This is a genomic window from Stenotrophomonas indicatrix, from assembly GCF_050573115.1.
GTDB classification, from domain to species: domain Bacteria; phylum Pseudomonadota; class Gammaproteobacteria; order Xanthomonadales; family Xanthomonadaceae; genus Stenotrophomonas; species Stenotrophomonas lactitubi_A.
In genome coordinates this window covers 742,515-797,500 of record NZ_JBNYZT010000001.1, presented here as the reverse complement: position 1 = coordinate 797,500, position 54,986 = coordinate 742,515, and the positions used below count along the sequence as shown (strand labels likewise).

General features: G+C 64.1%; 54 protein-coding genes, 7 tRNA genes and 1 pseudogene (1 of these 62 only partly in view). 42 read left to right on the top strand and 20 right to left on the bottom strand.

The window, feature by feature from the left end; all coding sequences use genetic code 11:
* From ACQ5SA_RS03575 to ACQ5SA_RS03505, 15 genes and pseudogenes are all read left to right on the top strand, one after another.
* Positions 1-184, top strand: the end of a protein-coding gene (locus ACQ5SA_RS03575) for a hypothetical protein (protein WP_099784623.1). 263 nt of this gene lie to the left of the window's left edge; the window shows 184 of its 447 coding nt (coding positions 264-447); its start codon lies off the left edge, out of view; it ends in the stop codon at positions 182-184.
* A gap of 89 nt (positions 185-273) precedes the next feature.
* Complete coding sequence (locus ACQ5SA_RS03570) at positions 274-1,320, top strand: VirB8 family type IV secretion system protein (RefSeq protein ID WP_089236028.1); 1,047 nt, start codon at positions 274-276, stop codon at positions 1,318-1,320.
* Positions 1,317-2,096: a TrbG/VirB9 family P-type conjugative transfer protein gene (locus tag ACQ5SA_RS03565; protein ID WP_033831428.1), complete on the top strand. Its 780-nt coding sequence runs from the start codon at positions 1,317-1,319 to the stop codon at positions 2,094-2,096. The genes ACQ5SA_RS03570 and ACQ5SA_RS03565 overlap by 4 nt, the downstream gene beginning before the upstream one ends.
* Entirely contained in the window at positions 2,093-3,361 is a 1,269-nt protein-coding gene (locus ACQ5SA_RS03560; protein WP_499312695.1) for a TrbI/VirB10 family protein, read from the top strand. The genes ACQ5SA_RS03565 and ACQ5SA_RS03560 overlap by 4 nt, the downstream gene beginning before the upstream one ends.
* Before the next feature lie 13 nt (positions 3,362-3,374).
* Positions 3,375-4,418: a P-type DNA transfer ATPase VirB11 gene (gene virB11, locus ACQ5SA_RS03555; RefSeq protein ID WP_483021303.1), complete on the top strand. Its 1,044-nt coding sequence runs from the start codon at positions 3,375-3,377 to the stop codon at positions 4,416-4,418.
* A 3-nt stretch (positions 4,419-4,421) separates the two neighbouring features.
* Positions 4,422-4,899 (top strand): annotated as a pseudogene (locus ACQ5SA_RS03550) (lytic transglycosylase domain-containing protein); the annotation flags it as partial.
* A gap of 567 nt (positions 4,900-5,466) precedes the next feature.
* Positions 5,467-5,895, top strand: a complete 429-nt coding sequence (locus ACQ5SA_RS03545) for a TrbC/VirB2 family protein (protein WP_033831424.1) — start codon at positions 5,467-5,469, stop codon at positions 5,893-5,895.
* Positions 5,888-6,196: a VirB3 family type IV secretion system protein gene (locus ACQ5SA_RS03540; protein ID WP_033831423.1), complete on the top strand. Its 309-nt coding sequence runs from the start codon at positions 5,888-5,890 to the stop codon at positions 6,194-6,196. The genes ACQ5SA_RS03545 and ACQ5SA_RS03540 overlap by 8 nt, the downstream gene beginning before the upstream one ends.
* A gap of 84 nt (positions 6,197-6,280) precedes the next feature.
* Positions 6,281-8,728 carry a VirB4 family type IV secretion/conjugal transfer ATPase gene (locus tag ACQ5SA_RS03535; protein WP_499312693.1) on the top strand — a complete coding sequence of 816 codons (2,448 nt, stop codon included), beginning with the start codon at positions 6,281-6,283 and terminating at the stop codon, positions 8,726-8,728.
* A complete protein-coding gene (locus tag ACQ5SA_RS03530) occupies positions 8,725-9,570 on the top strand; it encodes a hypothetical protein (RefSeq protein WP_499312692.1) in 846 nt (281 codons plus the stop codon). Before ACQ5SA_RS03535 ends, ACQ5SA_RS03530 begins: the two co-directional genes overlap by 4 nt.
* 59 nt (positions 9,571-9,629) lie before the next feature.
* On the top strand, positions 9,630-10,784 hold the full coding sequence (locus ACQ5SA_RS03525; RefSeq protein ID WP_499312691.1) for a TrbL/VirB6 family protein: 1,155 nt from the start codon (positions 9,630-9,632) through the stop codon (positions 10,782-10,784).
* Positions 10,785-10,795: 11 nt separating this feature from the next.
* Positions 10,796-11,353, top strand: a complete 558-nt coding sequence (locus ACQ5SA_RS03520) for a DUF4189 domain-containing protein (protein WP_499312689.1) — start codon at positions 10,796-10,798, stop codon at positions 11,351-11,353.
* 1,131 nt (positions 11,354-12,484) lie between these two features.
* Entirely contained in the window at positions 12,485-13,021 is a 537-nt protein-coding gene (locus ACQ5SA_RS03515; RefSeq protein ID WP_499312688.1) for a hypothetical protein, read from the top strand.
* Between the two features lie 57 nt (positions 13,022-13,078).
* A complete protein-coding gene (locus tag ACQ5SA_RS03510) occupies positions 13,079-14,095 on the top strand; it encodes an XVIPCD domain-containing protein (protein WP_499312686.1) in 1,017 nt (338 codons plus the stop codon).
* 563 nt (positions 14,096-14,658) lie between these two features.
* Positions 14,659-15,600: a hypothetical protein gene (locus ACQ5SA_RS03505; RefSeq protein ID WP_499312684.1), complete on the top strand. Its 942-nt coding sequence runs from the start codon at positions 14,659-14,661 to the stop codon at positions 15,598-15,600.
* Between the two features lie 62 nt (positions 15,601-15,662).
* On the opposite strand, the gene ACQ5SA_RS03500 is transcribed toward ACQ5SA_RS03505, so the two are convergent.
* Together ACQ5SA_RS03500 and ACQ5SA_RS03495 are read right to left on the bottom strand one after the other, a co-directional pair.
* The gene (locus ACQ5SA_RS03500; RefSeq protein ID WP_499312682.1) at positions 15,663-16,985 is read right to left on the bottom strand and encodes an XVIPCD domain-containing protein; all 1,323 of its coding nucleotides are present in this window, start codon (positions 16,983-16,985) and stop codon (positions 15,663-15,665) included.
* Positions 16,982-17,635 carry a hypothetical protein gene (locus ACQ5SA_RS03495; RefSeq protein ID WP_442245027.1) on the bottom strand — a complete coding sequence of 218 codons (654 nt, stop codon included), beginning with the start codon at positions 17,633-17,635 and terminating at the stop codon, positions 16,982-16,984. Before ACQ5SA_RS03495 ends, ACQ5SA_RS03500 begins: the two co-directional genes overlap by 4 nt.
* A 483-nt stretch (positions 17,636-18,118) precedes the next feature.
* Here ACQ5SA_RS03495 and ACQ5SA_RS03490 point away from each other — a divergent pair, with 483 nt between their 5' ends.
* Positions 18,119-18,625 carry a GNAT family N-acetyltransferase gene (locus tag ACQ5SA_RS03490; protein WP_499312680.1) on the top strand — a complete coding sequence of 169 codons (507 nt, stop codon included), beginning with the start codon at positions 18,119-18,121 and terminating at the stop codon, positions 18,623-18,625.
* A gap of 30 nt (positions 18,626-18,655) precedes the next feature.
* On the opposite strand, the gene ACQ5SA_RS03485 is transcribed toward ACQ5SA_RS03490, so the two are convergent.
* Complete coding sequence (locus ACQ5SA_RS03485) at positions 18,656-19,093, bottom strand: acetyltransferase (RefSeq protein WP_499312678.1); 438 nt, start codon at positions 19,091-19,093, stop codon at positions 18,656-18,658.
* 107 nt (positions 19,094-19,200) lie between these two features.
* Positions 19,201-19,923, bottom strand: a complete 723-nt coding sequence (locus ACQ5SA_RS03480) for an OB-fold protein (RefSeq protein ID WP_312106510.1) — start codon at positions 19,921-19,923, stop codon at positions 19,201-19,203.
* A gap of 224 nt (positions 19,924-20,147) precedes the next feature.
* On the opposite strand from ACQ5SA_RS03480, the gene tadA reads away from it, so the two are divergent.
* Together tadA and orn are read left to right on the top strand one after the other, a co-directional pair.
* The gene (gene tadA / locus ACQ5SA_RS03475; protein ID WP_499312676.1) at positions 20,148-20,672 is read left to right on the top strand and encodes a tRNA adenosine(34) deaminase TadA; all 525 of its coding nucleotides are present in this window, start codon (positions 20,148-20,150) and stop codon (positions 20,670-20,672) included.
* A 75-nt stretch (positions 20,673-20,747) separates the two neighbouring features.
* The gene (orn, locus tag ACQ5SA_RS03470) at positions 20,748-21,320 is read left to right on the top strand and encodes an oligoribonuclease (protein WP_230111986.1); all 573 of its coding nucleotides are present in this window, start codon (positions 20,748-20,750) and stop codon (positions 21,318-21,320) included.
* Between the two features lie 55 nt (positions 21,321-21,375).
* Here orn and ACQ5SA_RS03465 read toward each other — a convergent pair whose 3' ends face one another.
* On the bottom strand, positions 21,376-21,927 hold the full coding sequence (locus tag ACQ5SA_RS03465) for a DUF4189 domain-containing protein (protein ID WP_230111984.1): 552 nt from the start codon (positions 21,925-21,927) through the stop codon (positions 21,376-21,378).
* A 120-nt stretch (positions 21,928-22,047) separates the two neighbouring features.
* Here ACQ5SA_RS03465 and ACQ5SA_RS03460 point away from each other — a divergent pair, with 120 nt between their 5' ends.
* Together ACQ5SA_RS03460 and ACQ5SA_RS03455 are read left to right on the top strand one after the other, a co-directional pair.
* On the top strand, positions 22,048-22,920 hold the full coding sequence (locus ACQ5SA_RS03460) for an EcsC family protein (protein WP_499312673.1): 873 nt from the start codon (positions 22,048-22,050) through the stop codon (positions 22,918-22,920).
* A gap of 113 nt (positions 22,921-23,033) precedes the next feature.
* Positions 23,034-24,149 carry an alkene reductase gene (locus ACQ5SA_RS03455; protein WP_499312672.1) on the top strand — a complete coding sequence of 372 codons (1,116 nt, stop codon included), beginning with the start codon at positions 23,034-23,036 and terminating at the stop codon, positions 24,147-24,149.
* Positions 24,150-24,453: 304 nt separating this feature from the next.
* Here ACQ5SA_RS03455 and ACQ5SA_RS03450 read toward each other — a convergent pair whose 3' ends face one another.
* Positions 24,454-25,347 (bottom strand): mechanosensitive ion channel family protein, encoded by an 894-nt coding sequence (locus ACQ5SA_RS03450; RefSeq protein WP_499312670.1) that lies wholly within the window; start codon positions 25,345-25,347, stop codon positions 24,454-24,456.
* 149 nt (positions 25,348-25,496) lie between these two features.
* On the bottom strand, positions 25,497-27,875 hold the full coding sequence (gene ppsA, locus ACQ5SA_RS03445) for a phosphoenolpyruvate synthase (protein WP_499312669.1): 2,379 nt from the start codon (positions 27,873-27,875) through the stop codon (positions 25,497-25,499).
* Between the two features lie 145 nt (positions 27,876-28,020).
* Here ppsA and ppsR point away from each other — a divergent pair, with 145 nt between their 5' ends.
* From ppsR to ACQ5SA_RS03420, 5 genes are all read left to right on the top strand, one after another.
* A complete protein-coding gene (gene ppsR, locus ACQ5SA_RS03440) occupies positions 28,021-28,842 on the top strand; it encodes a posphoenolpyruvate synthetase regulatory kinase/phosphorylase PpsR (protein ID WP_154880768.1) in 822 nt (273 codons plus the stop codon).
* Positions 28,843-29,060: 218 nt separating this feature from the next.
* The gene (locus ACQ5SA_RS03435) at positions 29,061-29,573 is read left to right on the top strand and encodes a DUF1249 domain-containing protein (RefSeq protein WP_100552867.1); all 513 of its coding nucleotides are present in this window, start codon (positions 29,061-29,063) and stop codon (positions 29,571-29,573) included.
* Between the two features lie 40 nt (positions 29,574-29,613).
* Positions 29,614-30,102, top strand: coding sequence for an NUDIX hydrolase (locus ACQ5SA_RS03430; protein ID WP_353100273.1), 489 nt, complete (start codon positions 29,614-29,616; stop codon positions 30,100-30,102).
* 162 nt (positions 30,103-30,264) lie between these two features.
* On the top strand, positions 30,265-30,891 hold the full coding sequence (locus tag ACQ5SA_RS03425) for a DUF2239 family protein (protein WP_499312666.1): 627 nt from the start codon (positions 30,265-30,267) through the stop codon (positions 30,889-30,891).
* Between the two features lie 115 nt (positions 30,892-31,006).
* Positions 31,007-32,377 (top strand): MATE family efflux transporter, encoded by a 1,371-nt coding sequence (locus tag ACQ5SA_RS03420; RefSeq protein WP_499312665.1) that lies wholly within the window; start codon positions 31,007-31,009, stop codon positions 32,375-32,377.
* 101 nt (positions 32,378-32,478) lie between these two features.
* On the opposite strand, the gene ACQ5SA_RS03415 is transcribed toward ACQ5SA_RS03420, so the two are convergent.
* The gene (locus ACQ5SA_RS03415; protein WP_499312663.1) at positions 32,479-33,129 is read right to left on the bottom strand and encodes a class I SAM-dependent methyltransferase; all 651 of its coding nucleotides are present in this window, start codon (positions 33,127-33,129) and stop codon (positions 32,479-32,481) included.
* Between the two features lie 345 nt (positions 33,130-33,474).
* Here ACQ5SA_RS03415 and ACQ5SA_RS03410 point away from each other — a divergent pair, with 345 nt between their 5' ends.
* The 10 genes from ACQ5SA_RS03410 to ACQ5SA_RS03365 all read left to right on the top strand — a co-directional run bounded on the left by ACQ5SA_RS03410 (position 33,475) and on the right by ACQ5SA_RS03365 (position 43,580).
* Positions 33,475-34,089 (top strand): CDP-alcohol phosphatidyltransferase family protein, encoded by a 615-nt coding sequence (locus ACQ5SA_RS03410; protein ID WP_025879258.1) that lies wholly within the window; start codon positions 33,475-33,477, stop codon positions 34,087-34,089.
* Positions 34,090-34,111: 22 nt separating this feature from the next.
* Complete coding sequence (gene phaE / locus ACQ5SA_RS03405) at positions 34,112-35,170, top strand: class III poly(R)-hydroxyalkanoic acid synthase subunit PhaE (RefSeq protein WP_499312660.1); 1,059 nt, start codon at positions 34,112-34,114, stop codon at positions 35,168-35,170.
* Positions 35,171-35,173: 3 nt separating this feature from the next.
* Complete coding sequence (locus tag ACQ5SA_RS03400) at positions 35,174-36,241, top strand: class III poly(R)-hydroxyalkanoic acid synthase subunit PhaC (protein WP_025879256.1); 1,068 nt, start codon at positions 35,174-35,176, stop codon at positions 36,239-36,241.
* Entirely contained in the window at positions 36,238-36,606 is a 369-nt protein-coding gene (locus ACQ5SA_RS03395; protein WP_230113314.1) for a YfeK family protein, read from the top strand. Before ACQ5SA_RS03400 ends, ACQ5SA_RS03395 begins: the two co-directional genes overlap by 4 nt.
* A gap of 50 nt (positions 36,607-36,656) precedes the next feature.
* On the top strand, positions 36,657-36,860 hold the full coding sequence (locus ACQ5SA_RS03390) for a PspC domain-containing protein (RefSeq protein ID WP_089235996.1): 204 nt from the start codon (positions 36,657-36,659) through the stop codon (positions 36,858-36,860).
* Positions 36,857-37,309, top strand: coding sequence for a hypothetical protein (locus tag ACQ5SA_RS03385; protein WP_089235995.1), 453 nt, complete (start codon positions 36,857-36,859; stop codon positions 37,307-37,309). Before ACQ5SA_RS03390 ends, ACQ5SA_RS03385 begins: the two co-directional genes overlap by 4 nt.
* 746 nt (positions 37,310-38,055) lie before the next feature.
* On the top strand, positions 38,056-38,271 hold the full coding sequence (locus tag ACQ5SA_RS03380; protein ID WP_025879252.1) for a hypothetical protein: 216 nt from the start codon (positions 38,056-38,058) through the stop codon (positions 38,269-38,271).
* Between the two features lie 207 nt (positions 38,272-38,478).
* Entirely contained in the window at positions 38,479-40,872 is a 2,394-nt protein-coding gene (locus tag ACQ5SA_RS03375) for a Tex family protein (RefSeq protein WP_353100263.1), read from the top strand.
* Positions 40,873-41,074: 202 nt separating this feature from the next.
* Entirely contained in the window at positions 41,075-43,276 is a 2,202-nt protein-coding gene (locus tag ACQ5SA_RS03370; RefSeq protein WP_353100261.1) for a PAS domain S-box protein, read from the top strand.
* A 64-nt stretch (positions 43,277-43,340) separates the two neighbouring features.
* Positions 43,341-43,580: a hypothetical protein gene (locus ACQ5SA_RS03365; RefSeq protein ID WP_353100259.1), complete on the top strand. Its 240-nt coding sequence runs from the start codon at positions 43,341-43,343 to the stop codon at positions 43,578-43,580.
* Between the two features lie 32 nt (positions 43,581-43,612).
* Here ACQ5SA_RS03365 and ACQ5SA_RS03360 read toward each other — a convergent pair whose 3' ends face one another.
* Complete coding sequence (locus tag ACQ5SA_RS03360) at positions 43,613-43,903, bottom strand: putative quinol monooxygenase (RefSeq protein ID WP_099821542.1); 291 nt, start codon at positions 43,901-43,903, stop codon at positions 43,613-43,615.
* Between the two features lie 53 nt (positions 43,904-43,956).
* A complete protein-coding gene (locus ACQ5SA_RS03355) occupies positions 43,957-45,045 on the bottom strand; it encodes a DUF5694 domain-containing protein (protein WP_499312656.1) in 1,089 nt (362 codons plus the stop codon).
* A gap of 159 nt (positions 45,046-45,204) precedes the next feature.
* Between ACQ5SA_RS03355 and ACQ5SA_RS03350 the strand changes: the two genes are divergently transcribed.
* Together ACQ5SA_RS03350 and ACQ5SA_RS03345 are read left to right on the top strand one after the other, a co-directional pair.
* Positions 45,205-45,498 (top strand): hypothetical protein, encoded by a 294-nt coding sequence (locus ACQ5SA_RS03350; RefSeq protein WP_230110415.1) that lies wholly within the window; start codon positions 45,205-45,207, stop codon positions 45,496-45,498.
* A gap of 255 nt (positions 45,499-45,753) precedes the next feature.
* The gene (locus tag ACQ5SA_RS03345) at positions 45,754-47,595 is read left to right on the top strand and encodes a methyl-accepting chemotaxis protein (protein WP_499312654.1); all 1,842 of its coding nucleotides are present in this window, start codon (positions 45,754-45,756) and stop codon (positions 47,593-47,595) included.
* Positions 47,596-47,614: 19 nt separating this feature from the next.
* Here ACQ5SA_RS03345 and ACQ5SA_RS03340 read toward each other — a convergent pair whose 3' ends face one another.
* Both ACQ5SA_RS03340 and ACQ5SA_RS03335 read right to left on the bottom strand, forming a co-directional pair.
* Positions 47,615-48,181 carry a GNAT family N-acetyltransferase gene (locus tag ACQ5SA_RS03340; protein WP_499312652.1) on the bottom strand — a complete coding sequence of 189 codons (567 nt, stop codon included), beginning with the start codon at positions 48,179-48,181 and terminating at the stop codon, positions 47,615-47,617.
* An 81-nt stretch (positions 48,182-48,262) separates the two neighbouring features.
* Positions 48,263-48,348 (bottom strand) — tRNA-Leu (locus tag ACQ5SA_RS03335).
* 139 nt (positions 48,349-48,487) lie between these two features.
* Here ACQ5SA_RS03335 and ACQ5SA_RS03330 point away from each other — a divergent pair.
* Positions 48,488-48,868, top strand: a complete 381-nt coding sequence (locus ACQ5SA_RS03330) for a response regulator (protein WP_353102201.1) — start codon at positions 48,488-48,490, stop codon at positions 48,866-48,868.
* 9 nt (positions 48,869-48,877) lie between these two features.
* Here the strand turns inward: ACQ5SA_RS03330 and ACQ5SA_RS03325 are convergent, their stop codons facing one another.
* Positions 48,878-49,834 carry an SOS response-associated peptidase family protein gene (locus tag ACQ5SA_RS03325; protein WP_499312650.1) on the bottom strand — a complete coding sequence of 319 codons (957 nt, stop codon included), beginning with the start codon at positions 49,832-49,834 and terminating at the stop codon, positions 48,878-48,880.
* 78 nt (positions 49,835-49,912) lie between these two features.
* On the opposite strand from ACQ5SA_RS03325, the gene ACQ5SA_RS03320 reads away from it, so the two are divergent.
* Positions 49,913-50,329, top strand: a complete 417-nt coding sequence (locus tag ACQ5SA_RS03320; protein WP_499312649.1) for a GNAT family N-acetyltransferase — start codon at positions 49,913-49,915, stop codon at positions 50,327-50,329.
* A 63-nt stretch (positions 50,330-50,392) separates the two neighbouring features.
* Here the strand turns inward: ACQ5SA_RS03320 and ACQ5SA_RS03315 are convergent.
* From ACQ5SA_RS03315 to ACQ5SA_RS03285, 7 genes are all read right to left on the bottom strand, one after another.
* A tRNA-Glu gene (locus ACQ5SA_RS03315) sits at positions 50,393-50,468 on the bottom strand.
* 49 nt (positions 50,469-50,517) lie between these two features.
* Positions 50,518-50,593 (bottom strand) — tRNA-Ala (locus ACQ5SA_RS03310).
* A gap of 44 nt (positions 50,594-50,637) precedes the next feature.
* A tRNA-Glu gene (locus ACQ5SA_RS03305) sits at positions 50,638-50,713 on the bottom strand.
* A gap of 49 nt (positions 50,714-50,762) precedes the next feature.
* Positions 50,763-50,838, bottom strand: a tRNA-Ala gene (locus tag ACQ5SA_RS03300).
* 183 nt (positions 50,839-51,021) lie between these two features.
* Positions 51,022-51,097 (bottom strand) — tRNA-Glu (locus tag ACQ5SA_RS03295).
* A gap of 53 nt (positions 51,098-51,150) precedes the next feature.
* Positions 51,151-51,226 (bottom strand) — tRNA-Ala (locus ACQ5SA_RS03290).
* A 144-nt stretch (positions 51,227-51,370) separates the two neighbouring features.
* Positions 51,371-51,769 (bottom strand): MerR family transcriptional regulator, encoded by a 399-nt coding sequence (locus ACQ5SA_RS03285; protein ID WP_230110409.1) that lies wholly within the window; start codon positions 51,767-51,769, stop codon positions 51,371-51,373.
* A 183-nt stretch (positions 51,770-51,952) separates the two neighbouring features.
* Here ACQ5SA_RS03285 and ACQ5SA_RS03280 point away from each other — a divergent pair, with 183 nt between their 5' ends.
* The 3 genes from ACQ5SA_RS03280 (at position 51,953) to dsbG (ending at position 54,782) form a co-directional block, all read left to right on the top strand.
* The gene (locus ACQ5SA_RS03280; protein ID WP_353098342.1) at positions 51,953-53,020 is read left to right on the top strand and encodes a GlxA family transcriptional regulator; all 1,068 of its coding nucleotides are present in this window, start codon (positions 51,953-51,955) and stop codon (positions 53,018-53,020) included.
* A gap of 85 nt (positions 53,021-53,105) precedes the next feature.
* Positions 53,106-53,909: a TlpA family protein disulfide reductase gene (locus ACQ5SA_RS03275; RefSeq protein ID WP_499313322.1), complete on the top strand. Its 804-nt coding sequence runs from the start codon at positions 53,106-53,108 to the stop codon at positions 53,907-53,909.
* A 30-nt stretch (positions 53,910-53,939) separates the two neighbouring features.
* On the top strand, positions 53,940-54,782 hold the full coding sequence (gene dsbG / locus ACQ5SA_RS03270) for a thiol:disulfide interchange protein DsbG (RefSeq protein ID WP_499312647.1): 843 nt from the start codon (positions 53,940-53,942) through the stop codon (positions 54,780-54,782).
* The last annotated feature ends 204 nt before the right edge of the window (positions 54,783-54,986 follow it).

Below are 54,986 nucleotides of genomic sequence, written 5' to 3'. Positions count from 1 at the left end.
CCTGTATGGCGCGGTGTCGGAGATCGATACCACCAACGCACAGCAGGCCGTGATCGATCTCACGGCGGCCTATGCGGCGCAGGGCGTTTCCGTCTCCATCGTCGGCAACCAGATCGTCGTGCAGAACGCTGGATCGACGCCAACCGCGTCGGCCCAGGATCCTGAAGCCAGCAGCGGCAGCTGAGACCGCGTCGAAATCATCGAACGTGCCGCACCCCGCGCTTGGCGCAGGGGCGTCGCGCCCATTGATGTTTCAGCAGTACGGAAGAACCCATGTTCCGCAAGAAGGATGCAGGCAACAGCCCCAAGGTCGAGCAGTCGGTCGCCAAGGCAGTCAGCTACGAGATCACCGTGGCCGACATGGCCCGGCGCAGCGAGCGTCGTGCCTGGTGGGTCGCCACCGGTTCGTTGCTGATGTCGCTGGCGCTGGCCGGTGGCTACTACTACATGCTGCCGCTGAAGGAGAAGGTGCCTTTCCTGGTGATGGCTGATGCCTATACGGGCACGGCAACGGTTGCGCGCCTGCGCGGCACGTTCCAGGGCGAAACCATCACCAGCAACGAAGCAGTCAATCGCAGCAACGTTGCCCAGTATGTGCTGGCACGTGAGTCGTACGACTCGGCGGTGATGGGCCTGCGCGACTGGGAGCTGGTGTTTGTGATGTCCAGCGATCCGGTGGCGCAGAGCATGAAGCTCCGTTATGCCGGCAACAATCCGCAGAATCCGTTCGTGATGTACGGACGCGGCAAGGCGATCCGGGTCAAGATCCTCAGCATCACTCCGCTCGGCGCACAGGCGAATGGCAGCTTCCGTGGCGCCTCTGTGCGCATCCAGCGCAGTCTGCTCGACAAGCGCACCGGTGCCGCGACCTATCTGGACAACCAGTTGGTGACGATGCGCTTCGAGTACAACCAGAACCTCGCGCTGTCCGAGCAGGATCGCGTGCTCAATCCGTTGGCTTTCCAGGTCACCGAGTATCGCGTCGACAACGATTACGCCCGTGGCGTGCCGGTGCCGGACGACAGCGCCATGCAGGACCAGGCACAGCAGGCCGCACAGCAGGCGCAGCTGGCCGCGCAGCAGGCACAAGGGATCTACGACCCGAACAACCCGGCCGCTGCGACCATGATCGATCCGACTACCGGCCAGCCCGTGGCGGCACCGGTCAATGGTCAGATGCAACAGATGCAGGGGCAGCCGGTGCAAGGCCAGCCGATGCAGGGTCAAGCGATGCCAGGGCAGGCCATGCCCGGGCAGCCGGCGATGCCGCCGGCACCGAACAATTCCACCGGAAATGCTGATGGAGCAAGCAACCGATGAGTAGTCGAAAAGTCAGGGGGAGCGCATTGGCGCTGCTGTCGTTGCTGTCGCTGGTGTTTTCCACCGCGGCGATGGCTCAGGCGGTAGACCATTACGAGTATGAGAAGGATCGCATCTATCCGGTTCGCACCGGCCTGGGTCTGACTACCCAGATCGAACTGAGCCCGAACGAAAAGATCCTCGACTACAGCACTGGTTTCAGCAATGGCTGGGAGCTGACCCGTCGCGAGAATGTGTTCTATATCAAGCCGAAGAACGTCGACGTCGATACCAACATGATGGTGCGCACCGAGACTCATTCGTACATCTTCGAACTGAAGGTCGTGGCTACCGACTGGCGTCAGTTGGAGCAGGCCCGTCGCGCCGGCGTGCAGTACAAGATTGCCTTCACCTACCCGAGTGACACCGAATTCGGGTTGGCACAGGAGGCGGTCGAGGAAGAAGCCAAGCCGCTCCTCAGCACCGAGCTCGCCAAGGATCGCCAGTACAACTTCAACTACTCCTATTCGACCAGCAAGGCGAAGAAGATGGGGTGGTTGATTCCGGTCAATGCCTACGACGATGGAAGTTTCACCTACCTGAAACTGCCGAATTCTCCCGAATACAAGACGGGCATCTTCCCTGCCGTATTCGGTCGCGAGAAGGAGTACGGCGAGGACTTCGTGGTCAACACCACCGTTGAAGGCAATACCTTGATCGTGCACGGGACTTACCCGTACCTGGTCATCCGCCACGGCGACTATGTCGTTGGTCTGCGAAGGAACGTGAAGAAATGAGCCAGCAGAACACTCCCGGAAACGATCCGAACAACGGTGCTGACCAGGGCCAGAGCCCTTACGGCAGCAGTCCAGACGCTGCGCCGGAGACGCCGTCCAATCCTTATTTCGGCAATGCCCAGGCTGGGGTGGCCCCCGATCTGGATGCGGGAGCGCCGCAACTGCGCTCGGCTGAAGAGCAGCGGCTGAACCGGAAGGCGCTGTTGTTCCTTGGCGGTATTGTGGTCCTGCTGGTAGCCATGGGCTTCCTGCTCTTCCGCAAGGGCAAGGACGATGACGGCTCTCAGAACAAGCCGCGCGAGATGGCACGTGTCACGACTCCCGAACTGCCGAACGTAGCGCCGCCGCCGCAGGCTCCGCCTGCTGCAGCGGAGCCGATTCCGATGTTGCCTGCGTTGCCTCAGGATGATGGCCCGAAGCTGGTGCCGGTGGCACCGAGGCAAGAAGCCATGGTCCCGCGTGGCCCAACCCTGTTGGAGCGCCGAATCTCCGGCGCGGACGACGCGGCCGTGGGTGCAGGCAACCGTCCGGGTGGTCCGCAGTCCCAGCGAAGTGCGCTGGACGAGCAAACCCGTCAGGCGCTGTTGGCGAACATGATGCCGAACCAGCAGGGCCCGCAAAAGGTTCGCCGGGGCCCGGACGTGGAGGACATCTCCACTGCTTCCTTCATTCGTAGTCCGGACGCACTGCTGGTGCGTGGTACCTATCTGCGCTGCGTGCTTGAGACCCGCATCATCACTGACCTGGCTGGTTATACCTCCTGCCTGCTCACCGAGCCGGTCTATTCCATCAATGGCCGTACCCTGCTGTTGCCCAAGGGTTCGAAGATCTATGGTGCCTATGCTGGCGGCCCCGCTGGAAAGCGCGTGGAAGTCATTTGGGACCGGATCACGACTCCGAATGGCTTGGACGTCGCTATGTCCAGCCCGGGCGTTGATGGCCTGGGTGGTGCGGGTCACCCAGGGCAGTACAGCGCGCACTGGGGTGCACGTATCGCTTCGGCGCTGATGATCAGCCTGGTCGCGGACGCGTTCAAATACGCCGCTGCCGAACATGGTCCGGAAACGACCACCGTGGCCAACAACGGCATGACCATCCAGTCGCCATATGAAAGCGCTACCGCACGCACCATGGAGCGGCTGGCCAACGAGGCGCTCACCAGCGGCCGTCGTCCGCCGACCGTCACCATCAATCAAGGCACGATCGTGAACGTCTACGTCGCAAAGGACGTTGACTTCACCAGCGTGCTGAACGCCCGCAGGTAAACCAAGAACGACCATGGACGCCGAAGTGTCACCCCTCGCCCTCGTCTCCAGCGATTTCCTGCGCTATCAGTACGAAGTGCTGGGCATCGCCGAGTACATGACTTCGCCCGAAGTGACGGAAATCTGCATCAACCGTCCGGGCGAGCTGTACCTGGAGACGCGGGCAGGGTGGCAGCATGTGGATGTGCCGGGCCTGACGTTCGAGCGGGCCCGGCAGTTCTGCACCGCGGTGGTCAATGAGAGCAACACCGGTCAGCGCATTACTGATGCCGATCCGGTGGTGTCGCTCACGTTCCCCACCGGTCAGCGTGCGCAGTTCGTGATCCCGCCGGCGTGCGACGCCGGCAAGGTGTCGATCACTATCCGCCTACCGTCCAAGCACACCAAGTCGCTTACCCAGTATCACGAGGATGGGTTCTTCAACCAGATCCTCGAGCAGGATGGCAGCCTGAGTGAGCAGGATCGTGAGCTGATGGAGCTGCGGCAGCAGCGTGAGTACGCCGAATTCTTCCGGCGTGCGGTGATGTACCGCAAGAACATCGTCGTATCCGGCGCCACCGGTAGCGGCAAGACGACTTTCATGAAGGCGCTGGTCAACCATATTCCGGACAGTGAGCGGCTGGTCACCATTGAAGATGCGCGCGAGCTGTTCCTGACCCAACCCAACGTGGTGCACCTGCTGTACTCCAAGGGCGGGCAGAGCGCGAGCAACGTGACGGCCAAGAGCTGCATGGAAGCCTGCCTGCGCATGAAGCCTGAGCGCATCATCCTGGCAGAGCTGCGTGGCGATGAGGCGTTCTACTTCATCCGCAACTGCGCGTCTGGTCACCCTGGCTCGATCACCAGTTGCCATGCAGGCAGCCCGGAACAGACGTGGGACCAGTTGGCGCTGATGGTGAAGGCATCAACCGAAGGATCGGGTCTGGAATTCAACGTCATCAAGCGTCTGTTGATGATGACCATCGATATCGTCGTGCATATCAAGGCGCATGCGGGTTCGCGCTATATCACCGGCATCGATTTCAATCCTGGGCGTGCCCAGGGGCAGGAGGGTTGAGCAATGTTGCCAGGACTGGAAATGATGGCGTGCCCGGAGATGGCCGTCTCGATGGATGTGATGCAACACGTCATCAACGTCGAATCCTCCCGTAATCCGTACGCCATCGGCGTGGTCGGTGGAGCACTGGTGCGCCAGCCCAAGGCCTTGGATGAGGCGTTGGCAACAGTCCGCATGCTCGAAGAGAAGGGCTACAACTTCTCCATCGGACTGGCTCAGGTCAATCGCTATAACCTGGCCAAATACGGTCTGGATTCATACGAAAAAGCATTTCAGCAGTGTCCGAACCTGCAGGCGGGCTCGCGTATTCTTGCCGAGTGCTACAAGCGCTCGGGAAAGGATTGGGGCAAGTCTTTCAGCTGCTATTACTCGGGCAATTTTGAGACGGGCTTCCGTCACGGCTACGTGCAGAAGGTCTATGACTCGATCCGTCGTGGGCAGCAGGTTGCTTCCAACGGTGTGGCACCCATCGACGTCGTAACCCGTGGGGAGCGCCGTACCGTCAAGGTCGAGCACCATCCTCAGCTCGCCTCACCGGCGCAGGCGCGGATCGTAGCCCAGGCCAACGGCCCGGTCTATGTGCCGTCCAATGATCCAGCTCGAGCCTACACCGTCTATCCCTCCACAGGAGCGATGGCGCGCGGGAGCCTGGTCAACCTCGCTGACCAGGCATTGTCGCGGGTCGTGCTGGGCTCAGTCGACCGCATGATGCAGCCGCAGGCGCAGCCGGAGAGTGGCTACCCGCAGCAGCAGGGCTATCCGCAGCAGGCTGCTGCAGGACAGGCGGGTCAGCTGCCGATGATGCCGCAGCAGCTGCCCGGCGCGACGGTCGGCGGCATCGAGAGCCCGGTCATGCTGCAGCCGTGGGGCGAGCAGAACACGCCCGCCGCGGCGACCAACAACATGTACAACGCGCCGGCACAGCCCATGCCTGCGCAGCAGATTCCCGCAGGGGATGCGGCCTTCGTATTCTGACGAAGTCGTGGTGCGGCCAGTCCCCCGGCTGGTCGATTCAGTTGTGTTAGTCCATCAACAAGGAAATCAATCCATGAAGCGATCCAATCTCGACCTCGTCCAGGCCCAGCGCACGCTGAAGACCATGCTGATGGCCGTTGTGTTCGTGGGTGCGGTGTTTGCTCCGCAAGCCTTTGCCACCAGTGGAGGTACCAACTATGGCGGTACTGACGGCAAGGTCTGCGGCTTCTTCTCCAGCGTCAATGGCCTGCTGAACATGGCCTCGATCGCGGTGGTGACCATCGCCGTTATCTTCGCCGGCTATCAGATCGCATTCGCGCACAAGCGCATCGGCGACGTTGCTCCGATCATCATCGGCGGCGTGCTGATTGGCGCCGCTGGCCAGATCGCGCGCATGCTGCTGGGTGACGAGTTCGGCAACTGCGACAGCGCGGGCTCCGGTGGCGGTGCTGGTGGCATGGCGTATCACATCCAGAACGCCATTCAGTACTACCGTGCATAAGAACGTCCTGTTCCGGGGTTGCACACGCCCAGCAATGTTTCTGGGCGTTCCCTACCTGCCATTCTTCATGGTGGCGGGTGGGTTGTTGCTCCTGAGCATGTACACCAACTTCTGGTTCCTGCTGACTATTCCGGTGGCTATTTTCATCATGCGCCAGATGGCCAAGCGTGACGAGATGATCTTCCGTCTGCTGGGTCTGCGACTACTGTTCAAGCTGCGGGTCCGCAACGTGCAGGAACATGAAGGCATGTGGGTGTTCAACCCGAATCACTACCGCAACAAACCAGCCCGAATGGATTGAGGGCTGGATCGGACCAGGTGGGTGTCAGACGCCCACCTGGTCTACTCCGAATTTTCGTCGGCAGTACCCTTTGGAAGCAGTCGTATGTTCAGCCCAGATACGTCCATCAGCGAATTCATTCCTTTGTCGTCGCATGTAGCTCCGAACGTGGTGAAGACCACGGGCGGCGACTATCTGCTGACCTGGCACCTGGAGGGATTGCCGTTCGTGGGGCGCGAGGAATGGGAACTGGAGCACCGGCACAACACGTTCAATCGGTTGCTGCAGACGCTGCGCGCGCCGGATTTCGTCAACGTCGCCTTCTGGGTGCATGACATCCGTCGTCGCCGCACGCTGAAAGGCAAGAGTAGCTACAAGCAGCGCTTCAACCAGGACGTGTCCGACCAGTACATGGGCATGCTGTCCTCGCAGCGCATCATGCAGAACGAGTTGTACTTGACGATGATCTATCGTCCTGTCGTGGCCGGTAAGCGTTTCGTGGAAAAGTCCGCCAACGTCGACAAGCTCCGTGCCGAGCAGGAACAGGCTGTTGAAAAGCTGATGGAACTGGCAGGCAATGTTGAGGCGGTCATCCGGGACTATGCGCCGTATCGCCTTGGTATGTATGAAGCCAAGAACGGCGTGGTGTTCTCCGAAACGTTGGAGCTGTTTGGCTACCTGATCAACCGTATCGACGAGCCGGTTCCGGTGCTGTCGGCGCCGGTCAAGGACTATCTGCCGGTCAGCCGGCACATGTTCTCGGCCAAAACTGGCGACTTCGTCATCAATACGCCAAACGGTGTAAATCATTTCGGCGCCATTCTGAACATCAAGGAGTATGCCGAAGGCACGTATCCGGGCATTCTCAATGGTCTGAAGTATCTCGACTTCGAGTACGTCATCACCCATTCGTTCAGCCCTATGGGACGTCAAGACGCGCTCAAAGTGCTGGACCGTACCAAGGGCATGATGATTTCCTCCGGCGACAAGGCGGTCAGTCAGATCGTCGAGCTCGACCAGGCGATGGACCAGCTGTCCTCGGGCAACTTCGTACTTGGCGAGTACCACTTCATCATGGCGGTGTATGGCGACAGCCAGGCCAAGCTCTCGCAGAATGTGGCTACGACTCGTGCCGAGCTGTCCAACGCCGGCTTTGTCTCCACCAAGGAAGATCTGGCGGTCACCTCGTCGTTCTATTCCCAGTTGCCGGCAAATTGGCGCTTCCGTACTCGCCTGGCCAATGTCAGCTCGCTGAACTTCCTCGGTCTGTCGCCACTGCACAACTTCGCCACCGGCAAGCAGCACAACAATCCGTGGGGCGACTGTGTCACCACGTTGCAGACGACCAACGGCCAGCCGTACTACTTCAACTTCCATGCCACCCACCCGTCCGAGAACTCGCTGGGTGAGAAGGCGATCGCCAACACCATGGTGATCGGTAAGTCGGGTACCGGTAAGACCGCGCTGATCAACTTCCTGCTCAGCCAGGTGCAGAAGTACGAGCCGTCGCCGACCATCTTCTTCTTCGACAAAGACCGCGGCGCGGAGATCTTTGTGCGTGCCTGTGGCGGCAACTACTTGGCCCTTGAGAACGGTGCGCCGACCGGCTTCAATCCGTTCCAGTGTGAGAACAACGAAGGCAATGTGCAGTTCCTGGCCGACCTGATCAAGGTGCTGGCAGGCAAGCGTGAGTACAGCTCCCGCGAAGAAGAGGATATCTACCGCGCGGTGGAGAGCATGCTCGATACGCCGATGCACCTGCGCAGCATGACCAACTTCCAGAAAAGCCTGCCCAACATGGGCGACGACGGCCTGTACGCGCGCATGCGCCGGTGGACCTCGGGCAACTCGCTGGGCTGGGTGTTCGACAACCCGGTGGATACCGTGGACCTGAGCAAGGCCAACATCATCGGTTTCGATTACACCGACATCATCGACAACCCCGAAGTGCGTGTGCCGGTCATCAATTATCTGCTGCACCGCCTGGAGTCGCTGATCGACGGTCGTCCGTTGATTTACGTGATGGACGAATTCTGGAAGATCCTCGATGGTGAGGGGGGGCTGAAGGAATTCGCCAAGAACAAGCAGAAGACCATCCGTAAGCAGAATGGTATGGGTATCTTCGCCACCCAGAGTCCAGAGGACGCGCTGAAGAGCGATATCTCCGCGGCGCTTATCGAGCAGACCGCCACGCTGATCCTGCTGCCGAACCCCAATGCCAGCAAGAGCGATTACATGGACGGCCTGAAGCTGACCGAAGCCGAGTTCAAGGTGGTCACCGCCTTGGATGAGCGCTCGCGCTGCTTCCTGGTCAAGCAGGGGCACGCGTCCAGCGTGTGCCAGCTGAATCTGCGCGGGATGGACGACATTCTGTCGGTGATCTCGGCCTCGACCGACAACATCGACATCATGCACCGCGTGCTGCAGACCGCAGCGGTGCGCGCGCGGGTAACGGTGGATGAACTGACGCCGGAACAGTGGCTGGAAGATTTCTACAAGAACCGCAAGGGCTCCGGAAAGCCCGCATCCAACAATAAGGAGGTTGCAGCATGACTGTCGCAACGGACGTGAACGCAGCAAGCCCCTTGAATTCGATGGAGAAGAACATGGAAAACGCAACCCGCGTTACCAAGAAGAGCGTCAATTCCCGAGTCCGTGCTGGCGTGCTGGCCATGAGTCTCACAGCGATGCTCGCCGCACCTGTTCAGGCCTACACGCTGCCCGTCGTAGAAATCGGCATGAATTTGTTCAACGGCACGATGACTGAGGTCAATACACTGGCCTCTCAGGCCGAGGCATTCATCGAGTACGGCGAACAGTATCAGCGCTTCTACGATACCACCCAGAACTGGCTTCAGAAACTCGCGAAGTTCCAGCAGATCATTGCGGCTCCGAATATGCCGTCTGGCATCAAGCTGACGCCGGTTGAGGATGACTGGAACGTTTCTGAACGCTGCGGCCTGGGGGTCATCGGTGGTATTGGTGACCTGTTGTCGGCGCTCAAGTTGAATCCTAAGGGCGACATTGCTGCCCAGCAGAAACAGGTGTGCGCTGCGATGCAGATGATTGAAAACAAGAAATACAATGAAACGATCGAGGTTGTTCAAAGCAGTCTTCCCAAAATGCGGTCCGTGCTCGACAAGATTAAGGACATCCGCATGTTGACAGATACTGAGGGTGGCATGACCGAAACGATGGCGAACACCCAGGTGTCGGATGCCTACATGAAGGCTGATTTCGCGGAATGGGAAACTCGGATAAAAATGTATGACCGCCAGATTTCCGCACTTGAGAGACAGCAGCAGTTCCTGACAGAGCGCGCCCTGAAAGGTACGCGCTCTCCGCTGGGGACGGTGGTTAAAGCGGCAGCTCTCAAGGGAGCGCTGTCGCTGTAAAAGTTATTCCGGTTTTGGCGGGATGTACTCAATTATCAGGTGAAGTTATGAGTCTAGGGATGGTCGGCAGCGTGTTTGGTTCAAGCGCGCTAGATATGCTGCAAAACCTGCACGTGACATCGTCAATTGGCGATTTCATGTTCTTCCGTTTGATCCTGGATTATCTGCACAAGGAGATCGCAGAGTTCGGTGTTGAGTTGCTCGGAAGAATGATGAAGTGGGTTGGCGCCATTGCCCTGACTCTAATGACGCTGTGGGTGCTGATCCAGGGCTTCCGAATCGCGACGGGCCGGAGTCGTGATTCGATGATGGTGCTGGTCACCAATATGGCAAAGGCCGCGCTGATTGTGTCGGTTGCCACCACGATGGCCATGTTCGGCAGCAATCTCCACACGTTCCTGAACAAGGACGTGAAGAACGAGATTACGCAAGTAATCACCGGCGAAGACGACTCGCCTGAAGACCTGATCGACAAGAATCTGGGTTACATGCAGTTGGCCCTTTCGTCGGTGGACACCCTCGATGTAGTAGGTGATGTCACTCTCGACAATGCCAAGACGCGAACGATGTGGTTCATCGGCATGGGAACTGGCGGCCCTGCGGTGACTGCGGGCTCGATGCTGTTGCTGTATGAGGTCGCATTGGCGTTGTTCATTGGCCTTGGGCCGCTGTTCATCCTCTGCCTGCTATTTGATCAGACGAAGCAGCTGTTCCAGAAATGGCTTCTGTACGGCATTGGCACCATGTTCTCCATGGCAGTACTTGCTGCCATGACGGCAATTGCCATGAAGATGGTCGCAAAGGTGGCATTCGCGTTCTGGGGTAGCACGTTGGCCGGCGCGTTGATGGGCGAGAATTTCACGGAGGGCATGTCCAGCATGGCGCTGCAGCAGGGTGGCATGGGCTTAATCCTCACAACACTGATTCTTACCGCCCCCCCAATGGCCGCGATGTTCTTCCAGGGTACCCTGGGTAGCTTTATGGCATATTCGCAGATCGGTGGATCCGGAGCAGCAGCTCAGCCGGGACCGCAGGGGCAGCCGCCTGGTTCAACGGGTTCGGGTGCTGGGATGTACACTCCGCCTGCTCCGGCTTCGAGTGCGGGGGGCGGGCATGTTGAAACTACCCATAATATGGGGCGAATCTCTGGCGCAAGCCCTGTTGCAGATAACACTTCGCAATCAGGAAAGCGTGGCGCCGCTTCGACGGACTAAGGAATTCGAGTATGTATTTCAGGTCACAGCTTTGGGTTTCAGGCCGGTTGGCGATGATGATTGCCTGTGTAATTTTTATGGGTTTAGGATCATCGTCCGCCTTGGCTGAAGGGAATTGTCCTCCTGGTTTTTATCCCATCGGGGGGCAGGGGGCCCAAGGGTGTGCGCCGATTCCCGGGGCGGCGGGAAGAGCATCATCACAACAGTTGCCAATGCCTCCTCCACGACCCAGTGGTCAGTGGCACAAGACTTGGGGCGCGGTCGCCATGGGGGAGCAAGGTGACACAGGAGTTTCAAAGCAGAAGTCGACCAGGCGCGAGGCGGAGAGCGAGGCGCTTGCACAATGTGCGACATGGGGGGCCAAGAAATGCGTTGTCAAAATTTCCTATGAAAATCAGTGTGTAGCTCTTGCTTCTCCACAGGCTTCGCAGACAGGTGCCCACATCGCACGCGCTGTCGACATTGAGACTGCGGGTCAGGTCGCTATGAGGGGCTGCAAGGATCAGGGCGGGATTCAATGCAAAGTTATGTACTCCGCTTGCAGCGAGCCAATCTTCGAACGCTTCTAGTTCAATGTTTGTGTCGCAAAAGCATGCCGTGATAAAGCATGCCGTGATAGTGCGATAGTCTTTGCCATCTCGATAAGTGCGTCGGCGGCCTCGAGACTGACGCAGCATTCTTCACGGAAGCCTATGCAGTTCCTTTACAGACTTACGAGCCGCTGGTAGCTCGTTGCCTGCTTCGCCTTGTTCGGGTGAGCTAGATGCGAGGTCCCCATGGTCTAGCGGCGCCCAATACGGTTGCTGGAACTAGGCTGGATGGGGGAGGTAGTGTATTTCGACGCCGCGAAAGGACATGCCGCTCAGCATCCTCATTTGAGGGATGTCGAAGGTGGTTGAATCGTGGTGTTAATCGCCTGCTCGATGCAGTCTGCACTTTGTTTGTTGTTGCCGGACGGTATCGACAGTGCGTGGGCAGAGGGCAAATGTCCATCCGGCTATTGTCCTGTCGGCGGGCCCAGGGAGGGAGGGATGCGCTCCGACTCCCGGCATAGCGACGAAGGCTCAAGCTCCCGCCAACCAGCAGCGACCGATGGGAGGCTGGGTAAGCACGTGTACCACCGGTTCGAACAAGTGCGTCGCATGGGTGGCCCTGAGTGGCTAGTCCGGTAGGGACACTCAGGCATCGGAATAGATTCCACGCCCACGGTCACGGAGAAGGCAGCGCAGAATAGCTGTGCGAAGGATTGGCAGTGGTCGTGAAAATGGCCTACTCCGGCTGCGCCAAGCTGCTTTCAAAGTTGCGGCAACGCTCTTTGGGAGGCGCCATTGATGTCAGCCGCGGAGCGATTCAACGTCACTGACCTCGAGCCGTTGCAGAGCGTGTGCAGCATTGCATCAGCGTCATTCTGTGACTGAAAACGCTCTTTCTGACATCAAGCGTTCGACGTAATAAACCTTCTCACGGTAAGCTCACTACGCGTCAAAAAAGTGACGCATTGGCGCTACCGATTGCAGGAGTTTTCCCGTCCATGAGGACCCTGTCCCCCCGCTCAACGGGTGAAGCTTGCCACCATCGCTGCCACGGTGCTCCCGGAGCTATCATCCGCATCTGCAGGGTGGTTGGCGCGACCGGGCAACGCCACCATGCCCGCCTATGGCGCGGGCATCGGCGAGACGACATTGAAGGAGTGGGAGGGGATGGAAGACAGGGTTGGCGCACACATGGACGATGCTCTGGCATTTGTTCCGTCCGGTGCGAACCTGCTGGAAGCCGTCAGGGGCGAGCTCAACGGCGATGGCATCGAGTACCAGTTGCTGGTCATCGACCAGCCAACGCCGGAAGGGCTGGTGCCCGGCCAGCACGGACCCAACCGGGTGCTGCTGTTGCTGCGCGGTGACGGGCGCGGGCGCTGGCAGCTGGCCGCGCGCAACGACAAGCTGGTGCCGTGTTCCACCCGCGGTGGCCTGGCTGGCGACCCTTTTGCGTATGCAATGGTTGAGGAAGACACCTTCAGCGTGATCACCAACGGCGGCAGCCGCGAGCGCTGGAGCAGCACGTACCGGTTCCGCTATGCGTCGGCGGACAGGGCCTGCTGGGTGGACGGGGTGAGACGCAAGGTCGTGGATATCGAGACCGAAGCGACCAACATCCGGGATTTCTCGGTGGCGGAACTGGGCAGGGTGCGGTTCGAGGACTTCGACCCGTCCAGTGTCGCCGAGGTGTCGCTTCCATGAGCCAAGCTCCAACCGGCGGAAGGGAATCCGCGCTGATGAACATCCAGGAGTTGCACTGTGTCGACCGATAGAGAGTCGCAACTGCTGCGGCAGGCGACCAAAGCCGGCATCGACTCGCCCCTTGAACTGGCCAATTTCATGGCCCAGGCAGGGCACGAGTCGCGCGGTTTGAGCCGGCTCAACGAGAGCTTCAACTACACCCGGGGCATCTCGCAGATCCCGGTCGAGGCGGCGTGGCGCAATGGCACCGAGGCGCTGGAGTCTGCGCGCCAGGAAGCCCTGCGAGGGCGTCCGGATGACCTGGCCGAGCTGATGTATGGCGGCCGGATGGGCAACGATGCGCCCGGTGATGCGCTGAAGTACCACGGGCGCGGTTATCTGCCGCTGACCGGCAAGGAAAGCTACGAGCGCGCCGGCAGTGCGCTGGATCTGGACCTGGTCAATCAGCCCGAGCTGGCGTCGCAGCCTGAACACGCTGGGCGCATCGCCGTGTGGCAATGGCAGAACCGTGTGCCGGAACAGGCGCGCGAGGACGTGCGCGAGGCGACCTACGCCATCAACGGAGCCGTCAACGGGGTGGAGGACCGGCTCAAGCGTTTCGAGGCGTGGCAGCAGAAGCTGACCCCCGACGTGATGGACCGGCTTGCCCGCGGCGAAGTGGGGGAGCGCGCGCAGCTGCCTGATCCCCCGCGCGATATGTCCGATCCGTCCCATGCCGGCAACCGGCTGTTCACCGACGCTCGCGGCCATCTACAGCAGATGGGGCCGCAGAGCGGTCTGCGCAGCCAGCAGGAGCTGGACAATGCGGCCGGCGCCCTGGCGCTGAGCGCGCAGAAGGCCGGCATGAGCCGCATCGATCACGTGGTCGCGGGCACCGATGGCAGGGCACTGTTCGCAGTGCAGGGCGCCATGGGGGACCCGGCGATGCAGCGCTCGATGGTCGAGCGTGAGGCCGCCACGCAGCTGCCGCTGGAGCAGAGCAGCCAGCAGTTGGCGGCCGAAGCCTCTTCCCGCCAGGAACAGGCCGCTTCGGTTACCCGCGAGCAGGAGCAGAATCGCCCGCGATCGCTGTAATCTGGGCGCCGCCTGCAGGTCGGAGACCGGCGGGCCCATCGCACGACACCGAGCACCCTCGGGTGCCTACATGGATCTCTTTGTAAGGACACAACATGCGAAACACTTTCCCGCGTTCCAAAGTCGCCCGGCGTGGTCGCGCTTCGGCATTGTGGTTGCTGCCGCTGGGACTGGCTGCCGCCATGGCCCACGCACAGCAGGCACCGGACGCCCCGGCGGTTCCCGCCGTCGAGGAGGCTGTGCCAGCACCGGTAGTGGCCGCAGCTGACGCGCAGACGCCCGCTGACACCGCAACTGATGCCGTAGCTGCACCGGCTCCCGTCGCCGCGCCTGAGCCGGTGCCTGCCGTGGTGGCTGCACCTGTGCCTACGGCGGAGTCGTCCCTGCCGCCCGCACCCGCAGCGCAGCCGGCGGCGACGACGGACGTCGCCCAAGGCGCTGTTGCCGCCGAACCCGCGCTTGCGCCAGCGCCTGCAGCAGCACCGGCAACACCAGCGGCCGAAGTTGCCTCCACCCATGCTGCGCCAGCTACGCCTGTCGCAGCCCCGCCGGCTCCCACGCAAGTGCCGGCCCCCGTCGCCGCCGCTGCAGAGGTGCCCGACACCGCACTGGCCCCGGCACCCGTCCCGCCGCTGGCCCCAGCCCCCGTCGCGCTACCCATCATCCCGCTCGCGCCGGACCAAGGCGTCGAGCGCCAGCTCGGTGCGCGCTGCCCGGTCGATCTGGCCGGTCGGCTGGCACCGCAGGGCGATCTGATGATCGGCGCCTGCCAGGGCACGCTGCCGCCGCATCTGGCGGCGCTGTTGGTTGCGTTGCCTGAGCAGGACATCCACCTGCCACGCAGCTGGCGCGAGCGTGAAGTGCGCCAGAAGGCATGGTTCAAGGCCGTGGCAGGCATGGGCCAGCGACCGGACTTCATCGCGCGTCTGGGTGATATCTGGGTGCGTTCGTTTGAAGGCGCCGATGCTTCCACGACCACCTACCTGGTCTCGGCGCCATTCGACTGTGCCGACGGCGCGCTGCCAAACGAGAACACCGCGGAGCCCGTCCGACTCGCAGCCGGTGATTGCGGGCTGGCCTACGTCCGCCAGCGCGTATACCAGGTTGGCAGCGATGGCGTGCCGCAGGACATCACTGCAACGGCAATGCCGGCGGCACCGTCGATCGCCGAGGCCGATCGCGCGCGTCACCGTGCCCGCGAAGGCAAGGTCAGCCTGGATCACAGCAAGTTGCAGTACGGGCCGGCCATGCGCTGGTTCGTGCAGTACCCGGAATCACCGCAGAAGACCGGTCCGCACAGCTTCAGCGACTGGAACCGTGAACACCTGGCCTTCGTGGTCTGGAATGGCACCGGCTTCGAGCTGCGCGATACCGTCGCGCGCGCGCAGTGGCCGTGTGATCCGGTGGCGCCGGGCGACAAGGCCTGTGGTGGTTTCCCGGACTCGGGTCCAGATGCGTACGTGCTGGCAGGGCCGGCGGCGAACTCGGCGGTTTCCAGCCCCTGATCGGTTGCACGAAACGACGGGAGCCGGCGGTGCCGGCTCCCGTTTTCATTCCCGCGAGCGTGTCAGGCGTGCAGGCTGCGCTGGGTCGCCTGGGTCTGTTCCAGCTGCTGCTCGCGCGCCAAGGCCTGACCGGCAGATTGCTGCTCGATGCGCTGGCTGCTCTGCTCCAGCGGCGTGTTCATCGCAACGGCAGTGTCCACCGATACACGCAGATGGGCAGGGTCACCCCCCTGGCCCTGCACCGCGAAGCTGCGCGAGGCATCGGCATTCATCACCACGTCGTCGATGCGCTTGCCGCCTGCAGCATGCATCTCGGCGGCAAGGCTGCCGGCCAGCTGCGTGCTCATCACGTCCGGCACGCGCCCGGCCCGCACATCCTGGGCATGCACGCCACGGATCGCGTCGTTGAACAGCGGGTTGCCCAGATGGTTGGCATCGTCCATGCGCAGCATGCTGGTGTGATGGCCGTTCTTCTCCGCTTTGCGGCGTGCCGGCTCACCGGGCTGCAGCGGGCCACGGATGTGGTCGTACAGATCGATGGCGCCGCCGGGAATGCCGCGCGCTGCACGGGTAACGCCACTGCGCAGGGATTCCACGTCGTCGCGGTACTCCTCGATCATCTTGGCGTTGTCTTTCGCCAGTTGCTGCGTTTCCGGATGCTTCAGTACCGAGCCGTCGTTGAGGAAGTTGCCCAGCTTGTGCGCGCCGAACGAACTGCCTGCTGCAAGGATTGGACGATCCGGGATCAGGTCGCGCAGCGGGTGGTTGCTGAAGCCAGCCGCTGACAGCCTCTTGATCTCATCCGGGTTGGCGTAGATGCGTACCTGGCCGAAGTGGGGCGAAGCAGCACTGACCGGATCGGACGCCATGACGTGGTTGATCATGGTGTTGCCGCCTTCGGGGATGCGGTAGCTGAGGCTGACCGCACCATAGGCGTTGAAGGTCTCACCCTTGACGTTGAAGTGGTGCGAGGTGATCTGGGCAAGGGCGCCGCCGAGGGAGTGGCCGGTGACGGTGACCTGGGGAGTATGTCCACCATTCAAGCGGGACTGGAGTGCGGCAGATTCAAGCGTTCTCTGGGTCAATGCGATCGCGTCAGGTGCCTGCACATTGGTGCGCGCTACCACCATGCCGCCATCGGTCAGGATCGCATCGCGGGCAATATCCTCCGTGCCACGATGGGCAATGACGATCTCTTTGCTGTCTACGCGCTGATAGACGGTGCCCTGATAGCCGTTGAGCCGGTTGTCGACATGCTCGAGTATTTTGTACTCATGGCCGTTGAGTGTGACCTTTTCTTCCTGGCCGGGTGCACGTCGGCCGACGGCGCGGTCCTTGTAGGCGTCATCGGATAACGCAGCGTAGTCCTGGGAGGTGATGGTCACGGTGCCACCTCACTCGCAGAAAGGCTGATCGTGAACAGCTTGTCCTGCAGGTCGGCGGCATAGCCGCTGCGATCAGGCTCACCACTGGCCGGGAAATTGGGAACGCGATCTGCCCGCGGATAGACCAGATCCGGATAGTAGAGCGTATGCGCGCTGCCGTCGGTCAGCGGCTTGGCATCGACGAAGGTCAGGAAGCGAGTTTCGTCTTCGGCGCCGGTTGCTTTCAGCATGGCACCGGCTCCGCTGAATTCCCATTTGCAGACGCCGCGGCCGTAGTAGTCCTCATCCAGCATACGGTCCACATACAACGTGCCGCGATACTCGCCATCGGCAACCTTGCGCAGCTGCACCGGTTCCTGGCTGGTGATGCGCGCTGCGGTGCCTGTGGCGGGCTCGATGTGACCGCACTGGTCTTCGTTGATGACGTCGTACTGCGCAACGCCCTCGACCACCGCGAAATCTCCGGGGGCATCCTTCAGGCGCAGCACCAGTTCATAGGCCTTGCGCGGGCTGGGGTTGAGCTTGGCGAGGCCACGCCCGCCCTGGGCGACATCGGCTTCGGCAGCGGCACGTTCCTGGTTCATGGCGGACTCCGGGTTGCAGGCGGTCAATAGAAGCAGAGCAAGGCACGGAAGCATCTTGGGGCGCAATGTCGGCCTCCCTGGGGCATAGAGGGATATATGGAGCAGGCCACTCTCCGCGCGAGATTCTGCGCAGTGATCATGGTTGAGAGTAACGCGTCATGCAGATCTACCCGGTAGCGCGTCGGGTTTTTCTCGCCGCTTGCGCCATATCCGGCAATCTCTTCGATGCGCGGGGGACATGCATCAGGCGCGATTCGACGTTCATGCGCTCCCTTTGGCGTGATACGGCGTGGTACATCCATGTCCATGCATCCTTCCCCGGTGACAGGTCCGGCGATTATGGAGTGCCCGGGAAAGCTGGCGCCAGCCGTCTCTGGACAAGGGTGGCGATTTATTGACGCATTCGGCGAAGGGTGATGCCAGTGAATCGACTGCGGCACAGGCGATTCGATAGCGCCAAGGCGTTTCAATGTCGCGATCGGCTCTCACTATCAATTTGTGACTTGAATCATGAATTCACACCTTCCTTACCCTGACAAAGTGCCTGCCATGAACCTTGCAATCCGCCCAGAATCCATCGACGACCATGTCGCCATTCACAAGCTCACCGAAATGGCGTTCCGCGATGCTGTCCACAGCAGCCACACCGAACATCACATCGTCGACGCACTGCGTGAGCGTGGCGAGTTGAGCATGTCGCTGGTGGCAGAGGATGCGGGCCTTCTGGTGGGTCATGTCGCGCTGTCCCCGGTCAGCGTGCAGGACGGCAGCCAGGGCTGGTTCGGGCTAGGGCCGATTTCGGTGCTGCCGCAGCAGCAGGGGCGCGGCGTGGGCACGGCATTGATGCGGGCCGCGATCGAGGCTCTGCGCAGGAAGGGCGCGCGGGGCTGCGTGCTGTTGGGCGAGCCGGCCTACTACGGGCGCTTCGGCTTCCGTGCCGTGCCGGGTCTGGTCCTACCCGGCGTGCCGGCGGCGTATTTCCAGGCCCTGTGCCTGCAGCCGCCGATGGCGCAGGGCGAGGTGCGCTACTCGCCGGCGTTCGACGCGGTTGCCTGATCGGGGAATGGCCGGCGCTCCGGGCGCCGGTCAGCCTTGATGGCGCAGGTGGATGAGGGGATACGGACGACCCTGCGAATCCAGCGGCGAGCGACCGGTTTCGGTGAAACCCATGCGCCGGTAGAAGCCCACGGCCTGCGCATTCTGCGCGTTGACGTCAGTGGTCAGTTGCGGATGCAGGGCCAGCGCATGCAGCAGCAACTGGCGGCCGATACCGGTTCCGCGCACGTCGGGATCGATGAACAACGCTTCCATGTGCGAACCGTCGATCAGCATGAAGCCCTGCGGCCGGTCCTGGTCGTCGACTGCCACCACCAGCGGCGCCTGTGGCAGGAAGCCGGCAACTTCAGCATCGATCGCCTGGCGGTCTTCGGCACTGAGGAAGTCATGGGTGGCGTCGACGGCCCGGCGCCAGAGATCGACGAGCGCATCGCCATCGGTGGCGCGGGAAGGGCGCAGGGTGGTCATGGTATCGGCCAAGGTGCTTCGGAGTGCCCAGATTGTACCGGTGTTATAGCCGCCAACAGAAAGCCCCGCCGAAGCGGGGCTCTGAGCATCAGCGTTCGCTGTGTGCCTTACTGCACGGTGCAGCCGGACACGGCCGGGAAGCCGATGACTTCGCCATTGCCGGTGCAGGCCAGCGTGATCTTCTGTCCCTTCTTCAGGCTGGCAGCCACGTCCTTGGGCAGGTCGCTGGCCTGCACGAAGCCGAACGGCTTGGCGCTCAGCTGCACGACCGGCTTGTCCATGAAGTCCGAGCTGATCGAATCGACCGTGCCGGAAACCAGCAGCGCCTTGCCCTTGTACTTGCCGTCAGCAGCGATCTCGTTGTCCTGGTAATCGCTGAACATCGTGGTGGCGGTCACTTCCAGCGCCGAGGCGGGTGCCATCGCGGCATCGCTGGCGACTGCGGGGGCTGCGGTTTCCGTGGCCTTGGCGGCAGCATCTGCCTCCGCGGCGGCGGACGAGACGCTGGCTTCAGCGACGGCCGCATCGTACTGGCCCTTGCTCTGCGCGCTGATGCCGCTCACGGTGCCGGCAAAGATCGCCAGGCCGACGAAGTACACGATCGGCGAAACGATGATCGAGCCCAGCAGCTGGAACAGACCCTTCATGGCGCCGCCCTTGGCCATCGCGACGATGGCGAGGATGAAGGCCACCAGGTTCAGCGGCCAGCCCAGGAACAGGCCCAGGCCGGGGAACGGGACGAGGAAGCACAACCAGGCGATCGCCAGCGTGATCCATGCGGCTTTTCCGGCAGGGCTGGCCTGCACGGTGGTATCTGCAACTGCGTTCAAAATTACCCCCTGTAGAGATCGAAAGGTGAATTCGCTGCCGACATCGGCAGCGCGCCGTCGTCAATGATTTGAAAGCGCGGGCGCAGCGTGAAGGAGTCTTCACGCAAGATCAAGCGGCGCTGCATCGTCATCCGGGCGCGGCGCTTCGCATCCTGGCGTCGGAAGCGCCAAGGGGGCGTGCGTTACACTAGCCATGCGCTCAATATTTGAACCCGAGAAACGCCATGACTGATGCCTTGGGCGTGCCGGTGCACGACGCCGACGAGAGCTGGATGCGTCACGCACTGGCATTGGCCGAACGCGCACAGCGCGAGTTCGACGAGATCCCGGTCGGTGCGGTGCTGGTGGGTGCCGACGGTCAGCTGCTGGGCGAGGGCTGGAACCTCAACATTGCCTCGCACGATCCCAGCGCCCATGCCGAGATCGTTGCCATGCGCGAGGGCGGGCGGATGCTGGCCAATCACCGCCTGATCGGCAGCACGCTGTATGTCACTCTGGAGCCATGCGCGATGTGCGCGATGGCGATCGTGCATGCACGTGTGGCGCGCCTGGTCTACGGCGCCAGCGACCCCAAGACCGGCGCCTGCGGCAGCGTGTTCGATCTGGTCGGTGATGCCCGCCACAACCATCGGGTCGAGGTCCATGCCGGCGTGCTGGCCAAGGAGGCGAGCAACCGCCTGACCAACTATTTCCGGGCCAAGCGTGGCAAGCCGCCGCTGCTGCTGGAGGACCACGCTGGCGAGGGCTGAGTGGCGAAAGGGTATGATGGCCGCCACTTTCCTTTACCGGCCGGCCTCGTGCCTGCCCAGCAACGAGGCGATACGATGGCAGAGAACGGCGCGGCCAACGAGCGACTGATCTGGATCGACCTGGAAATGACCGGGTTGGATACCGACAACGATTCGATCATCGAGATCGCCACCGTGGTCACCGATGCCCAGCTCAACGTGCTGGCCGAGGGCCCGGAGTTCGCCATCCACCATCCGCTGGAAACACTGGAAGCGATGGACGAGTGGAACCGCAACCAGCATCGTCGTTCGGGCCTGTGGCAGCGTGTCATCGACAGCACCACGACGCTCGGCCAGGCCGAAGCGCAGACCGTGGCCTTCCTGGCGCAGTGGATTCCGGCCGGCGTGTCGCCGATGTCGGGCAACTCCATCTGCCAGGACCGCCGCTTCCTGCACCGTCAGATGCCGCGGCTTGAGAAGTACTTCCACTACCGCAACCTCGACGTGTCCACGGTGAAGGAACTGGCCAAGCGCTGGGCGCCAACCGTGGCCGCTGGCGTGGGTAAGAACAGCAATCACACCGCGCTGAGCGATGTGCACGATTCGATCAACGAACTGCGCCACTATCGCCAGTTCATGGGCGCGCTGTCGGGCCTGCCGGGCGTCTGATGATCGTCGCTGCGCCGGGCCATGCCCGGCGAGCGCAACGTCGCGGTTTACCGCCTCAGGGGAACCAGTTCGGCCCTCGATCGGGGCCGCCTACACCTGCATGGAAGTCGCGGGCGCAATCGGAAGTGATCCTCTGGCAGCCATTCGGACAGATCCGGGTTTCCTCCTCGCTGTTCAGGTTGGATGTTTCGGCGAAATCGCGAAGCACCACCTCAAGCTGGGCGGTGTCGTTGCGCCGTAGTGCGGTGGAACACTTGCCGGTGAACGAGGCAACAATCTCGCACTTCTGTCCGCTGCGCGCGTTGCAGGCTTTCAGCGCCTGCTTGTTGGCCCCTTTCTGTTTGTGCTGGAAAACACTCCAGCCAAGCACCAGGCCGTCCGGCGAACGCGCATAAGCGATCCACTGCGGTACTCTTTTTGAGCTCCCGACCGATGAAGGCGCGTATTCGCCACTTCCTCCTCCAGGAATCGGCGCGCACCCGAGCACCCCCGTCTCGCTGCCGACGGGGTAGGAGCCGGGCGGGCAGCGGCCTTCGGCGTTCACGTGGCCTGCCCAGCCGAGGGTGGCAAGCAAGAGGGTTCCGATCAGCAGCACTCGTGCGTACATGGCGCGTCCTTGTAGTGGTTCATCCATGCTGCCCGGCATACGGGGCGGCTACCGGGATCATAGCCCCCTTCCGATCGGGCCACCACGAACCGTTCAACTCTCCAGCGCTAAGATCGGCCCATGAACGAGCCCATCCTGTTGCCCCGTGATATCGCCCACGACGCCGGCGACTGGTCTGACCTGCAGCGGGCGGTAGCCCTGCTGGAAGCACCCACGATCACCGCGCGCATGGCCAACCTGGTCGGCACGCCGCTGGAGTTCGCGGTGAAGGCGCTGCCCACCTCGGTGTCCAACCGCATCCACGGCGCGGTGCAGGCGGCGTTGTCCAAATCCGTGCAGGCCGCGCTGTGGAGCATGGACAACACTCCTGGCAAGGGCGCCTCGACACGTTGGCACAAGCTGGCGGCGGCGACGTCCGGTGCGGTTGGTGGTGCGTTCGGCTTTGCCGCGCTGTTCATCGAGTTGCCGGTGTCGACCACGATCATGATGCGCGCGGTAGCCGACGTGGCCCGCAGCGAAGGCTTCGATCTATCGCACTTCAGTACCCGCCAGGCCTGCCTGGAGGTGTTCGCGCTGGGAGGAAATTCGCCGCGTGACGACGCCAGCGAGACCGGTTACTACCTGGCCCGTGGCTTCACCACCGATGTGATGCGCCACCTGTCGGCCGAACTGGCCGGGCGCGTGGTGACGGGGCGCGACCTGACCTTGGGCGTGGCGCCGAAGGAAGCCGGCAAGCTGTTGGCCAAGCTGGTGGAAAAGGTCGCCGCCCGCTTCGGTGTGGTGATCACCGAGAAGTTTGCCGCGCAGGCGGTGCCGATCGTCGGTGCGGCAGCTGGCGCCACGCTCAATACCATGTTCACCGACTACTACCAGGACATGGCCCGTGGCCATTTCATCGTGCGCCGGCTGGAGCTGAAGTACGGCGAGGAAGTGGTGCGCGCCTGCTATGACCGCATCGCGCACGGCGGGGCGTTGATCGAGCCGACGTTGTAACAATGGGGTCAGAGCCCTTTCCTGCCAGGCACAACTGTTTTGCGCGGACGCCCCTGTTGCGCGCAGAGCGCCATCCCCATCCTTGCCGGCAATCCCCGCAAGAGAATGCCGCCATGTTGTTCACCCCCCACCGCTTGGGCGCACTGACGCTGCCCAACCGTATCGTGATGCCGCCGATGACCCGCTCGCGCGCGGCTGCCGGCAATGTCGCCACCGCACAGATGGCCGAGTACTACGCGCAGCGTGCCGGTGCCGGCCTGATCGTCAGCGAAGGCACCCAGATCAGCACGCAGGGCCAGGGTTATGCCTGGACCCCGGGCATCCACAGCGACGCGCAGGTGCAGGGCTGGCGCAGGGTCACCGATGCCGTGCACGCGGCCGGTGGACGCATCTATGCCCAGCTCTGGCACGTAGGCCGGGTGTCCCATGTGGCCCTGCAGCCGGAGGGCGCGGCACCGGTCTCTTCCTCGGCACTGCTGGCGGAAGGGGTGAAGGTCTTTGTCGACCCCACCGGCGCCGGTCCGGAATCCGGCGTGGGCGAGATGATCCAGCACTCGATGCCGCGCGCGCTGGCCGAGGACGAGATTCCGGGAATCGTGGCCGACTATGCGCAGGCGACCCGCAATGCACTGGCCGCCGGCTTCGATGGCGTTGAGCTGCATGGCGCCAACGGCTATCTGATCAACCAGTTCATCGACTCGCGGGCCAACCAGCGCATCGATGGCTACGGTGGCGCGCTGCAGAATCGCCTGCGCTTCCTGCGCGAGGTGGTGCAGGCGGTGGTCGATGTCGCAGGCGGCGAGCGTGTCGGCGTGCGGCTGGCGCCGTTGACCACGCTGCAGGGGGCAGTGGACGACACGCCGCAGGCGACCTATCTGGCTGCCGCGCACCTGCTGGGCGAGCTGGGCGTGGGCTACCTGCACATCGCCGAGGCCGACTGGGAGGATGCGCCGTTGATGCCGGTGGCGTTCAAGCAGGCGCTGCGGCTGATCTATCCGGGCACGCTGATCTACGCCGGCAAGTACACCGCCGAGCGTGCCGGGCAGGCGCTGGCGGAAGGCTGGACCGACCTGATCGGCTTCGGCCGGCCGTTCATCGCCAACCCGGATCTGCCCGAGCGACTGCGCACTGGCGCGGTGTTGAATTCGCCGGATCGCGCGACGTATTTCGGGGGTGGCGCGGTCGGATTTACCGATTATCCGACGCTGGAAGAGGCGGCATTTGCCTGATGCCGGTAGTGCCGGCCGTTGGCCGGCATCCCACGGGATTCCGCATCATGGACGTTGCCGGCCAGCGGCCGGCACTACCGGAATGGGTCAGGGCATTTCGCGATCATGGACGTTGCCGGCCAGCGGCCGGCACTACCGGAATGGGTCAGGGCTTTTCGCGATCATGGATGTTGCCGGCTAGCGGCCGGCACTACCGGAATGGGTCAGGGCTTTTCGCGATCATGGGCGTTGCCGGCCAGCGGCCGGCACTACCGGAGTGCGGGCGTTGGTAGTGCCGGCCGCTGGCCGGCATCCCGGGGATGGGTCAGGGCTTATCGCGCACAAGTGCGTCGGCCTCGATCACGCCACCATCCTTGCCATGCAGGTACAGGTGCATGTCCTGCTGCGGATACGGGATGTTGATGCCGGCCTTGTCGTAGCCCAGCTTGATCTGCTCCAGCAGGGTGACCTTGGTGCCGAAGTGGTCCGCCGACTTCACGTAGCAGCGGATGCCCAGATTGATCGCATGCGCACCCAGCTCGTACACCACCACGTCCGGTGCCGGCGTCTGCAGCACGCGCGGGTCGGCCTTCATCAGCGCCAGTGCGGTATCGCGGGCGAGCTGGATATTGTCTTCGTAACCGATGCCCACCACCAGTTCGACGCGGCGGGTCGGCTCTGCCGTGAGGTTGATGATCGGTGCGGCGGTGATCAGCGTGTTGGGAATGGTGGTGTGCTGGTTGTCGGCACCGGTGATCACGGTCTGGAAAATGCGTACTTCGCGCACCGTGCCGGTCTGCCCGGCGATGGTCACCACGTCGCCCACCCGGAACGGACGCAGGGTCACCAGCATCACGCCCGAGGCGATGTTCGACAGCGAATCCTTCAGTGCCAGACCAACGGCCAAGCCGGCGGTGCCGAGCACTGCCAGCAGCGGAGTGATCTGCACACCTAGCGTGCCGATGGCCAGGATCACTACGATCACCAGCGAGGCCGCATAGACCACGTTGCGCAGGAAGCTGCCCAGCATCGGGTCCACACCCATGCGCGCGGTGGCGCGGGGCATCGCATTGGACAGGCGACGCGCCACCCACATGCCGACCAGGAACACGACGATGGCAGCGAGCAAGGGCACGCCATAGGTTTCCAGCAGGCGCTCCCAGTCGAGCGAATGGAACCAGGAGGTCGTGGCGGGGGCGGGTGGGGCAGCGGCGATCATGCGGACTCCTTGCGACGGGAACAGGTGCGACAGGAACATGGCGTGCGCGGACGCCAGAAACAGCAAGCCCCGCGAAGGCGGGGCTTGCGTGCAACTTCAGTATGGGCCGACGTCGATGAAAACGACGTCAGCCATCAAGCGTCAACAGCTCAACCCTTGGCCTTCAACTTGGCCAGGCGCAGCCAGGTATCGACCACGGTGTCCGGGTTCAGCGACACCGACTCGATGCCTTCCTGCATCAACCACTCGGCCAGATCCGGATGATCGGACGGGCCCTGGCCGCAGATGCCGACGTACTTGCCCTTGGCGCGTGCCGACTTGATCGCCATCGACAGCAGCTTCTTCACCGCAGGGTTCCGCTCATCGAACAGGTGCGCGACGATCGACGAATCGCGATCCAGGCCCAGGGTCAGCTGGGTCAGGTCGTTGGAGCCGATCGAGAAGCCGTCGAAGATCTCCAGGAACTCATCGGCGAGCAGTGCGTTGGACGGCACTTCGCACATCATGATGATCTTCAGGCCGTTCTCGCCCTGCTTCAGGCCGTTCTGTTCGAGCACCTCGACGACCTTGCGGCCTTCTTCCAGGGTGCGCACGAACGGGATCATGACCCACAGGTTGTCCAGGCCCATCTCGTTGCGCACGCGCAGCACCGCCTTGCACTCCAGTGCGAAGGCAGCCGAGAAGCTCGGGTCGACGTAACGGCTGGCGCCGCGGAAGCCGATCATCGGGTTCTCTTCGTGCGGCTCGTAGCCGCTGCCGCCGATCAGGTTGGCGTACTCGTTGGACTTGAAGTCCGACAGGCGCACGATCACCGGGTGCGGCGCGACCGAGGCAGTCAGGGTAGCGATGCCTTCGGCCAGACGGTCCACATAGAAGCCGACCGGATCGGAATAACCGGCGATCTTCTCGTCGATCTTCTTCTTGGTCGCGGCGTCCTGACGGTCGTATTCCAGCAGCGCGTTCGGGTGGATGCCGATGTGGCTGGCGATGATCATTTCCAGGCGCGCCAGGCCGATGCCGGCGTTCGGCAGCTGGCCGAAGTCGAAGGCACGTTCCGGGTTCGCCACGTTCATCATGATCTTCAACGGTGCCGGCGGCATGTTGCCCAGATCGGTGGTGGTGCGCTCGAAACCGAGCTTGCCTTCGTAGATGAAGCCGGTATCGCCTTCAGCGCAGCTGACGGTGACCAGCTGGCCATCTTCGATGACCTTGGTCGCGTTGCCCGAACCGACCACGGCCGGCACGCCCAGCTCGCGGGCGATGATCGCGGCGTGGCAGGTACGGCCACCGCGGTTGGTGACGATCGCCGATGCGCGCTTCATCACCGGCTCCCAATCAGGATCGGTCATGTCGGCGATCAGCACGTCGCCCGGCTGCACGCGGTTCATGTCTTCCAGCGTCTTCACCACACGGGCCACGCCGGCACCGATCTTGGCGCCGACGGCGCGGCCTTCGGCGAGAACGTTGCCGCCCTTTTCGGTCAGCGCGAAACGCTCGATCTGGGTGGCATGGCTGCGCGACTTCACGGTTTCCGGGCGCGCCTGCACGATGAACAGCTTGCCGCTGACACCGTCCTTGGCCCACTCGATGTCCATCGGGCGGCCGTAGTGCTTTTCGATGGTCAGCGCCTGGCGCGACAGTTCGGCCACGTCCTCATCGTTGATCGAGAAGGTGGTGCGCAGTTCGGCCGGGGTGTCCTCGATCCTGACGCGTTCGCCGGGGACATCCGAATACACCATGCGGATCGCCTTGCTGCCGAGCGAACGGCGCAGGATCGCCGGCTTGCCGGCCTGCAGGGTGGGCTTGTAGACGTAGAACTCGTCCGGGTTGACCGCACCCTGCACGACCATCTCGCCCAGGCCGAAGGACGAGGTGACGAACACCACGTCGCGGAAGCCGGATTCGGTGTCCAGGGTGAACAGCACGCCCGAAGAACCGACGCCCGAACGCACCATCAGCTGCACGCCGGCGGACAGGAACACGTCCTCGTGCTTGAAACCATGGTGCACGCGGTAGGCGATGGCACGGTCGTTGTACAGCGAGGCGAACACTTCCTTGACCTTGTGCACGACATCGTCGGCACCGGTGACGTTGAGGAAGGTTTCCTGCTGACCGGCGAAGGAAGCGTCAGGCAGATCTTCGGCGGTGGCCGAAGAACGCACGGCTACGGCCACGTCGCCGCCGCCGTTGTCGGCGCTCAGCTTGGCGTAGGCGCTGCGGATGTCCTGGTCCAGCTGCGGCTGCAGCGGAGCATCGATCACCCAGCTGCGGATCTCCTTGCCGGCCGCGGTCAGCGCGGTGACGTCCTCGACGTCCAGTGTGGCCAGCTTGTCGAAGATGCGCTTGGACAGGTCGTTGTGCGCGATGAAGTCCTTGAAGGCTTCAGACGTGGTCGCATAACCTCCAGGAACGGAGACGCCCAGACCGGCCAGGTTGCCGATCATCTCGCCCAGCGAGGAATTCTTGCCGCCTACGCGGGCCAGGTCGGCCAGACGCAGTTCGTGCAACCACAGGATGTTCTCGTTCAAGCGCGATGCTCCGTTTGGCCATCGCCCGAGGCGGGCTTGGATGGCCGCGTCCGTAGGAAGAAGCCGATATGATGCCGGGCAGACCACCGTCGGCACAAGCTTGTGTTGGCGGCCCTTTTAGGCTTCGTAGGGGGTAAATGCGCGCATGTCGACCATCCGTCCGGTGTTCTACGTTTCCGATGGAACCGGTATCACCGCTGAAACCATTGGGCATAGCCTGCTGACCCAGTTCTCCGGGTTCAGCTTCATTACCGACCGGATGTCATTTGTCGATGACCCCGAAAAAGCCCGGGAAGCCTGTGTCCGGATCCAGGCAGCGGGGGAGCGGTACCAGGTACGACCGATCGTGGTGAACTCCTGCGTGGACCAGAGCCTGAGCGTGATCCTGTCCGAAAGCGGGGCGCTGATGCTGGATGTGTTCGCCCCGTTCATCGAGCCGCTGGAGCGCGAACTGTCCAGCTCGCGCCTGAACCGGGTCGGCCAGGCCCACGGCATGGTCGACTTCGACACCTACCACCGGCGCATCAACGCGATGAACTTCGCGCTGACCCATGACGATGGCATCGCGGTCAATTACGACGACGCCGACGTGATCCTGGTGGCAGTGTCGCGGGCGGGCAAGACGCCCACCTGCATCTACCTGGCCCTGCATTACGGGGTGCGTGCGGCCAACTACCCGTTGACCGACGAGGATCTGGAGAGCGACCGCCTGCCGCCACGGCTGCGCAACTACCGACGCAAGCTGTTCGGCCTGACCATTGACCCCGACCGCCTGCAGCAGATCCGCCAGGAGCGCCGGCCCAATTCGCGCTACGCCAACCTGGACACCTGCAAGCGCGAGGTGGCCGCGGCGGAGGTCATGTTCCAGATGGAACGCATCCCGACCCTCAGCACCACCCATACCTCGATCGAAGAGATCTCCAGCAAGGTGCTGGGTACGCTGGGATTGCAGCGCGAGCTGTATTGATCTTTTCCCTCGCGCCGCGCTGCCGGCCAGCGGCCGGCACTACCAATGGGCGCTTCAACTGCGCCCTGTAGAGCCGAGCCCACGCTCGGCTGGGCCACCGGGTTCTGGCCGAAGAGCAGCCGAGCATGGGCTCGGCTCTACAGGGGTGATCGCCGTTGGCGGCTTGGCTGCGGGTTGAACCGTCCCCACGTTGAAGCACCAACGTGTAGGATCAGCCCATGGCCCGAGCATTGCCCCGTACCGAGCGCATTCCCCGCCTGAGCCGGCTGAGCTGGCTCATGGGGCTGTACGCAGAAAACTACCGCCATCTGGTGCGCCTGTTCGCTCCGGCCGAGTTGGTGGCGGGAAGCTATGTCTCTTCGGTGGGCGATGGCCTGGATGTGCGCCTGGATGTGATCGAGTGCCATCGCTACACGGTGGAACTGCGGCTGACCTATGACCTCGCCGACCCGGTGACTGGTGAACCTGACCCCTCAGCCTTTGTCCGACTGTACCGGGACGCGCGCCAGGCCGAGACCACCCACTGCTACGTCGGCCGCCGCTGGCAGGACACGATGGGCCTGTACCCTCCGCCGGCCGAACTGATCAGCCATCGCATGCGGATGAACACCTTCCTCGGCAAATGGCTGGAATACCTGGCCGAACGCGGCCATGGCGTGGCCACTCTGCGCCTTGACCCTGACGGCAACACCGTGGGTGCCGGCGACCGTCGCCTGTCGCTGGTGCGTTGATCGGCCATAATCCACGGCTGACCCGCCGCCGGACCCGCACATGCCGTATACCCCGATCGTCGCCACCCTGGGCTATGTGCTCTCGCCCGATCGTCGCCAGGTGCTGATGATCCATCGCAATACCCGGCCGGGCGACCACCACCTTGGCAAGTACAACGGCTTGGGCGGCAAGGTCGAACCGACCGAGGACGTGGCCGCCGGCATGCGCCGTGAAATCGCCGAGGAAGCCGGCATCGACTGCACGTCCATGCGCCTGCGCGGCACCATCAGCTGGCCGGGATTCGGCAAGCATGGCGAGGACTGGTTCGGTTTCGTGTTCGTCATCGACAGCTTCGAGGGTGCCCCGCACGGCGGCAACCACGAAGGCACCCTGGAGTGGGTGGACGTGGACAAGCTCGACCAGCTGCCGATGTGGGAGGGCGACCGCAACTTCCTGCCGCTGGTGTTCGATGCCGATCCGCGCCCGTTCCACGGTGTGATGCCTTACCGGGATGGACGCATGCAGAGCTGGTCCTTCAGCCGTCTTTGACGCGGTGAGCAGATCAGATTGAAGGCTGATCCTGATCCCTTGATTGAGCACCGGCCATGCCCGGCATGCTCATGGATGTGATGGTCGATTAATACCCGGGCAATATTTGACGTCCTTAAATTACCCGGGTAATATTTGCGCATCCTCACTGATGCCATTGTCATGCCAGCATCCCGACTCGCCCCTTTCAGCTGTTTCGACGGCCATCGCCTGGTCGTCTCTGGTACGCCGGAAGCGGCCGCACTGGCACTCAAGCAGTTGCGCGTGGCCAACGCGTCCGGTCCACTGCTGGTGTTCGACAACGCCACCGGCCGTACCCACGATTTCGATACCCGTGGCAGTGATGCGCAACTGCTGGTGCGTGTTGCCAAGGCGTTTCCAGCGGCCGTCGAAGTGGACGACGGCCCCATGGTCGATGACGCGTCCGTCGTCCCGCGTGGCCGCGGACGTCCCAAGCTGGGTGTGATCGCCCGCGAGGTGACTCTGCTGCCTCGTCACTGGGCATGGCTGGCCGAACAGCCGGGCGGTGCCTCGGTGGTGCTGCGCCGGCTGGTGGAAGCGGCCAGGCGCGCCGGTGCGGACAAGGACCGCACGCGCCGCTACACCGAGCGCGCCTATCACTTCCTGCAGGCCATCGCCGGTGACCTGCCGGGCTTCGAAGAGGTCATCCGCGTGCTGTTCGCGCGTGATCGCGCCGGGCTTGAGGCAGCGCTGCAGTCCTGGCCAGCGGATGTGCGCAGCCACGCCCTGTGCCTTGCCTTCGATGACGCTGCGGACGGCGACGACTGAATCACCGCGCGGCGCGTGATTCAGTCCTCCTGATCGCGGGCTGCGCCCCATCCCCTGTGTGCTTCCTTTGCTGGCGGAGATGCCGGGCAGGGCGGCGCCTTGCCCATGGAATCCCATGAACTCTGCTTCCAACCCGATGTCCCCGGCGATGACGCCACCGCTGTGGCGCAGCTACCTGGCCCTGCTGTTGCCGATGCTGCTGACCAATGCGTTGCAGCTGGCCGCAGGCACGCTCGACAACATCTACCTTGGCCATCTGCTGGGCACGCAGGCGGTAGCCGCCGCCGCCGCGTTCTTCCCCGTCTTCTTCCTGTTGCTGGCATTGGTGATGGGTCTGGCAACCGGGGCCATGGTGCTGATCGGACAGGCGTGGGGTAGTGGCAGGCCGCAACAGGCGCAGGCTGTCGCTGGCAGCGCGGTGGCCCTGGTGCTGATGTTGTCGGCGCTGGTGATGGCGGTGGGTGGCATCTTCGCGCCGCAACTGCTGGTGGCACTGGGAACACCCGCGCCGATCCTGGCCGAGGCCATCGTCTATGCGCGCATCGTGTTGCTGGGGGCGCCGGTGTTTTTCCTGCTGTGGCTGGCCACCGCCGTCAGTCGGGCAGTGGGAGATGCGAAGACGCCGCTGCATGCCCTGTTGCTGGCTACCGTGGTCGGCCTGTTGTGCACGCCGCTGTTGATCCTGGGCTGGGCCGGCCTGCCGAAGCTGGGGGCCGCCAGTGCGGCCTTGTCGGCAGTGTTCGCCTCAGCGCTGGCGCTGGGCTGGTTGCTGTGGCGCTGGCATTGCGTCGGTCATCCGCTCGCTCCAGGCCGGGAGCTGCTCGGTGCCATTCGTTTCGATGGGGCGCTGGTGCGTTCGATGCTGCGCATTGGTGCGCCATCTTCCCTGCAGATGCTCGGTCTGGCCATCGCCGAGATCGTGCTGCTGGGCTGGATCAACAACCATGGCTACCAAGCGACCGCCGCGTATGGTGCGGTCAACCAGTTGATGAGCTGGGTACAGCTGCCGGCCATGTCGCTCGGCATCACCGCCACCATCCTCGCCGCCCACGCGATGGGCGCGGGTCGGGCGACGCGGCTGCCGGAGATCGCCCGCACCGGTGTGCTGCTGGGCCTGGGTCTGTTGACGCTTGTGCTGGCTCTGGCAGTCGGGTTGGCGCCGTGGCTGGCTGGGCTGATCCTGGATGCGCCGACGGTGCGGGAACTGGCGGTCCAGCAGTTGCGCACGGTTGTGTGGGGCGTGCTGGCGATGGGAATCAGCGCGGTGCTGGTCGGAGTGATGCGCGGCAGCGGCGTCGTGCTGCTGCCGGCGCTGGCGGGAGTGGCCGCTGTCCTGCTGCTGGAGCTGCCGTTGGCGATGTGGCTGCAGGCGCGGCATGGCTTGGCTGGGCTGTGGTGGGCCTGGCCGCTGGGGTTGCTGGCGATGCTGTTGCTGCAGCTGCTGTGTTTCTTCGGCTGGAGGCGCCGGCTTGCTGTTCGAGCCTGAGCCAGAGCACATGCGGAGCGGGGCGGGGCCTGTGACGTTCCTGCATTCCGCTATCGCCCAAGCGTCAGCAGAGCAGCCTTTTGCTGTTCAAGCGGCCTGCATTACCGGCGGCGCGCCAGCAGCAGGTGGAAGTGCTTTTCCCGCTGCTGGCCGTCATTGCCGGCTGTGCATTCGCGATGCGAGCGCCATGCCGTGACGCTGAAACCGGACACCCGCAGCGCCAGCTCCACGGCATCCAGCTCATGCAGTTCGAAGTCGGCGGCGAAGGGCAGGCTGCGCATGAATCCAGCATCGCCGAAGGCCAGGCATAGCCGGCCGCCGCGATGCAGCACCCGCGCCAGTTCGTCCAGCACGGGCGCCAGGTTCGGCCAGAAGTACAGGGTGTTGACCGCCAGCGCAGCATCGACGCAGGCATCCGCCAAGGGCAGGGCATGCGCATCGCCCTCGCGCAGCGCGGCACGCCCGGCCAGGCCGCTGGCGGCAAGACGCCGGTTGCCGGCGTCGACCATGGCACTGGACAGCTCGACGCCCACGTAGCGACTGCCACTGGCCTGCAGCAGCAGCGGCGCAAAGGCGGCGTTGCCTGGGCCGATCTCCAGCACCTGCTCCTCGGGAGCCACCGCCAGCAACGCGATTGCTGCTTGGTTGAGGGCGCCGTTGCTGTGGTTCATCGATTCGCCCACGGCCAGCGCGGCTTCGCCATGGGGCTGCCGCAACTGCGCGGCAAGGGTGCGTGCATCCAGCATCAACATCGTCCGTGGGTAAGGAGTCGGACGTGGCGGCGGCGGGTCCGCCGCAGACCATAGCGCCAGCAGATCGGCTTGGGAAGTAGGGAAACCCCGGCCTGAGGTGATGAGGAAATGTCCAACGTCGCAGTCGGTGAGAGCCACTTGTCCACAGGGGGTGTGGATTACGCGTGGGCAACTTTGTGGATAAGCACTGGCAGGCGCCACCCCCCTAGGCTGTCAAGATGGGTGGCGAAAAATTCACCGCCGGTGAGGATCGGTGAGTGACGGGTGAAGGGCGGGGGCGGCCCACGCTATTGCCGGTGGCGGCGCTCGCGGTACCCTGTGGGCCTTGATGCCCCGTGAGACTTCATGAAACGTCACTTCTCGATGCTGCGCGAGTTCCATCTGGCGGACTGGTTCACCCTCGCCAACGCTTTCTGCGGCACCGGCGCGGTGTTTGCCGCGATGCGTTTCCTGCAGGATGGCGAGCGCGGCTATCTGCTGTTCGGCATGGCGCTGATCCCGCTGGCTTTCATTTTCGATGCACTGGACGGCCGCATCGCGCGCTGGCGCAAGTCCAGTTCGACGCTGGGCCGCGAGCTCGACTCGCTGTCGGACGTCATTTCCTTCGGGGTCGCGCCCGCAGCGCTGGCCTATGCCTGTGGCATGCAGGGGGGCTGGGACTGGCTGGTGCTGAGCTACTTCGTCTGCTGCGGCGTCAGCCGCTTGGCTCGCTACAACGTAACCGCCGAGGCGATGAGCGGTGACGAAGGCAAGGTGAAGTACTTCGAGGGAACGCCGATTCCCACCAGCCTGGCGCTGGTGATCGTGCTGGCGATTGCCGCTGGCACCGATGCCATCGGCCACGACCTGTGGCTGGGCCAGTGGCAGATCGGCCCCTGGCAGTTGCATCCGTTGGTGCTGCTGTTCGCGCTGTCCGGGTCGCTGATGATCAGCAAGACCCTGCGCATTCCCAAGCCATGATCCAACCCTGCGGAGGAGCGCGATGACCAGCTCGGCCAACGACGCCGGCAGCAGCGATTTCGAGAACCTGGCCCGGCAGTACTTCGGTGCTTGGGGCGATGCGCTGCGCCACGCGACTGTGCCGGGAGCGCCTGCTGGCGACGACCCGGGCAGCTGGAAGCGCCTGTTCGACTGGTGGGGGCAGCTGCTGCCCGAGACCGGGGCGGCCGCGCCGGAAGAGGCCGTGCGGCGGTTCCGCGAACAGGCTGGCAGCTGGTACGGGACGATGCAGGAAGTGGCTGCACGCTTTGCTGGCCGCGATGCCAGCAGTGCCGAGGTGGCCCAGGCCTGGCGTGAAGCGGTGAAGGGGCAGGGTGACGGCATGCTGCAGTGGATGCTGCAGGGCGCCCGTGGCAGCACCCACGCCGGCGCTGCTCCGCCCGAGTTCATGGCGTGGTTCCAGCAGTTGCAGACGCTGGCCGGTCCTTGGCTGCAGAGCCCGGCGTTCGGGCCCGGCCGCGAGCACCAGGCGCGGTGGCAGGCCCTGCTGCGCGCGCAGGAGGAGTACCAGCATCACTCGCAGGCCTATGTCGAGCAGATCAAGCAGGCGCTGGAAGAGGCATTCGACCTGTTCGAACAGCGCCTGGCCGAGCATGAGCAGCCCGGCAGCCAGCTGACCAGCGCACGAGCGATGTTCGATCTGTGGATCGAAGTGGCCGAGGAGGCCTACGCCAAGGTCGCCATGTCTGCTCCGTTCCAGCAGATCTACGCGGCGCTGGGCAATGCGCAGATGCGCCTGCGCGCGGGGCTGCAACGCGAGGTGGAACAGATGAGTGAACGCATCGGCCTGCCGACCCGCACCGAGATGGATGCCGCCCACCGTCGCATCGCCGAGCTCGAGCGCAATCTGCGCCGGCTGCAGGCACAGGTGGCGGTGCTTGCCGGTACCGATGCGGTTGATCCGGTGGCCCAGCCGGCGCCTGCGAGGGTGAAGCCCGTCGCGCGCAAGCCTGCCGCGAAGAAGGCTGCAGCGAAGAAGCCTGCTGCGAAGAAAGCGCCAGCGAAGAAGGCCGCCACCCGCGCGACCACGCGGAAGTCGTAAGCCATGAAAGGACCGCTGGGCTTCAATGCCGATGACCTGATGCAGGAGACCCTGGCCATGCAGCGCAAGCTGATGGAAGGGTTGAAGCTGTTGCCGCAGGTGGAGGATGTCGACTATGGCGCCACCGCCCGCGAAGAAGTCTGGCGCGATGGCAAAGTGGTGCTGTATCGCTTCGTCGGCGAGAACGCGCCGGTGCGGCGCACACCGCTGCTGATCGTGTACGCACTGGTCAACCGCCCGTACATGGTGGACCTGCAGGCCGATCGGTCGCTGGTGCAGAAGCTGCTGGCATTGGGCCAGGACGTATATGTGCTGGACTGGGGTTATCCGGACCGTTCCGAACGCTACCAGACACTTGAGGACTATCTGCTGCGCTACATCGATGGCGCGGTGGATGCGCTGCGCGCGCGCAGTGGTGGAACGGTCGACATGCTCGGCATCTGCCAGGGCGGCGTGTTCGCCCTGTGCTACGCCGCACTGCGGCGGCAGAAGCTGGGCAACCTGATCACCATGGTCACCCCGGTCGACTTCCAGACCGCCGACAACATGTTGTCGCACTGGGCCCAGCAGGTGGATGTGGATCTGCTGGTGGATACGCTGGGCAACATCCCGGCCGATCTGATGAATGCCAGCTACCTGATGCTCAAGCCATTCCGCCTGAACGTGCAGAAGTACGTGGGCCTGCTCGACATCCTCGATGACAAGGCGGCGCTGGAGGATTTCCTGCGCATGGAAAAGTGGATCTTCGACTCGCCGGACCTCGCGGGTGAAGCCTTCCGCGAGTTCATCAAGCAGTTCTACCAGGGCAACGGCCTGGTCAATGGCACCGTGCGCATCGGCGAAGAGGCGGTGGATCTGTCGCAGGTGACCCTGCCGGTGCTGAACATCTACGCCGAACAGGATCATCTGGTGCCACCGGATGCATCGCGCGCGATGCGTGGCCGGCTGGGCACGCAGGACTACACCGAATCCAGTTTCCGCGGTGGGCATATCGGCATCTACGTCTCCGGCCGCGCGCAGCGCGAAGTGCCGGCGACCATCGACAACTGGCTGAAGGAACGCACGCCATGAAGTATTCGCCTTTGGTCGCGCTTGCGCTGGCCCTTGCATCGGGCGTTGCCGGCGCAGCGCCGAGCGCCGATGCGCGCCGCGAGATCACGCAGCTGATTGGCAGCCTGGACGGCTCTCAGTGCCAGTTCCAGCGCAATGGCAGCTGGTACGGTCCCGCCGATGCGCGGGCTCACCTGCAGCGCAAGTACGACTACCTGCTGAAGAAGGACATGGTCGACACCGCCGAGCAGTTCATCGAGCGTGCGGCCAGCCAGAGCAGCATGAGTGGCAAGGCGTACCGGATCCGTTGCCCCGGCCAGCCCGAACAGACCTCGGCGGCGTGGTTCGGCGCGCGCCTGCAGGCGTTGCGCCAACGCACGCCGTAGACACGGCAGGCGCTACAGTGGCCGCAGCCAGTCAGCCGGGAGACCTCGCCATGAACGCTGTGCCGCGCACCCTGTCGCGCTCGCTGAACGACCGCATGATCGCCGGGGTGATGGGCGGCATCGCCCATCGTTTCGGCTGGAACCCGACCCTGGTACGGGTGCTGTACGTGGTGATCTCGCTGGCGTCGGCCGCCTTCCCGGGCATCCTGATCTACCTGCTGCTGTGGCTGCTGATCCCAAACGAGGCCGATTGAACGCCGCGTCCCGGCCCTGGCCGATCTGGCTGCGCGCGCTGCAGGTGCTGGGCGCGCTGTGGACCGTGCCCAATACCCTGATCGGCCTGCTTGGCGGTCTGGCCGGGTTGCTGGGTGGTGCGAAGATGCGCTGGAGCGGTCGTGATTGCGCGGTGGTGTTCGACCATTGGCCGTGGGGCCCGGGCGGAGCGATCACCCTGGGCAACGTGATCCTGCACACCGGCCACGACCTGGGCATGTGTTGCCGTACCTACGCCCATCAAGCGGGGTGGGGCGTGGAGCCGTTGATCCGGCTGGATGACCATGAACGCGCGCACGTGTACCAGTACCTGGTGCTGGGGCCGCTGTACCTGCCGGTGTATCTGCTGTGTGGTGGCGTCAGTGCGCGTAACCCGTTCGAGCGCGCGGCTGATCATTACGCCCGGTTCGGGCAGGGCTGGTGGCCGTAGTTTCCAGCCAACGGCGCGGCCCCTCGTGGGTGGTCGCGTAGAGCGATTCATGTGATTGGGTCGGGCCGGTGGGTTGCGCAGGGGCCGCTGCAAGTACGTCCCTGTAAGCTCGGTCGCCGCATCCATGCGGCTCACGCCCCTGCGCAACCCACCCGCCCGACCCCTGACAGTTTCTCGGCGCGTCCACCCACGGAAAAGAAAAAGAACAGCAGAAGCGGGACGCGCGCTGCGCTTGCTCGTCTAGAGCCGAGCCTGCGCTCGGCTTCGCGGACTGGCTTGAACGCAGCCGAGCGTGGGCTCGGCTCTACAAGAAACGGCCGGCCAGGCCGCTTTTGCTTTTGATCTTCTTTTTCTTCTCCGTGGGTGGACGCGCACGGAAATTGTCAGGGGTCGGGTGGGATGGGGTCGCGGGACCGTTGGCGCCATGGATGGCGCCATCGAGCCCCCAAGGACGGGTTTACGGCGTGTCCCGCGACCCCATCCCGCCCGGCCCAATCACATGAATCGCTCTACGCGGCCACCTACGAGGGGCTGCGCCGTTGGCTGGAATCCCCTCCATTCGTTAGCCGGAAGTTAAAGATCCGTAAGCATTCTGCTGCTATCCCGCAGTCATCTGCATGCAACCGATCGTCATTAGCCTTCGTGACGTTCCAGTCAGCTTGGTCGCGGTAAGCTCTACCCCGATGAGCTCGCAAGTACCGCTCATCGTGTGCAGTACGCAGTAGCAATTTGGAGGAAGACATCACATGGCAATCGTTCTTTATGTCGGTGGTAGCAAGGATGGCGAGAAGGGCGTGGTGCCCTACGGCTTCAGCAAATCCCGCGCCGATACCGCGCTGGGGCCGGAGTTCTACACGGAGCGGTTCATGGAACTGCAGGGTGTCGGCAAGGTCCGCCTGATGGCGCTTGAGAGCCTGCGTGACGACATCGTCATGCAGCGTGCCGCCCGCCACTACCGCTGATCTTCGTACTACGCGGCAGGACGCGCCCCACCATCGCGCGTCCGCGCCGGCATCCCAGCCCCGGGGCCAGTCCGAGCCCCACTTGCCAGGATGCCGGCGTCCGATCCGGACCCGCCGCCTGAACCGTCGTTCTGTCAACGCCTTGTCCCTGCCGCCTGCGCATTGCAAGAATGGGCCTTTCCCGCAATGCGGCCCAGGCCGGAAACAATGCACGACGCCAAGCACGCCCAGCGCCAGCTCGCCCAGCAGATCGCCCAGACCATCGCCGTTGAAATCGGTGCCCAGACCGCCCAGGTCAGCGCCGCCGTCGGCCTGCTCGATGAAGGCGCCAGCGTTCCGTTCATCGCCCGCTACCGCAAGGAAGTCACCGGAGGCTTGGACGACACCCAGCTGCGCAACCTGGAAACCCGCCTGACCTACCTGCGCGAGCTGGAAGACCGCCGTGCGGCGGTGCTGGCCAGCATCGGCGAACAGGGCAAGCTCAGCGATGAGCTGCGCAACGAGATCCTCGCTGCCGACACCAAGAGCCGGCTGGAAGATCTGTACCTGCCTTACAAGCCCAAGCGCCGCACCCGCGCGCAGATCGCCCGCGAAGCCGGACTGGAGCCGTTGGCCGACGGCCTGTTGGGCGATCCCACGCGGGACCCGCAGGTCTTTGCCGCCACGTTCGTGGATGCCGACAAGGGTGTGGCCGATACCAAGGCCGCGCTGGAAGGTGCCCGTGCGATCCTGATGGAGCGTTGGGGCGAGGACGCCACGCTGGTAGGTGAACTGCGCAGCTGGTTGAGCGAGCAGGGCGTGATCCGTGCCCGCGTTGCCGAGGGCAAGGAAACCGAGGGTGCCAAGTACCGCGACTATTTCGAACACGCCGAGTCGCTGGCGAAGATCCCCTCGCACCGGTTGCTGGCGTTGTTCCGTGCGCGCCGCGAGGAGATCCTGTTCCTGGAACTGGACCCGGGCAAGGATGCTGAGGCGGGACATCAGTACGCTGAAGGGCGCGTGGCGCACAACGCGGGCATTCGCGATGCGGGGCGCCCCGGTGATCGCTGGCTGCTGGATGCCTGTCGCCTGACCTGGCGGGCGAAGCTGCACATGCACCTGCTGCTGGACCTGTTCAACCAGGCCCGCGAGAAGGCCGAGGCTGAAGCCATCGCGGTGTTCGGCGACAACCTCAAGGATCTGCTGCTGGCCGCGCCGGCTGGCCCGAAAAGCGTGCTGGGCCTGGACCCGGGCATCCGCACCGGCTGCAAGATCGCGGTGGTCGACGCCACCGGCAAGCTGGTCGCCACCGATACCATCTACCCGCACGAACCCCGCCGGCAGTGGGAGCAGTCGCTGCAGACGATCAAGCAGCTGTGCGCCAAGCACAACGTACAGCTGATCGCGATCGGCAACGGCACTGCCAGTCGCGAGACCGACAAGCTGGCCGGTGAAGCCATCAAGGCGCTGGGTGACAACGCACCGCAGAAGATCGTGGTCAGCGAGGCCGGGGCTTCGGTGTATTCGGCGTCGGAAACGGCGGCCAAGGAGTTCCCCGACCTGGACGTGTCGATCCGTGGCGCGGTATCGATCGCGCGCCGTCTGCAGGACCCGCTGGCCGAGCTGGTGAAGATCGAGCCGAAGGCGATCGGCGTCGGGCAGTACCAGCACGACGTGGATCAGTACCGCCTGGCGCGTGCGCTGGATGCGCGCGTGGAGGACTGCGTGAACGCTGTTGGCGTGTACGTCAACACTGCTTCGGCGGCGCTGCTGTCGCGCGTGTCAGGTTTGTCGTCGACGGTGGCCGAGAACATCGTGCGCCACCGCGATGACAACGGTCCGTTCAAGCGTCGCAAGGACCTGTTGAAGGTGTCGCGCTTGGGCGAGAAAACGTTCGAGCAATGTGCGGGCTTCCTGCGCATCGCCGATGGTGATCAGCCGCTGGATGCATCGTCGGTGCACCCGGAAGCCTACCCGGTGGTCGAGCGCATCGTGGCCAGCACCGCTCGCCCGATCAAGGCGCTGATCGGCGACGGCAGCTTCCTGCGCGGGTTGAAGGCCGAGCAGTTCACCGACGAAACGTTCGGTGTGCCGACCGTGCGCGACATCCTCAAGGAACTGGAAAAGCCCGGCCGTGATCCGCGCCCGGAGTTCAAGGCGGCCCGTTTCGCCGATGGCGTCGAGGACATCAAGGACCTGCGCGAGGGCATGGTGCTGGAAGGTGTGGTCAGCAACGTGGCCGCCTTCGGTGCATTCGTCGATATCGGCGTACACCAGGACGGGCTGATCCACATCTCGGCGCTGTCGGATACCTACGTGAAAGATCCGCGCGACGTGGTCAAGGCCGGCGACATCGTCAAGGTGAAGGTGCTGGAGGTGGACGTGCCGCGCAAGCGCATCGCCCTGACCCGTCGCCTGGATGACACGCCCGGCCAGGCCACCAGCCGCCCGGGCAGCCGCGACGAGCGCAGCCAGGGTCAGGCGCCACGTCGTGACGCTGGCAACCCCGGGCAGGGGCGTGGCCAGGGTCGCACCCCGGGCAATGGTGGGCGCCCGGCACAGGCTTCGCCACCCGCCAACAATGCCTTGGCTGAGGCCTTCGCCCGGGCCAAGCGCAGCTGAGTCTGCCGTCCCCCTCCCGCCGCGGCGGGGTGGGGGGACTTGTCGATGTTCCCCGGCAATGCGCACACTTGCGCTGGAAGGGGGCTTGGGGCCCCGCTGTCGCTGGGGAGGCCATGCCGTCAGCACCATCCGCCTTGTTCCCTGACCGCTGCGGCATCTCGCCACGGCTTGCGGGCAGCTGTGTCGGCAGGAGAGGCGGCTGATGGCCGATCACGGCAACAGCGGCAACGCATTGCTGGAGCGGCGGCTGCAGGAACTGGCCGAAGAGCGCCGTCGCCTGGCGATGATCATCGAGGGCACGGCGGCCGGCACCTGGGAATGGAACGTCCAGAGCGGACAGATGCGGGTCAACGAACGGTGGGCCGAGATCGTCGGCTATCGGTTGGACGAGCTGGAGCCCATCTGCCAGAAGACGTTCATCGCGCTGGCCCATCCGGACGATCTGGCGCTGTCCGATGCGGCCCTGCAGGACCACTTCGAGGGCCGTACCGACCACTATGCCTGTCTGTTGCGGATGCGCCACAAGAGTGGCGAATGGATCTGGATCCACGACCGCGGACGGGTGTTCGAGTGGGACGGGCAGGGTAGGCCGCTGTGGATGGCAGGCGCCCATGCCGACGTCACCGAACTGCAGCGGGCGCGCCAGGACGCGGCCGAAATGCGGCAGCGCCTGCAGGCAGTGGTGGATGCATCCGACGAAGTGGCGGTGATCGCCACCGACACCGACGGCATCATCACCCTGTTCAACACGGGCGCGCAGCGACTGCTTGGCTACACGGCTGCTGAAGTAGTGGGTGGGCGCCGGCTGGACGCCTTCCACGACCCGGTTGAACTGCAAGCGTGGCTGCGGCCGCTGGCGAGCGCTGATGGACAGGTTCCCGGTGTGTTCGAGGCACTCAGTGCGCGCGCCGACGGCCAGACGTATTCGCGGCAATGGACACTGCTGCGCAAGGATGGGCAGCGCCGCCAGGTGCGCCTGTCGATAAGCCGCATGGATGGCGCCGATGGCGAGCGTATCGGTTACGTCGGCATGGCCATCGACATCACCGAGATCCTGCAGGCACGCGCCGAGGCTCGCCTTGCAGCAGACAAGTTCGCAGGTGCGTTCACCTCGGCGGCACTGGGCATGGCGCTGGTGTCGCTGGAAGGGCGTTGGCTGGATGTCAACGACGCGCTGTGCCGCATTCTCGGCTATCCGCGCGAGGAGCTGCTGCAGGTCGATTTCCAGCGCTTGACCCATCCGGCCGATCTGCAGACCGATCTGGCCCTGGTGCAGGATCTGCTGGCGGGGCGACGCACGCACTATCACCTTGAAAAGCGTTACATGGGCCGTGATGGCAACACCATCTGGGCGCGACTGTCGGTATCGCTGGTCCGCAATGAGCGCGGCGAACCGTTGCATTTCGTGTCGCAGATCCAGGATGTCAGTGCCCAGCGCAGCAGCGAGCAGCGCTTGTTCGAAAGCGAGCAGCGCAGCCGCATCACTCTGGATGCCGTCGCCGACCTGGTGCTCAGCGTCGCGCTGGACGGCCGTATCGAATATGCCAATGCCGCTGCAGTGCGCCTGCTTGCCGGCGATGGCGCGCTGTCGCTGGCCGGGCACAACGTGCAGGATGTGTTGGCGCTGACCACCGAGTATGCCCCGCAGTCATTGCTGGACGTCGCGGTGCTGCTGGATCCGGACGGCAATGCGGTGGACCTGCACGCTGATCTGCTGCTGCGGATGGGAGCGGCAACAGTACCGGTGGACCTGACCCGTGCCTGGTTGCGTGACGACGAAGGACATGTGCGCGGCGCCGTGTGGGTACTGCGAGATGACACGCAACAGCGCGCCCGACAGCGTGAGGCGCGGCATCTGGCCGAGATGGATCCGCTGACGGAACTGGGTAACCGGCGTGGGTTCGAGGTGCACCTGCAGCAGGCGATCACCCGCGTGGAGCGGACGGGCCAGGCGGCTTCGTTGATGTATATCGACCTGGACCGGTTCAAGCCGGTCAACGATACCTTTGGCCACCTGGCTGGCGATGCGGTGCTGTGGGCCGTGGCCAGCGTGCTGCGTCATGGTGTACGCGATTCGGATGTGGTGGCGCGCCTGGGCGGTGACGAATTCGCGGTAATCCTGTCCGGGTGCAGCCCGCGGCGTGCCGCCCGCATCGGCGGTGAGTTGCTGCACACCCTGTCCAACCTGTCCATTCCCTGGGACCAGCACCGGCTGCGGATCGGTGCCAGCATCGGCATTGCACCGCTTGCTGCCGGCATGAGTGTGGACCAGGCCGTCGCGGCTGCCGATGCCCAGTGCTACCGGGCCAAGGCGATGGGCCGCAACAATGTGCAGGTGCAGGGCGAAACCAGTGAACTGCCCGGCGGATCGCCGACGGATGGCAGCGACCTCAGCGACGGCTGATCTCAGCCTGTGAGAGGGGCGCGGCAAATACTGCGCCAACGCCCCACCTTCGCAGGCAAATGAAATGACGTCCTGGAACCTGAGTGCAGTCCGTGCCTATGCGCCAGCGATTGTCGGCTGGTCCCTGGCTCTCTCCGGCTGGCTTCGGCTGGAGCAGCTGCGCAACGATCAGCAGGCCCGCATGCTGGTCCCCGTGGTGCAGTGGGGCGTTGCGGTGATGCTGCTGGTCACGCTGGGCTGCATTGTCGCTGCCAGCGTGACGATCTGGCGTGCGGGGCGTCGTGATGCGCAGCAACGCCCTTGATCTGCACGCAGCGCTGGGCGGGCGGTGGATGGCTACAGCGCAGCCGGATCCATCAGCAGGAACGTGCCTGGACTGCGCTGGTGCGCATCGATCAGGGGAACCAGGCGGCGGAAGTGCTCGGTTGCGCAATGAGTGTCCAGCGCTGCGCGATCCGGCCACTGCTCAATGAATATGAAGTGGCCGGGATCTTTCTGGTCGACGAACAGGTCGTAGGCGATGCACAGAGGTTCGCTCCGCGTGCAGGCAACCAGCTCGCGGTATAGCGGCAGGACGATTTCGACCGCGTCAGGATGTATGAAATCCTCGGCGATGACCTTGAGCATGCTGGAACTCCCGTGCAGGAAACTCAACATTGTAGGTGTGCGTCGCCACGGCCTCAGCGCAGCACCGCCTCGGCATCTACCAACTGCACGTCGTGCATCATGTTGAGGTAGGCCTCGTAGTAGCCCTTGTGCGAAGCGCCAACGATGGCCAGCAGGCGGGTTCCTGGCCGCTCGCCCAGCACTTCGCGGATGTTGGCGACCATGCGCAGGTTGCGGGTTTCCCAGTAGCCCACATAGTTGCGACCAAAACCCTGGGGCGAGGGTTCGACCAGCGCGGCGCCGAAGTCCGCCTGGTAGGCCTGCAGTCCGACGTCGGGGCGGTTGTAGGCGCGGTACAGGTCAAGTACGCCACCGACCTTGCCGACGTTGGCATACAGCGGTTCGTCGGCGTCCCGCCGTGCGTTTGCCTGCGGATTGTCCCAGGCTTTCATGATCGCTTCGCTTGCTGCCTTCTCGTCCTCGGGCGGGGTGGGCGAATCGGCGGTGTGGTCGTCCACTGCCCACAGGCGTTCCAGCCCCAGGCGGGCAGCGAGGACTGCCGCCACCAGGTTGGTTTCATTACGGCGGGTCAGGCTCTTGTCGAGAATCTCGACCAGCGCAGCATCCAGGCCGTCGGCGGCGATCCGGTCCTGCACAGGCAGGCGCAGCCATTGCACCTGTGCCGATCCGCGCTCGCCAGCGGCCAGGAACACCGCGGCCACGTGCCGACGCTGCGCTGCTGTCGGGTTTGCCGGCCATGCCGACAGCAGACGTCCCATCTCGACGTTGGCGCTGGGCACGTCGAGGCCGGTGGCGACGCGGGCCGCATCGGTGTCGAAGCAGTAGGTTTCAACGCTTTCGGCATAGCGGCTGGGATTGCGACGCATGAAGTCGCACTGCAGGCCGGACAGGTTTTCGGTGGCAATCGCCTCCGGGCACCAACGTGCCAGGCGCTGCAGCAACGGTTCCAGCATGGCCGGCTCAAAGGTCTTGGGCAGCCCTGACAGATGGGCTGTCCCAAGCACCAGTACTTCGTTGTGGCGACCGGCAGGTGGCCCCTTCAGCTGGTCGGGATGGAAGCTGGGGCGGAACCCCGCGTCACTTGCCAATGCGCTGGCACTGCACAGGCTGAGGATGATGATGGCGCTCAAGCGTTGAAGCATGCTGCCTCTAAGGAAAATCCAGTCAGTGCGGGCATGCTGCCGGCGGCGTGCAGGCAAAGGATGTCCCGATGGTCATTGCAACCTTCTGCGTGTCTGCCGCATCCCCTTTCCGTCGGTGCTGGTCCAGAATGGTGGCTGGAAGACTTCCGGAAGCGCGTCATGGATGAAATCGCCCCCATCGTAGCCGCAGGCGCCGTGCTTGGCGCACTGGCTGGCTGGATCGGGCCGGGCAGATGGCGGTGGCAGCTGTTGCGGCTGGCACCGTTGCTGCTGGTGCCGTTCGCGTTGTACATCCTCTCCACCCGCAACTGGTTCCTGGGTGGTGGCGGGCCGCTGGTGGCACCCTCCCTGCTGGTCGTCTGCGGCAGTCTGGGCTACCTGCCGGCGGTGCTGGCAACGATGCTGCTGCGCTGGGTTCTGCGGCGCGCTGCCAACCAGAGGCTGACCCCCTAAAGTTGTCGGCCGCCCCGCCGATACCATCTCTGGAGCCCGCTACAGGCTCCCGCTGCCGGCCCCGAGGCTGCCTCCGATGGGCGGCCCGTGCGGTGTGCTCCGCCGCTGTTTGATGACGATCGCAGCTGCCTTACTGTTTCTGCCAGTCGCTCGAGTGACGCCCGTTGGCGTCTGCACGTCCCAGGCAATCGAAGTTGCCGCCGGGCATCCCGCCCGGCGGGTCGCAACCGCTACCCGGACACCGAGGATCAGACGATGCTTATTTCAGGCTCCATGGAAGGTGCTCAGGCGCCGGCCGAAGTGCTCACCCGTTGGTCGCCCCTGCGCGCGCTGCAGGGGGTGTTGGGCAGGCAGCGCCGCGCCACGGAAGTGGCCGAGCAGCATCGACGTCACGTCGAGCTTGAGGCCCAGGTTGCTGCACTGCATCGGGTGCAGGCGGTCATCGAGTTCGCCCTCGACGGCACCATCCTGCAGGCCAATGACAACTTCCTGCAGGCAGTGGGATATCGCCTGGATGAGATCCAGGGCAGGCATCACTCCCTGTTCGTCGATCCCGAACACGCGCGCAGTAGCGGATACCGCGACTTCTGGGCGCGACTGGGCCGCGGTGAATTCGATGCAGGGCAGTACCAGCGCTTCGGCAAGGGTGGGCGCGAGATCTGGATCCAGGCGTCCTACAACCCGGTGCTTGACCAGCACGGGCGGCCGTACAAGGTGGTCAAGTTCGCGACCGACATCACGGCGCAAAAGCAGCAGGCGGCCGAGTCGGCGGGGCAACTCGCCGCCATCGACAAATCGCAGGCGGTGATCGAGTTCAGCATGGATGGCCGCATCCTGGCCGCCAATGCGAACTTCCTGGCCGCCACTGGCTATACGTTGGAAGAAGTGCGCGGCCAGCATCATTCGCTGTTCGTCGAGCCCGACTACCGGGCCAGTGTCGAGTATCGCCGGTTCTGGGAAAAGCTCGGCTCCGGCGAGTACGACGCAGGCCAGTACCGGCGGCTGGGAAAAGGTGGCCGCGAAGTGTGGATCCAGGCGTCGTACAACCCGATCCTCGACGCGGGCGGGCGGCCGTTCAAGGTCGTCAAGTACGCCACCGACATCACCGCACAGGTGCATGAGAGCCAGGCCATGCAGCGCGCCGTGGCACAGACGCGCGAGGTGGTGGCGTCGGCGAAGGAGGGCGACCTGACCCGGAGCATCGCCATGGCCGACAAGAGCGGGCCGATCGCCGAACTCTGCGGCGGCGTCAACGCTCTGGTCGAAGCAATGGCCGGGATCATCGGCCAGATCAAATTCGCCGCAGACACGATTGCAGTGGGTGCGAGCGAGATCGCCGAAGGCAACAACGACCTGTCCCTGCGCACCGAGCAGCAGGCCGCATCACTGGAAGAAACCGCAGTGTCGATGAAGGGGCTGGCTGAGACCGTGCAGCGCACTGCGACCAACGCACGCCAGGCCAGCCAACTGGCCGGCGGCGCCGCCGATGTGGCCGCACGCGGTGGCCAGGTGGTGCATGAAGTGGTCTCGACGATGGCGGTGATCAATGCTTCCTCGCGTCGCATCGTCGATATCATCGGTGTGATTGACGGCATCGCGTTCCAGACCAATATCCTGGCGCTCAACGCGGCCGTGGAAGCGGCGCGTGCCGGTGAGCATGGCCGTGGTTTCGCCGTGGTCGCCACCGAGATCCGCGAGCTCTCGCAGCGCTCGGCGGGTGCGGCGAAGGAAATCAAGCAGCTGATCGATGCGTCGGTTGCCAACGTCGGCGCCGGAACGGCGCAGGTCGAGAGCGCAGGGCGGACCATGGACGAGATCGTGGTCGACGTGCGTCGAGTCAGTGACCTGATGACCGAGATCAGCACCGCTGCGCAACAGCAGAGCGATGACATCCAGCAGATGAACCACGCGGTCGATCTGATCGACCAGGGCACGCAGCAGAATGCGGCGCTGGTCGAAGAGGCCTCAGCGGCGGCACGCAGCATGGAAGAGCAGTCCTCGCAGCTGTTGCAGACGGTGGCAGGGTTCCGTGTGCACGCGGGGTCTGGTGCAGGGCATGGCCATGGCGTGCATGCGCCGGCGCTGCGGGTGGTGTAGCGCGTAGAGCCGCGCCGGCCTACGGGGCGACGCGGCTTTCGCCCTGGCCGCCATGCAACAGCGGGTGAGTATGCGCATACATCCAGAAGTCGCGCGGCTGCCCCCGGACACGGCGATAGGAACGCAGCAATCCCTCGCGTTGCATGCCTGCGCGTTCGAGCACGGCAATCGATCGCAGATTGCTGTCGAGCACCGTGGCCTGGACGCGCACGCAACCCAGTGCGGCCTGCGCCCAGGCGATGACCGCGCGCGCCGCTTCGGTCGCCAGCCCGCGTCCCTGGTGGGCAGGGGACAGGTCGTAGGCCAGTTCAGCCCGGTGGTGCTCGATGTCGATGTCGTTGAGGCCGACGGTGCCAAGCAGTTGGTCGGCACTGTCGAGGATCGCCCAGCGGCGGCATCGTGCGTTGCGCGCATGGTCGATGATCTGCCGCTGCAGGGCTTCTACAGAGACATCGCCCCAGCTGGTGTGCTCGACCACGCCCGGCAGCGACAGGTAGTTCGACCAGGCGACCGCGTCCTGCAGGACCAGTTCGCGCAGATGCGCCTGGAACGTTGGGGGAAGGATGGGAGTGGAGTGCAACACCATCGCTCCAGTGTCGGCGGCGTCGGTCGGGCAGGGCAAGCCCGGAAACGACAAAGGCCAGGTCGTAGACCTGGCCTCTGATCGTGGTGCCGGTGAAAGGACTCGAACCTTCATGGGGTCACCCCCGGCTGATTTTGAGTCAGCTGCGTATACCATTCCGCCACACCGGCAGCAGCGGGCTAGTGTACCCGAGCCCGGCGGGCGTTCATAGAGGTGCGGACGAACGGAGCTGAAATGGCGTTCAATTGTCGGTATCGGCCGGTGGCTGGCTATACTGGCGGGGCTTAACAGGCACGGGAGCGATAGCCTATGTCAGCGTTGCAGGACCTGCGGGTGCTGGTAGTTGAAAACGACGAGATGAGTGCGGCCCTGCTGCAGATGCAGCTGGTGCAGTCCGGCGCTCTGGTCGTCGGCTTGGCCGCGTCCGTTGCCGAGGCGCTGCGCCTGCTGGAAGAGGCCGCCCCTGACGTGGCCCTGTTGGATTACCGCTTGGCCCACAACGAGACCAGCGAACCGGTTGCTGCGGCGCTGGCCGCGCGTCGGGTGCCGTTCGTGCTCGCCACCGGCATGGCTGCTGAACAACTTCCGGTCGCGATGCAATCCGGCGTGCTGTTGATCAAGCCCTATCTGTCCGTTGATCTGTCCAAGGCCTTGGTTCGCGCCGTTGGGCGTTCCAGCGCCAGCGTCTGATCCCGCCGCTCAGGCGGCTTCCTCGTAGACGTAACGGATGTCCTCGCGGTCGTCGAGGATGGCGTACTGCACAGCCAGGTTATCCGGGTCCGGGTTGAGCCATGCGTCCAGATGCTCGGCGCGGATCGGCAATACTCCCCGGTCATGGCCGGCAGCGGCGACATCGATTGACGGCCCATCGGTGATGGTGGCGAAAGACAGCAGGCGTCCTTCCGGACCGTCCCATTCCGCCCACAGGCAGGCCAGCAGCAGGTCGCGCGGCGGGTTCGGGCGGAATTCCAGCACCACGTCCTGTGCCTTCTCGTCATTGTGCAAGGTGCGGCCGGCAATGGCGTGGCGAGGTACGTGCTCGTAGAAGGCCTGTACCACCACCACGCCATGGCGCAGCCCGAAGGCCCCGCGCCAATAGCCTTCCAGGCTGTCCCGCCGCGCATTGTAGGTGCCCGGGTAGAGCACATCGTTGCGTGCGGGCTTGTCCGGCAGCCGGCATTGATAGCGCATGGGTTTGATCACGCGCCGGCCATGCTCGCTGACCATCACTGGCGCGTAGGTGCCGGGAAAAATACGGTTGTCACGTGGCAGCAGCTGTTCCCGGTGCAGGTCATCCAGCCGTGCCTGCGCGCGGTCGATGCGGTTGCCGGCAACGCGCAGGTCATTGCGTGCCTTCTGTGTAGGCCGCGTGGCCAGGGTCGCATTGGCGATGTCGCGACGTTCAAGCTGCCGTTCCAGTTCGGCCTGCAACTGTTGTCGCTCCTGTGCATGCCATTGCTGGATCTTCGCCACGATGTCGCGGCCCAGTTCGGTACGCGCACCTGCAAATCCGTCGTCCATGGCTTTTGGCGTCTTCGGCCGTTTCTTGCCGGGATCATGCGCATAGAGTTCGGCGAATTCCTCCAGGGAGAGGACGGCGCCGAACTCGCGCACGAGCTTGGCGTAGTCGGCGCGGATCAGGGCGGAATAGCACATGGGACTCTGCTGGAAGATGGGTCGCAGCGGCTGCGACGAGGATGCGGCAGGATAGCCCGACCTTCCAGGAGACGTTGCATGAATGATCCAGAGACGATCCAGTTCCGCGAGGCGGTGCCGACGGTCGAGGACTACTGCCAGCTGCGCGCACTGGCCGCACTCAGCGCAAAGACGCATGAGGCGGCGACGCGGGCATTGCCCAACACGGTCTTCGGCGTCTGTGCCTACCAGGGCAGCGAGCTGGTAGCGATGGGCCGGATCATCGGCGATGGCGGTTGCCATCTGCAGGTCTGCGATATCGCCGTGCTGCCGCGTCTGCAGGGGCAGGGTCTGGGCAAGGCGGTGATGCAGCGTCTGAGCGACTGGATGCAGGGCAACCTGCCGCCGTCGGCGTACGTGAGTCTGTTGGCCGATGGCGAAGCGCATCGGCTGTATGCGCAGTTTGGCTTTGCGCCGACCGCGCCAGCCTCGATCGGCATGTATCGCCGGTTCTGAGGTGCGGTCACCGCGGAATCGCAGGCAAAGAAAAACCCCGGCCGAAGCCGGGGTTTCAAAGATTGGCGTCCCCACGGGGATTCGAACCCCGGTCGCCACCGTGAAAGGGTGATGTCCTAGGCCTCTAGACGATGGGGACGCACGAAAAACTTCAAGTTGTAGAACTTTCGACGGCCTAATGCCGAAAGTGGTGGAGCCAAGCGGGATCGAACCGCTGACCTCCTGCATGCCATGCAGGCGCTCTCCCAGCTGAGCTATGGCCCCATGAAACTTCGGATTCCTGCTGGGAGCAGGGTCCTCTTTGAAACTGGCGTCCCCACGGGGATTCGAACCCCGGTCGCCACCGTGAAAGGGTGATGTCCTAGGCCTCTAGACGATGGGGACGCACGAAAAACTTCAAGTTGTAGAACTCTCGACGGCCTAATGTCGAAAGTGGTGGAGCCAAGCGGGATCGAACCGCTGACCTCCTGCATGCCATGCAGGCGCTCTCCCAGCTGAGCTATGGCCCCGTGTTACCGAGCTGCCTATCATACCTGCCTGTTCACATTTGTGGAAGCTTTTTTTGAAGCTTTTTCGTCGAATCGTTCATTGCCACAAGGGCAGGGAGCGTTCCGACGCCACAACCTGAATGCCGGTGGGCGGTGAACAAAAAAGACCCGGTTATCGGCCGGGTCCTCGTTGTTCATGATGAGTGGCGTCCCCACGGGGATTCGAACCCCGGTCGCCACCGTGAAAGGGTGATGTCCTAGGCCTCTAGACGATGGGGACGCAGATCTCATCAATGTTCTTTGCGACCTTTCGACGGCCTAATGCCGAAAGTATGGTGGAGCCAAGCGGGATCGAACCGCTGACCTCCTGCATGCCATGCAGGCGCTCTCCCAGCTGAGCTATGGCCCCACGTCGCTGAGGAGCGAAATAATAGCTGTGCCCCCGGGGGTTGGCAAGCGCTTTGTTGCACTTTTCTTCACGTAGCGCGCGCGGTGGCGCAGCTGCGTTTTCTGCATGCCGGGCAGTACATGTGTCGATGCAGAAGCGAAGGGTTCAGCGGTCTTCCCCGGTCAGCGCTGCCAGGATCGGGCACTGGTCGAGCGCGCCATGTCCGGGGCAGGCAGCGACCAGCTGGGAGAGCGCGCCATGCATGCGCTGCAGCTCTGCCATCCGCAGTTCGATGTCCTGCAGGCGTATCCGCGCAGTGTCACGCACGCTGCCCATGTCCTGCGGGGGATGGTCGCTGAGGGAAAGCAGTTCACCGATTTCATCGAGACTGAAGCCCAATGCCTTTGCCCGACGGATGAAGCGCAGGCGTCGCAGGTCCTGCTCGCCGAAGATTCGGTAGCCGCCTGCCGAGCGCGCGGCGGTAGGCAGAAGCTGCTGACGTTCGTAATAGCGGACGGTATCGATGGGAACGCCGGCCTGACGTGCCAACTGACCAATGTTCACGGCGGACTCCTTTGGACCTGCCGTGCATAGTCATCCCTGGACTCTGGTCAAGAGTCAAGGCTTTGCCAGCGTCGCCTATTCAGCACACTTTGCAACTTTCTTCATAGCCCCCAGGGCAAGGCAGTTCCTACCCTTCGCCTGAACCGGCCGCTCGACGGCCTGAACCGGAAGAGGAGGTGGGGAGTGGAGGGAATCAGGAACGAAGGATTCGTCGAGGTTGCGGTGGTGGAATACCCCGGAGGCGACCCGTCGGCCGCATCGGTGCTTGCGGAAATGGCGCACGTCGCCAATCGTCTGGTGCAGCAGCAGCGCCGACCCTGCAAACGGGTGCTGGTTACCCGCTGGATCGTGCCCGCCAGCAACACCGGGGTGCATCGCATTGCCGGTGCGGAGATGCTGGATGCGGCAATTCCTGCGGTGATCGCCTTGCCGGGTCAGGTCAGTTCCAGCGCGTCGGTGCGTGCCGAGGATGTTCTGCTGGATTGGTTGCGAGCCCATTACGACGGTGGCAGCCTGCTGGCCGCCGCGGGCGACGGGGTCAGTGTGCTGGCGCGGGCCGGTCTGCTGACGGGGCGCACGGTATCCGGCCCTGACCTCAACCGTCATCCGGCGCTGCAGGTGCAGGTCGGCAGCTGGGCGCCCAGTGAACGCGCGCTCGTAGATGATGGTGATCTGCTTACCGTGGGCGGCGCACAGGCGTGGCGCTTCCTTGGCTTGCGCCTGCTTTACCGGCTCCACGGCCAGGGCGTGGCCAGCGCGGTGGCACAGCAGTTGGGGATCGTGGTGCCAGTGGGCATCCAGCAGGATCTGGAGCGTTTCAGCGCCAATTTCGCTCATGGTGACCGCGACGTGCTGAAGGCACAGCGCTGGCTGCATACCACGGCTGCACGTGGCGCCACGCTGGGTGCGATCTGTGAAATCTCGGGACTGGAGCCGCGGACGCTGCAGCGTCGTTTCCTGAAGGCGACCGGGCTGCGACCCATCGAGTACTGCCAGCGACTGCGCGTGGCCAAAGCACAGACCTTGCTGCAACAGGGCGCCAGCATCGACGAGGTTGCCTGGGGTGTGGGATACGCGGATCAAAGCGCATTCCGCCGGCTGTTCCTGCGCATCGTCGGCATGACACCCGCCAACTATCGTCGCCACGTCAGCAGCAAGCGCCGCGATCGACCGCTGACGCCTGCCGTGGCCGGCAGCCTGCGTGGGTTGAGCGCCTCACCGGGCACACAACTGGGACGCAACGCCGCTTGATGAACGATGTTGGATGCGTCGTGCTTGCATCGCGGGCACGACGCTTTGACCATGCAGGTCTCTGCAGGCGAGTGCGGGTGAATTGATGTCGAGTATTGGGCCGGTGCCGATGCCGGTGGTGTTGATCCTGATCTTCCTGCTGCTGGCAATGGCCATTGCGCGGATCTGGTCGCGTGGCAAGCCTGGTCCAGCCCGGCCGCCCGCGGCTGGAATGGTGCTGGACATGTTGCTGGTGGGGCTGCTCTGTGGCCGGCTGTCCTTTGTCGCAGCGCATTTCAGCCTCTACCGCGAAGTCCCCTGGAGCGTGCTGCAGATTACCGATGGCGGGTACCACCTGCCCGTCGTCGTTGGCGCTGGATTTGCCTGGGCGCTGTGGCGGTTGCGCAGGCAGCGCCCGTTGAGGACGCCGGTGCTGGCAGCTGCACTGATTGGGCTGTTGTTGTGGGGCGGGGCAAGCCAGGGGCTGGCGTACTGGCAGGCAAAGCAGATGCCACTGCCCACACTGCAGGTGGTCGACCTGCAGGGCAAGGCGATTGACCTGCAGCAATTTCACGGCAAGCCGCTGGTGCTGAATCTGTGGGCCAGCTGGTGTGGTCCGTGCCGCCGGGAGATGCCCGTACTGGCGACGGCGCAGCAGAAACATGCCGATATCCAGTTCGTCTTCCTCAACCAGGGCGAGACCCTGGCGGAGGTCCAGACCTTTCTTGACGCTGAACACATCGTGCTGGGCAACGTTCTGCTTGATGAGGCGTCGGCTGCGTCGACCACGCTGGACGTCCGGGCTTTTCCTTCCACGTTGTTCTTCGATGCGCAGGGGCGGTTGCAGGAGCTTCATCTCGGCGAACTGACCCAGGCCGGTCTTGAACACAAACTGCGCCGGCTGCGGTAGCCTGCGCTGGCATCCCACTACGGAGTTTCCATGTTGTCGATTTCCCCGCGCATCGCGCATACGCTGATGCTGCCGGCCATGCTGGCGCTGGCTGCCTGCAGCCAGGCACAGACCCCGCCGAGCAAGGATGCCGCTGCACCGGCAACGGCTTCGGCATCGGCAGCCGCCAAAAAGGGCGAGTTGCCGGCTGTCCTGAAGGGCATCGAGAAGCATGGCTTCGAGGTGGTGTCCGAATTCGACGCGCCGGGCGGCCTGCGCGGCTTTGCCGGCATGGTTGGCGGCCAGCAGCCAGCGGCCGCTTACGTGACCGCCGATGGCAAGCATGTGCTGGTGGGCAGCCTGTTCGACGCCCAGGGCAACGAAGTTGCGGCCGAGACGCTGGAGAAGCTGGTTGCCGCGCCGATGTCGGCCAAGATGTGGAGCAAGCTTGAAACCAGTGCCTGGGTACGCGATGGTAAGGCTGATGCGCCGCGCGTGGTGTACACCTTCAGTGATGCCAACTGCCCTTACTGCCACAAATTCTGGGAGGCGGCACGCCCCTGGGTGGACGCAGGAAAGGTGCAGTTGCGCCACATCATGGTCGGCGTGATCCGTGAGGACAGCCCGGCCAAGGCGGCGGCGATCATGGCCGCACGCGATCCGAGTGCGGCACTGCTGGAGAACGAGCACCAGTTCGATCGTGGTGGCATCAAGCCGCTGCCCAGCATCAGCCGGGAGATCGCAGCCAAGCTGGATGCCAACCAGGTACTGATGGTGGAGATGGGCTTCCAGGGCACGCCGGGCATCCTGTTCCAGGATCCGCAGGGCCAGGTTCAGCGACGGGCCGGCCTTCCGCAGGGCAACGATCTGCAGGCAGTACTCGGCCCGCGCTGAGGCACCCAACATGCTGTACTGAGCGACAGGCCCGCATGGCAACATGTGGGCCTGTTGCTTTCTGCGACAGTCCCTGCGACGAGGGCTGCGCACGTCGTGAACAGATGTCACGTCTGAATCGTGACTGACATCAAGCATTTCGCTTTGATCCCAATCAAGGCCAAAAACGACAGCCGAACTAGCCTTGGCGCATGGAATACAGCG

Excerpts from the sequence above, each read along its gene's own strand:
- ACQ5SA_RS03570 (WP_089236028.1), top strand. The coding sequence starts at position 274 with ATGTTCCGCAAGAAGGATGCAGGCAACAGCCCCAAGGTCGAGCAGTCG.
- ACQ5SA_RS03565 (WP_033831428.1), top strand. The coding sequence starts at position 1,317 with ATGAGTAGTCGAAAAGTCAGGGGGAGCGCATTGGCGCTGCTGTCGTTG.
- ACQ5SA_RS03560 (WP_499312695.1), top strand. The coding sequence starts at position 2,093 with ATGAGCCAGCAGAACACTCCCGGAAACGATCCGAACAACGGTGCTGAC.
- virB11 (WP_483021303.1), top strand. The coding sequence starts at position 3,375 with ATGGACGCCGAAGTGTCACCCCTCGCCCTCGTCTCCAGCGATTTCCTG.
- ACQ5SA_RS03545 (WP_033831424.1), top strand. The coding sequence starts at position 5,467 with ATGAAGCGATCCAATCTCGACCTCGTCCAGGCCCAGCGCACGCTGAAG.
- ACQ5SA_RS03535 (WP_499312693.1), top strand. The coding sequence starts at position 6,281 with ATGTTCAGCCCAGATACGTCCATCAGCGAATTCATTCCTTTGTCGTCG.
- ACQ5SA_RS03530 (WP_499312692.1), top strand. The coding sequence starts at position 8,725 with ATGACTGTCGCAACGGACGTGAACGCAGCAAGCCCCTTGAATTCGATG.
- ACQ5SA_RS03525 (WP_499312691.1), top strand. The coding sequence starts at position 9,630 with ATGGTCGGCAGCGTGTTTGGTTCAAGCGCGCTAGATATGCTGCAAAAC.
- ACQ5SA_RS03520 (WP_499312689.1), top strand. The coding sequence starts at position 10,796 with ATGTATTTCAGGTCACAGCTTTGGGTTTCAGGCCGGTTGGCGATGATG.
- ACQ5SA_RS03515 (WP_499312688.1), top strand. The coding sequence starts at position 12,485 with ATGGAAGACAGGGTTGGCGCACACATGGACGATGCTCTGGCATTTGTT.
- ACQ5SA_RS03490 (WP_499312680.1), top strand. The coding sequence starts at position 18,119 with ATGAACCTTGCAATCCGCCCAGAATCCATCGACGACCATGTCGCCATT.
- ACQ5SA_RS03485 (WP_499312678.1), bottom strand. The coding sequence starts at position 19,093 with ATGACCACCCTGCGCCCTTCCCGCGCCACCGATGGCGATGCGCTCGTC.
- tadA (WP_499312676.1), top strand. The coding sequence starts at position 20,148 with ATGACTGATGCCTTGGGCGTGCCGGTGCACGACGCCGACGAGAGCTGG.
- orn (WP_230111986.1), top strand. The coding sequence starts at position 20,748 with ATGGCAGAGAACGGCGCGGCCAACGAGCGACTGATCTGGATCGACCTG.
- ACQ5SA_RS03465 (WP_230111984.1), bottom strand. The coding sequence starts at position 21,927 with ATGTACGCACGAGTGCTGCTGATCGGAACCCTCTTGCTTGCCACCCTC.
- ACQ5SA_RS03460 (WP_499312673.1), top strand. The coding sequence starts at position 22,048 with ATGAACGAGCCCATCCTGTTGCCCCGTGATATCGCCCACGACGCCGGC.
- ACQ5SA_RS03455 (WP_499312672.1), top strand. The coding sequence starts at position 23,034 with ATGTTGTTCACCCCCCACCGCTTGGGCGCACTGACGCTGCCCAACCGT.
- ACQ5SA_RS03450 (WP_499312670.1), bottom strand. The coding sequence starts at position 25,347 with ATGATCGCCGCTGCCCCACCCGCCCCCGCCACGACCTCCTGGTTCCAT.
- ppsR (WP_154880768.1), top strand. The coding sequence starts at position 28,021 with ATGTCGACCATCCGTCCGGTGTTCTACGTTTCCGATGGAACCGGTATC.
- ACQ5SA_RS03435 (WP_100552867.1), top strand. The coding sequence starts at position 29,061 with ATGGCCCGAGCATTGCCCCGTACCGAGCGCATTCCCCGCCTGAGCCGG.
- ACQ5SA_RS03430 (WP_353100273.1), top strand. The coding sequence starts at position 29,614 with ATGCCGTATACCCCGATCGTCGCCACCCTGGGCTATGTGCTCTCGCCC.
- ACQ5SA_RS03425 (WP_499312666.1), top strand. The coding sequence starts at position 30,265 with ATGCCAGCATCCCGACTCGCCCCTTTCAGCTGTTTCGACGGCCATCGC.
- ACQ5SA_RS03420 (WP_499312665.1), top strand. The coding sequence starts at position 31,007 with ATGAACTCTGCTTCCAACCCGATGTCCCCGGCGATGACGCCACCGCTG.
- ACQ5SA_RS03415 (WP_499312663.1), bottom strand. The coding sequence starts at position 33,129 with ATGTTGATGCTGGATGCACGCACCCTTGCCGCGCAGTTGCGGCAGCCC.
- ACQ5SA_RS03410 (WP_025879258.1), top strand. The coding sequence starts at position 33,475 with ATGAAACGTCACTTCTCGATGCTGCGCGAGTTCCATCTGGCGGACTGG.
- phaE (WP_499312660.1), top strand. The coding sequence starts at position 34,112 with ATGACCAGCTCGGCCAACGACGCCGGCAGCAGCGATTTCGAGAACCTG.
- ACQ5SA_RS03400 (WP_025879256.1), top strand. The coding sequence starts at position 35,174 with ATGAAAGGACCGCTGGGCTTCAATGCCGATGACCTGATGCAGGAGACC.
- ACQ5SA_RS03395 (WP_230113314.1), top strand. The coding sequence starts at position 36,238 with ATGAAGTATTCGCCTTTGGTCGCGCTTGCGCTGGCCCTTGCATCGGGC.
- ACQ5SA_RS03390 (WP_089235996.1), top strand. The coding sequence starts at position 36,657 with ATGAACGCTGTGCCGCGCACCCTGTCGCGCTCGCTGAACGACCGCATG.
- ACQ5SA_RS03380 (WP_025879252.1), top strand. The coding sequence starts at position 38,056 with ATGGCAATCGTTCTTTATGTCGGTGGTAGCAAGGATGGCGAGAAGGGC.
- ACQ5SA_RS03375 (WP_353100263.1), top strand. The coding sequence starts at position 38,479 with ATGCACGACGCCAAGCACGCCCAGCGCCAGCTCGCCCAGCAGATCGCC.
- ACQ5SA_RS03370 (WP_353100261.1), top strand. The coding sequence starts at position 41,075 with ATGGCCGATCACGGCAACAGCGGCAACGCATTGCTGGAGCGGCGGCTG.
- ACQ5SA_RS03365 (WP_353100259.1), top strand. The coding sequence starts at position 43,341 with ATGACGTCCTGGAACCTGAGTGCAGTCCGTGCCTATGCGCCAGCGATT.
- ACQ5SA_RS03360 (WP_099821542.1), bottom strand. The coding sequence starts at position 43,903 with ATGCTCAAGGTCATCGCCGAGGATTTCATACATCCTGACGCGGTCGAA.
- ACQ5SA_RS03355 (WP_499312656.1), bottom strand. The coding sequence starts at position 45,045 with ATGCTTCAACGCTTGAGCGCCATCATCATCCTCAGCCTGTGCAGTGCC.
- ACQ5SA_RS03350 (WP_230110415.1), top strand. The coding sequence starts at position 45,205 with ATGGATGAAATCGCCCCCATCGTAGCCGCAGGCGCCGTGCTTGGCGCA.
- ACQ5SA_RS03345 (WP_499312654.1), top strand. The coding sequence starts at position 45,754 with ATGCTTATTTCAGGCTCCATGGAAGGTGCTCAGGCGCCGGCCGAAGTG.
- ACQ5SA_RS03340 (WP_499312652.1), bottom strand. The coding sequence starts at position 48,181 with ATGGTGTTGCACTCCACTCCCATCCTTCCCCCAACGTTCCAGGCGCAT.
- ACQ5SA_RS03330 (WP_353102201.1), top strand. The coding sequence starts at position 48,488 with ATGTCAGCGTTGCAGGACCTGCGGGTGCTGGTAGTTGAAAACGACGAG.
- ACQ5SA_RS03325 (WP_499312650.1), bottom strand. The coding sequence starts at position 49,834 with ATGTGCTATTCCGCCCTGATCCGCGCCGACTACGCCAAGCTCGTGCGC.
- ACQ5SA_RS03320 (WP_499312649.1), top strand. The coding sequence starts at position 49,913 with ATGAATGATCCAGAGACGATCCAGTTCCGCGAGGCGGTGCCGACGGTC.
- ACQ5SA_RS03275 (WP_499313322.1), top strand. The coding sequence starts at position 53,106 with ATGTCGAGTATTGGGCCGGTGCCGATGCCGGTGGTGTTGATCCTGATC.
- dsbG (WP_499312647.1), top strand. The coding sequence starts at position 53,940 with ATGTTGTCGATTTCCCCGCGCATCGCGCATACGCTGATGCTGCCGGCC.